We start from the raw sequence: 54,575 nt of genomic DNA on the forward strand, positions 1-54,575 counted from the left end.
GGCGAAGCTCGACCCGAGCGCCTTGATCCCGTCGGTCGTCAAGAACCTGCCGGACACGCTGCACGATGCCATCGTCGGCGCCTACGTCGACGCGCTCGTCCCCGGCTTCTGGTACCTGATCCCCGGCGCGGTCCTCGCCTTCGGCCTCGCGCTGTTCATCCCGCACCTGAAGTTGTCGGACGAGGCGGGTATGGTCGCCCGCGGGGAGGCCGTGATGGCCGACGAGGAGCCGGAGCTGGTCAAGGAGGGGTGATGCCGGGGAATGTCCGTGCGGCGAGGGCCGTCATTGTCGTGATGGCCGCGATCGGACTGGTCGGCACCGTCGTGTTGATCGGCCTCGGGCACCCCCGCGCGGCAGGCGCGAACGCGTTCGGATACCTGTTCTTCTGGGCGCTGGCGATCACCGCGTGCTTCTTCGGCAGGCGTCGGCGCCGGGTGCGGGTCACCGCGACCGTGTTCGCCGTGCTCGAAGGATTCGTCGCGCTCGGATCGGCCGCGTTCAGCAGCGGTGGCGCGCAGGCGGACGGCACCGGTGGGTACGCCCTCGTGCGCTTGTCACCGGGGCCGCTGGGCGTGGTCGCGGTGATCGCCGTCATCGTGCTGCTGTACCAGCGATCGGCCGGTGTGTGGTTCAGGGGAACGGCCGTGGCGCGTCGGCGCGGCACGGCGGTCGCGCTGATCCCGCTGGGGATCGTGGTCGCCGTCGCGCTCGGCGCCGGGGTCTGGGCGGTCGTTCGCGGCCTCGGCGGCGATGCCGAGCCGGCCGTCGGCGACTGTGTCTCCACCGCGGACGAGATGAGCATCAGCTCCTCCGACGCGAAGCTGGTGACGGTGGGTTGTTCGGAGGCGAACGCCCAGGCGAAGATCATCGCCCGCCTGGACGACACCGGGGAGAGCGGGCCGTGCAGGGTTTACGAGGACGGTGTTCGGCTCGACGCGTACGACGGCATCGAGGGCGTCATCCTCTGCCTGCGCCCGTTCAGCTGAGGGCTAGGCCGTCTTGACGGTGACCAGGGTGTCGGGGCTGGGGAAGTCGAGGACGCGCAGGCGGCCGGTGACCAGGTCGACCGTGTCGGCGACCACCCGGCCCGCGCGGCGCGCGTCGCCGGCGAAGCTGGTGCTGACCACGCGGTAGCTGCGCTTGGTGGTGAGCACGATGTCGCCCGGTCGCAGCGACCCTGCGGGGGTCGGCGGCTCGGTCGAGTCGACCGGCTGCGCCGGTCTGCGGATGAGCTCGAGCAGTTTCAGCAATCTTTTCTCCACCCTGGTGAACGTCTGTCGAGACGTCCCGCTCGCCGGATTTCGCGAACGGTGTCGAGCACTTCTTTACCCAGCCCAGTCACGTTTCAACCCCTCGATACGGGGCACACTGCGCCGCGGCGTGGCCGCGAATATCACTCCGAGGTCCGATCACCTCTCATACCAAGGGATTACGAGCGACGAGATTTCCCCCGATAGCTTCGGGTGATGACGACATCCGCCCTGGTCCCCGACTCTTCCGCCCGGCCACCGCGACGCGGCGCCGACGGCGACTACGCCCGGTTGCTGCGCCGCGTTTCCGACGCGGGACTCCTGCGCCGCCGTCCCGGCTACTACGCCCTGCGGCTCAGCCTCGTCGGCGCCGCGTTCGTGGGCGGCTGGGCGGCGTTCGTGCTGGTCGGCGACTCGTGGTGGACCCTGCTCGTCGCGGCGTTCCTGGCCGTGGCCTTCGCGCAGGTCGCCCTGGTGATGCACGATGTGGCGCATCGCCAGGTCTTCCGGCTGCGCAGGCCCACCGAGCTGGTGGGACGGATCGTCGGCAACGCGGGGATCGGCCTGGGCTACGGCTGGTGGCAGGACAAGCACACCCGCCATCACGCCAATCCGAACCACGAGGACCTCGACCCGGATGTCGCGCCCGACGTGCTGGTCTGGTCACAACAGCAGGCGCGGTCGAGCCGCGGGCTGCCGCGGCTGCTCGGGCGGGCGCAGGCGTACCTGTTCTTCCCGCTCCTGCTGTTGGAGGGACTCAACCTGCATGTGGCGGGCGTCCGGGCGCTCGGCAATCGCGCGGTCAAGCATCGTCGCTGGGAGGGTGCGCTGCTGCTCGGCCACTTCGCTCTCTATCTGAGCGCGCTGTTCCTGGTCCTGCCCGTCGACAAGGCGCTGGTGTTCTTCGCCGTCCATCAGGGGCTGTTCGGCCTCTACATGGGGTGCATCTTCGCGCCGAACCACAAGGGCATGCCGACACTGACCGGCGACGACCGGCCCGACTACCTGCGCCGCCAGGTGCTGACGTCACGTAACGTGCGCGGCGGCGTGTTGACCGACCTCGCCCTCGGCGGTCTCAACTATCAGATCGAGCACCACCTGTTCCCGAGCATGCCCACCCCGCACCTGCGCCACGCGCAGCCGATCGTGCGCGAGTACTGCGCCGAGATCGGGGTGCCGTATCACGAGACCGGCCTGATCGACTCCTACCGCGAGGCGCTGGCGCACCTGCATCGCGTCGGCGCTCCACTGCGCGCCACCGGCCGCTGAGGACAGGGTTTCGGCCTCGCGAAACCCGGTGGCGCTGGGTAGCATTGGGGCCCAGCACCACCGCTGCCGAGGGGGAGCGGGCGTGGTGTTCGACAACTGGGGGAGAGCACATGAAGTCGAGGCTGATCGCCGCCGTCGTGGCGGTGTGCACGGGGGCCGCCGTCCTGGCCGGGTGTTCGAGCGACGCCGATGTGGTGTCGGAGAACCTGTCCAAGGAGTCGGACCAGTTCAAGATCGACCGCCGGGTCGTGTTCTTCAACGGCATCACCGACAAGTACCTGCTGTCCATCGAGGGCAAGTGTTCGATCAAGGACGCGAACAACCAGCTCGAGGTGACGTGCAAGACCGGCGACGACGAGTACAAGAAGCACTTCCTCGGACTCTCGGACAACGTGAGCTATTTCGTGGAACAGCTCGAGGCCGTCGAGGTGAGCCGCTACCACTACAAGGTGATCTTCAAGCCCGAGGCCATCATTCCCGACGTCGACCGGCCCTGAGCTCGACGTCGGGACGGCCCGGTCGTCAGATCGTCGCCGCGGCGGTGCGGCCGGCGGCGCGGCCCGAGAAGACGCAGCCGCCGAGGAAGGTGCCTTCCAGCGAGTTGTAGCCGTGCACGCCGCCGCCGCCGAAGCCCGCCGCCTCGCCGGCGGCGAACAGACCAGGAATCGGCACGCCGTCGGCGTCGAGGGCCCGCGAGCCGAGATCGGTCTGGATGCCGCCGAGCGACTTGCGGGTCAGCACATGGAGTTTGACGCCGATCAGGGGTCCGGCGGCGGGGTCGAGGATCCGGTGCGGCGCGGTGGTGCGCATCAGACGGTCACCGAGGTAGCGGCGTGAGTTGTGGATGCCCTGGAGCTGGGCGTCCTTGCTGTAGGGGTTGCCGACCTGGAGGTCGCGCGCGCGGATCTGTTCGCGGATGCCGGCGGGACTGAGCAGCGGTCGCTCGGTGAGGCCGTTCATCTTCGCCACGAGGTCGTCGAGGGTGTCGGCGACGACGAAGTCCGCCCCGTGCGTCTTGAACGCCTCGACCGGGGCGGGCGCGTGCTTGCCGAACAGTCTGTCCTTCACGAGCGCCTTGCGATTGCGGTCGGTGATGTCGGGGTTCTGTTCGGAGCCGGACAGCGCGAATTCCTTGGCGACGATGCGCTGGGTGGTGATGAACCACGAGTGGTCGTACGGCACGAGATCCGGTGTGGTGCGCAGGTATCGGAGGGTGCCGAGGGTGTCGTAGCCGGGCAGATACGGTGCAGGCAGCCGGCGGCCCAGTGCGTCGAACCACAGCGAGGACGGACCGGGCAGGATGCGGATGGCGTGGCCGGGCCAGATGGGGTTCCAGTTCTGGATGCCCTCGGTGTAGTGCCACATGCGGTCGCGATTGACCAGTCGGACGCCTGCCTCGGCGGCGATGTCGAGCATGCGGCCGTCGACGTGGGCGGGGACGCCGGTGATCATCCGGGCAGGCGGCGTGCCCAGGCGCGCGGGCCAGTGGCGCCGGACCATCTCGTGGTTGCCGCCGATCCCGCCGGTGGCCAGCACCACCGCGGACGCCGAGAGACTGAACTCCCCGACGATCTTCCGGCTGGAGGGCGCGCCGCGGGCGGCGTCGTCTTCGGCCAGGACGGCACCGCGGACGCCGGTGACGGCGCCGTCGGTGAAGACGAGCTCGTCGACGCGGTGCCGATGGCGAAAGGCGACCGACCCGTTGTCGGCGGCCCGCAGCGCCGATTCGGCGAACGGGGCGACGACACCGGTCCCGGTGCCCCAGGCGATGTGGAAGCGTGGCACCGAGTTGCCGTGACCGCGCGCGGTCAGGTCGCCGCGTTCGGCCCAGCCGACCGAAGGCAGGAAGCTGATGCCGAGATCGGCGAGGTAGGACCGCTTCTCGCCGGCGGCGAACTCGACATAGGCGCGGGCCCATTTCTCGGCCCAGCTGTCCTCGTCCGCGAGGCGGTCGAAGCCGGCGCTACCCGACCAGTCGTTCCAGGCCAACTCCACCGAGTCCCGCACGCCGAGGCGGCGCTGCTCCGGGCTGTCGACGAGGAACAGGCCGCCGAAGGACCAGAACGCCTGCCCGCCCAGGTTCGCGGCGTTCTCCTGATCGACCACGAGCACGCGCTTGCCCGCCCGGGTGAGCTCGTGGGTCGCGACGAGTCCGGCCAGGCCGGCGCCGACCACGATCACATCGGCATCCATATGCCACCCGCTCTTTCCGCTCGGCAGCCGACGCTGCGCATCCGTTTTGGATACGTTATCGCATCGAATACGTTTGTGTATCGAAAGCCGTGGACCGGCGCTGCCACCAGTCCACGACGCGGTCGACCACCGGACCGGGCGAGCGAACCCACTGGATGTGATCGTTGCTCGCGCCGGGCGGGACCGCCGACCGCTCGTAGTCCCACCGGGTGACGGCGTCGGGGGCGAAGAGCCGGCGGGCGAAGGCATCGATGCCGCGGCGCGGTGCGAGGGTGTCCCCGCCGAGCGCGATGACCAGCGCCGGGGCGTCGATGGCGGGCTCGGTGGGGAACGGTGGCGTACCCGTCAGGACCATGCGGGCCCACTCGCGCATCATGGTGCGCGCGCCCGGAGCGCCGAGGGCGGGCTTGGGGAGGTAGCCGAACGTAGCGGTCAGGGCGGGGACGAGGGCGGCCGCCGTCGCGACGGGTAGTCCGCCGTACGGGAAGTGCCGGAAATGCGGGAGTGAACCGCCGACGGTGACCAGTCCGTCGGCGCGTGCGGACGTCAGCTGGCAGCCGACCGCCAGCTGGGCGCCGAGGCTGTGCCCGAGGACGACCACCGGCCGCTCGGCATCCTCGGCACGGGCGGCGGTCACCGCCGTGGCGATGGTGGCGATCTCGTCGCCGTAGGACCAGTCGACGGCCCGTGAGGCCGTGGGCTCGTCCGGTTCGAACCCGCGCCGGGGCAGCGTCCGTGCGGCCCATCCGCTCGCCTCGAACGCCGCGGTCAGTGGTGTGTAGAACCGGGCGCCGATCGCCATGGCGGGCGCGATCAGCACGATCGGTGCGTCTCCGCCGCCGTCACGATCCGTGCCGGACGCCCCCGTTTCGCTGCCTGTTGCCACGACTCTCCTTCGATCCGTTCTGCGAAACCTTCGGAGTCCACCCTAATGTAAGCGCTGAATACATGAGGTCGCGGCGAGGCTGAGTGAGGGTCGGCGGCGGGTCATCCGCGTGCGCCGTCCCCGGCGTGCGCGGGCAGGTCGAGGATCGCGACGACCGTCGCCCGGACGCGTTCCTCGAGCCCGCCCGGCTCGTTCGCGTCGAATTTTCCGTGCAGGTACAGGAACGCCAAGCCGTGCACCATCGACCAGAGGGCGGTGGCGAGAGCTTCCTCGTCCGAACCCGGAAAAGCTTCCCGCACAATCGATCTGACGTACTCGTGGATCGCGGTGGTGGCCGCCAGTCGTTCCGGGCTGGACGGGTCGCACGGCTCGGCGAACATGGTGCGGAAGAGCCCGGGGCGGTTCAGCGCGAACCGGATGTAGGCGATGGCGACCGCCGTGAAGTCCTCGGCGGTGGTCGGGGTGGCGCAGGCCGCAGCCAAGTCGGCGGCGAGCTCGCGGAAACCGACCGCGGCCACCGCCGACAGCAGGGCGTCCTTGTCGGCGAAGTGCCGATAGGGCGCGGCGGTCGAGACCCCGGCGCGGCGGGCCGCGGCGCGCAGGGACAACTCGGCGGCGCCGTCCTCCTCGAGCAGCTCGATGGCCGCGCGGACCAGCGCGGTGGGGAGGTCGCCGTGGTGGTACGGGGTGTTCGACGTCGCCATACCCTCAATCTAACAATTGTTGGCGGTGCTTACTTTGCCGCGCGGTCGTCGATGCCCGCGAACGCGGTAGCGATCGCCGCCACCACGGCTACCACGATGCCGACGAGGAGCGCGGCCGCGCCCGCGGTGCTGAGCTCGGCCCAGGCGAGCAGCAACATCCCGACGCCGGCCACGGTCAGCGCGGAATCGGCGAGCACCGCCAGCGTGCCGATCGGGGCGCGGTCGATGATCGGGCGCGGCCTGCTCGCCGTGGCTGCGCCGAGCAGCAGGAATGCCGCGCCGAATACGGCCAGGGCGGCCGGTGCCGCACCGGTCGACGAGCCGGCGATTCCGGCGATCAACAGGGCGATGCCCAGCGCGCCCTGCCCGGCGCCCACGGCGCGCAGCGACCAGAGGGCGACGCCGTCTCGGTGCGAGGAGTTCGGGACGCCGGTTGCCCCGGTCGTCCCGGAAATCCGGGAAGTCGTCGCGGACAGTGTGGTCGTCATGATGCCCATCCCTTCGTACATTGCACTGCTTCGTATAATTACTGCCTACTGTAAAAATACTCGAACTTCGCAGGCGGGCAACGAGGTCAGGGCGTGAACGCACTCACATCCGGGGGTTGCCGGGCGGTGGAAAACGACGTGACCATGCGTCAGGGGGCCGGTGGTAACCTTCGGCGATGACCGTCGGCGGCCTGAGGGAACGCAGTAAGGCGAGGCGCCGCGTGGCGATCCAGACCGCCGCCTATCAGTTGTTCGCCGAGCGGGGTTTCGACGCGACGAGCATCGCCGAGATCGCCGAGCTGGCCGAGGTCTCCCCGCGCACGGTCACCCTGTACTTCCCGACCAAGCTGGAACTGGCGCTGGCGCATTTCACGGCGCAGGTCGACGGGCTGGCCGAGACGTTGCAGAACCGGCCCGAAGGGCAGGGCATTCTCGACACGGTGGAGGCGTGGCTGCGACACCGGGAGGTCACCCGGGACGGCTTCGACGAACTGTACAACCGCATGCTGCACGCCAACCCACAGCTCGAAGCTCTGTGTCGGGGCCGCCTCACCGATGTGATCCACGAGGGTGCGCGGCTGCTCGCCGAGGAACGGGGCTGGGACCCCGACGACCTCGCCCCGCGCATGCTCGCGGCCACGGTCGCGAGCGTGATCAGCGAGCTCGCCCATCGGTCCGAACCGGGGGACCTGGAACGCGCCATGGCCTTCATCCGGGCCGCGGCCGCCACGCTGCCGTCCGCCTGACCGGCGCCGCGCCGGCTCGCTCAGGAGGACCGGGCCGCGCCCCCGAGTCTTTCGGTCAGGTGGACGGTGACCTCGTCGCCGTCGGTCTTGCCGAGGCGGCGCCGGATCGCGGCGGCGACGGGGAGTTTGTGGGTGCCGTCGCCGAGGGCCATGAACGACGAGGTGAAGGGAACGCCGTCGACGGTGCCCTTGACCTTGACCAGGCCTCTGGTGCCGAAGATCCGCGCCGAATCGGGGAGTTGCACGCACGTCCACGTATCGCCCGGCCTGACCTTGCCGAGAGCGGCGGTGAAGGTGATGTCGATCGGTCCCGGGGTGGTGGCCATGAGAGCTCCTGTCGGGGTAAGGGATTCAGGCGAAGGCGCCGACGACGGCGCCGCTGACGATCAGTTTCATGACCCAGTCGGACATGTGTACCAGCGCGGTCGGGATCGGCACGTTCTCGTGGACGATCGCGCCGGCGAGGATGGTCACCGGGATGATCGCCAGGATCAGGCCCAGTATCGTCCCGGCGCCGAGCCCTTGTCGATCGCCGAGGGCGAGCAGGATGGCCGGCACCGTCGCCGCGAGCAGGCCGCGCAGCAGCACGAACAGCATCTGGACCGGCACGCCGATGCCGGGGCGCGGGGTACTGGTCCGCGCCACCAGCGCGGCGACCGGGGGAGTCGCGTACAGCACCGCGCTGAGGACGAACGAGACGATCGCCGCGACGGCGACACCTGCAACAATCATGGCCAGCTCCTTGAGTACGAGTCAGTACTTAATCTAGGGAGGTGACTGAGTACTGTCAAGTACTAAAGTGGTCGACATGAATGCTGCAGGAAACCGTCGCGGCAGGCCGCCCGGCAAGACCGGCGCCGAATTACTGGCGGTCGCGCGAGAGGTGTTTCTGGAACGCGGGTTCGCCGGCTCGACGATGGACGAGGTCGCCGCACGGGCGGGGATCTCGAAAACCTCGCTGTATCGCGAACATCCGTCGAAGTCCGGCCTGTTCGCCGCGGTCGTGGAGCAGTGGGCGAGCGCGGGCCGCGATGCGCTGCGCCCTGCCCTCGCGGCGCTCACCGCGGCCGAGGACGTGCGCGGGGAACTGCTCGCGTGGGCGCGGATCCTGCGGGCGGGAATCCTGTCGCCCGCCGTGATGGAGATGCGCCGCCTGGTCACGGCCGAGGCGGGCAGGCAGCCCGAGGTCGGGGCGACGTATCTGCACAAGAGCTGGATCAGGAACATCGGTGACCTCGCGGCCGCGCTCGCGGCGCTCGACGCGCGCGGCCTGCTGCGTGTACCCGACGCCGCGATCGCCGCGGAACAGCTCACCTGGCTGGTGATCGGCGCGCCGCTGAACGCCCGGATGCTCGACGCCGACGCTACCGTCCCGGACGAGCCGGAGGCGGCGGTCGACACCTTCCTCGCGGCCTTCGGCCCGCGCTGACGGTCCCCGCGTCAGCGGACGATCGAGACCGCGAAGGGCGCGAAACCGCTCGAGCGGAGCACCGGGGCCACGAACAGAACCGCGGCCTCGGTGGCCCGCGCCGTCTCGATCCCGCCGAGATCGGTGATCCGGTCACGGCGCCAGCCGAGGTCGGCCAGCAGTCCGGCGACGACCTGTTTGGCCTGGATGTCGTTGCCGGACAGGAAGACCGACGGCGCATGGGCCAGCGCGTCGGGTGCTGTCATCACCGAGTGCAGCATGGTGTTCAGCGTCTTGACGACCGGTGTTCCGGGCAGTGCGTCCTGCAGGCGCTCCGCCAGGCTCACGCCGGGATAGAGCAGGCCGGCGGGCAGTCCGTCCGGCCCGTCGACAGTGGCGTTGGCGACGTCGACGAGGATCGTGCCGCGCAGTTCCTCGCGCAGTGCGGTGAGCCGCTCCAGCGAACCGGCGCCAGGGGTGGCGTTGATGACGACCCGCGCTGCGCGGGCGGCGGCGGCCGCGGCGCCCGGTGTGCGGTCGGCGACGGTGACGTCGTGGCCTGCGCGGGTGAGCGCGGCGGCGAGTCCGCTGCCGACGCGGCCCGCGCCGAGGATGGCGATCGTGGTCATGGTGGTCCTCCGGAAGACGTGCGAGCGGGATGGTCAGCGGGCGAGGGTGGCAATCGCCGCGGGGTGCACGCCGGGCGCGGCCGCGAGGAAGCTGTCGCTGTCCGGGGTCCACGGGTCACCCGCCGCGGTGGAGATCCGTCCGCCTGCCTCGGTGACGAGCAGTGCGCCGGGGAGCAGGTCCGCGCGGGCACCTGCGAACTGCCAGAACGCGTCGATCCGGCCGGCGGCCACGTGCGCGAGGTGCAGGGTGGCGGGCACGGCGGTGCGCACGACGAGCGCGTCGAGGAGCATGCCGGTGATCGAGGAGCCGATGCGGCGCACCGTCCGCTCGTCCTCGTCGGGCCGGGCCTGACTGGTGGCGACGATGCTCAGCCCGAGGTCGGTGGTCGGCGCGACGCGTAGCGGTCGGCCGTCGAGGTGGGCGCCCGCTCCCACGCTCGCGGTGTAGGTCTCGCCGGTGAGCGGAAGGTGGACGACGGTGAGGACGGGCCGATTGTCGCGGACGAGGGTGGCGGTCACCGCCCATTCCGGCAGGGCGTGCAGATGGTTGACGTTGCCCTCGGCGGGATCGACGACCCACCACTCACCGGCGGGCAGCGCGCCGCCGTCCAGTTCGTCCGCCACCCACCGGGCGCCCGGCCGCAACGCCTCGAGGCGCGGACGCAGGACGTCGAGCACCGCGTCGTCGTTGGCGGCCAGCGCGTGCATCAGCTCGTCGCGACTGCGGTGGCGCACCACCTCGCCGAACCGTGTACGCAGGATCGAACCGGCCGCGCGCACAGCGGTCGCGGTGTGGGCGAGCAGATCGGCGGTGCGTGCGCTGTCGGCGTCGCGGGGTGATTCGGGCATGGTGATGTCCTGTCTGAGCGGGGGAGAAGGGTGTTCGGGGCGGAGACTTCGCTGCCCAACGACTCGACCGTAGGAGCGCGGTGGATTAACAGCAAGTGCATGTTGTGCACGCCTAAGATGACTCTCATGCACTTGGATTTGAACCTGCTCGCGGCGCTCGACGCACTGCTGGAGGAGGGCAGCGTGGCGGGAGCGGCCGAACGCCTCCACGTCACCGCGCCGGCCATGAGCCGCAGCCTCGGTCGGCTCCGGCGGACGACCGGTGACCAGATCCTGGTGCGTACCGGCCGCACCATGACGCCGACGCCGTACGCGCTCGCCGTTCGCGGGCAGGTGCACGATCTGCTGGGCCAGGTCCAGGGCGTGCTGGCGCCGAACCGGGCGCTCGACCTCGCGACGCTCGACCGGACCTTCACGCTGTGCTGGCACGACGCGCTGGTCGCCGTCGCCGGCCCCGCGCTGCTGGCCGCGGTGCGCGCGCAGGCGCCGAAGGTTCGGCTGCGCTTCCTCGCCGAATCCAGTGTCGACACACCGGAATTGCGGCGCGGGGAGGTCGACCTCGCCGCCGACGCGAATCCCCCGTCCGCGCCCGAGATCCGTGCCGATCGGGTGGCGGAGTCAGGGCATGTCGTCGTCGTGCGGCGCGGACACCCACTCACCCGGGGTGGGACACCGACCGCCGCGCGGTATGCCGAGGCCGACCACATCACCGTCTCGCGCCGTGGACGGCTCACCAACATTCTCGACGACGAGCTCGCGCGGCTCGACCTCACCCGCCGCGTGGTCGCGACGGCGCCCACCGAACGGGCCGCGTTCGAGTTCGTCCGCGATACCGATCTCGTCGTGACCACGCCGGAATCGACGGCGCGCCCCGCCCTCGCGGAGCTCGGCCTTGTGGCGCTCCCGCTTCCGCTGGATCTGCCGCCCGCCGCGGTCCACTTGTCGTGGCATCAGCGCTACGACACTGATCCCGCGCACAGCTGGCTGCGCGACCTGGCCCGCACCGCGTTGAGCGCCGCGATGGCGCCGCCGGGTGCCGCGGCGCGGAGCTAATCCTCTTGGCGCAGCAGGGCTTCGACGGCGCGTTCGGCGCTCTGCGCGGCGCTCTCCATCGTCGCCGACCAGTCCGTGCGGGTCCAGTCGCCGGCCAGGACGAGGTTCGGGACCGAGGTGCGCTGGCCGGGACGCAGGTCGTCGGTGCCGAGGACCTGGGAGAAGGTGGCCTTCGGCATCTTCACCACGTGACCGGCCACGACCCGGGCCTCGGCGGCCTCGGGATAGTAGCGGCGCAGCAGCTCCAGCTGCTCGGCGACGATCTCGTCGTTGCTCCGGTGGATCTGCTCGTAGGCGCCGCTGGTGGTCAGGCAATACAGCCAGGTGCCGTGGGGGGTACGGCCGTGCATGCGCTGCCGGTCGAAGACCTCGTCGATGACGCCGGTCCCGCCGATCAGCGCCTCCATGGCCGACTTGGTCCGCAGCGGTCGATCCAGATACAGGTTCGTGCTGACGATCGGTGTGACGCCGAGTTTGTCTGCGGCGGCGTAGATCTCGGGATGCTCGGGCAGGTCGTCGAGGAGCCCGCCGATGTTGGTGTTGGGCACCGCGCAGATCACCGCGTCGGCCGCGAGCACCGAACCGTCGGCCAGCCGGACGCCGGTCGCCCTGCCGTCGGTGACGATGATCCTGCGGGCGACCGCGCGGTAGCGCACGTCCACACCGTGCCGTTCGAAGACCCGCTCCGCGCCGCGGATGAAGAGGGTGTCGAGGTCGACGGTGGGGTAGCCGATCGTGACGGCGGCGCGGTCCCGCACGCCGATGCGGATGCCGGTGGCCAGCACATCGGCGAACACCTTGGCCGACTCCCGGTCCACGGGCTCCGCCGCGATGCCGAGCGCGAGCCAATCCCACAGCGCCTCCCGCGCTTTCGCCGGCATGCCGACCCGCCGGAACCACTGGTCGGTGGTGAGTCCCGCGAGATCTCGCGGCTGCCACAGCGCCTGCTGGATCAGCAGCAGCGTGGCGCGCAGTGCGCGCAGCCGGTCCAGCGCGCTCGCGTCCGGGTGCGCGCCGAGCAGTGTGCGCAGCGCGCGGAAACCCTTGGTGTGCAACATGACCGCGCGTCCACCCGGCCAGCGCAGGCTGCCCGATCCGGGGAACGTCACGTACTGCCGGGTGCCGACGCTGTCCAGGTATCGCCACAGGCTGTGGTAACCGCTGGCCACGACATGCTGACCGTTGTCCGGAATGTCGTCCACCTCGGGCACGCGCATCGCGTGCGTCCGGCCGCCCAGCCGGGCGCGCCGCTCGAGCAGCGTCACCTGCTTTCCGGCCTCCGCCAGCCACACCGCGGCGGCCAGACCCGCCAGGCCACCGCCGATCACGACGAAATTCCGTGCATCGCTTGCCTTCTCCACCATTGAGGCAATGTAAAACAAGGTCTCTCTTTCTATCGGCGAAACGTCTGATCGGTCAGCGCGGGGCGCAAATGCTGGATTCATGTATGGACAGGTGTACAGACGTGGAAGATCGGACCGAGATCGTGTCGCCGAGAACGGGGAGCCCAGAGATGGAGATCATCGCCGCGGTGTCGGCCGGGGCCGGCGCGCCGCTGACCGTGCGGACGCTGACGTTGCGCGCGCCGCGCCCGGACGAGGTGCTCGTGCGCGTGCTCGCCTGCGGGATCTGCCACACCGACCTGACCGCCAGGGCCGCCGTCCCCGCGACCATGCCCATCGTGCTCGGGCACGAGGGCGCCGGCGTCGTGGAGGCCGTGGGCGGGGACGTGGCGGGCGTCGCGGTCGGCGACCGGGTGCTGCTCACCTACCAGAGCTGTGGAGCGTGCCCCGAGTGTGCTCATGGTCTGCCCGGCTATTGCGCGCAGTGGGCCGTGCGCAACGCCGGACGGTTCGGTGCCGATTCACCGCTGAGCAGCGAGAGCGGGCCGGTGGTCGGGGCGTTCTTCGGGCAGTCGAGTTTCGCCTCCCATGTCCTGACCACGCCACGCAACCTCGTGGTCGTCGAGCCCGACCTGGACCCGGTGCGGATCGCGGCGTTCGGTTGCTCGGTGCAGACCGGAGCGGGGGTGGTCGCCGAGGTGCTCGCCCCGGACGCCTCCTCGGTGCTGGCGATCTTCGGTGTCGGGGCGGTCGGGTTGTCGGCGCTCCTGGCGGCCCGCGCGCTCGGGGTCGGCACCGTCGTCGCGGTCGACCTGTCGCCGGTTCGTCTCGCGCTCGCCGCCGAACTGGGCGCTGACCTGGTCCTCGACGGTGGAACCGACGACGTCGCCGCGCGGATCGCGGCGCTGCCCGGTGGGGGCGCCAGCCACGCGCTCGACACCACCGGCGCCGCGCCGGTGCTCGCGACGGCCCTCGACTCGCTGACCGCGCGCGGTGTGCTGGCCCTGGTCGGACTCGGGTCCTCGCCCGTGCCCGTCGACGTCGCCGGGCTCATCGGCCGGGGGAAGACGCTGCGCGGCAGCATCGAGGGTGATGTGGATCCGAAGGTGTTCCTGCCCCGCCTGACCGAGTGGTACCGCAGGGGTCTGCTGCCGATGGACAAGCTCGTGCGGGAGTATCCGGTGCACCGGATCAACGACGCCGTAGCCGACATGGTGGCCGGGACCGTGATCAAGGCGGTGGTGACCTTCCCCTGAATCGGATCGGGGGTGTGCGCGTAATCGATCAGGTCGGGGGTATGCGCTGCGTACTTCTGTTGTCGATGATGGGAGGCGTCATGGACGTCGACGAGAAAGTCTCGACCGGGCACGGCGGACGGCTGCGGATGCCGCGCAGCCGCGGCGCGGTCGGCGGGCTGGCGGTGCTCCTGCTCGGTCTGTGGGGCGCGCTGGTCCCGTTCATCGGTCCGTACTTCGATTTCGCGTACACCCCCGACGAGCCCTGGGTCTGGACGACGGCCCGCGGCTGGCTGCAGGTGCTGCCGGGTGTGGTGGCGATCATCGGTGGGCTGCTCATGCTGATGAGCCGCAACCGGCTGGTCGCGAGTTTCGGCGGCTGGCTCGGCGTCGCCGCCGGCGCGTGGTTCGTCATCGGGCCGTTCCTGGCCGCGCTGCTGCGCCTGGGTGACCTCGGGGAACCCGTCGCCACGTCGGATCTGAAGCGCGCGCTGATCCAGCTCACGTTCTTCGCCGGACTCGGCGCGCTGATTCTCTTCTTCGCGGCAACCTCGCTGGGACGCCTGTCGGTTCGCAGCGCCCGCGACATCGCCTTCGCCGAACAGACCCGGGTCGGCGCCGACCGCGCCCGCGTGATCGAGGAGCGGGTACCGGCCGAGGACGACCGCTCCGTCACCCGCCGTCTGCCCCCGACCGGCGTCCGGCACCGCCCGGTCTGAGCCCACGGGGGCACTCGACGATGCGACGACAGGACCGGATCGCCGAACCCTGGCGGGCGGATGGTCGGAGTCCGCGGCTGCGCCGACGACCGGATCAACCGCGGCAGGCTGGACGCGAAGGACCTCTTCGGCTGGCAGGCCAACGCGTCCGACGACCGGTTGACCCGCCCACTGATCCGGCGCGACGGCGCGCTGGTCGAGACCGACTGGGACACCGCGATGACGGCGATCGTCGCGCACAGCAGAACCCTCCTGCGTGCCGACGCTGCTGCAAACCGGCGAGACCCCCGAATCGGCGCCGTCCGCGAGCGGGCGCGCCGGAGAGGAGCGGTGATGCGCGCCCTGTGCTGGAACGACGTCGACGAACTCGCGGTGCGGACGGTGCCCGATCCGGTGCCGGTCAACCCGCACGACGCCGCGCGGGCGCGATAGAGCGCGGTGAAGACGACCGCGCGAGTCAGCGGTCGTGGCAGCGGCGTCCTGGTCCGGACCGTCACCTCGGTCCCGAGACCGTGCGGCGCGTCGGCGAAACTCACCCGCACCCGCCATTCGCCGACCGCGTCCCCGGCGGCGAGGAAGCTCAGCCCGCCGTCGAGGTCGATCACCTCGGTCTCCCAGCGGGTCTCGGGCTCGGTTCCGGCGCCGAAGACCCAGGTGCTCCGGTCCGCGCCCTCGGATCGGAGCTCGGCGATGCCGTCGAGAATCCGATCGAGGTTGTCCGGGTCGTGCCAGAACGCCGCCACCTCGGCGGGTGGCCGCGCGATCGTGATGGCCTGGGCCCGGGTCCCGCGGTCGTGGTCGAAGAGCAGTGGAACCCGGTGGGCGAGGTCGAGCAGATCCATGGCGCTCCTTCCGGTTACAACCGTGAGGACCACTCCATGGGCTCGAGCCCCTCGGTCCGGCGCAGCGTCTCCGCCGCGGCCTCGAGACGCAGCAGCGACTGTGCGGAGAGCCCGGCGGCGCAGGCGCACAGCGCGCGGAGCGGAGTGTCGTGGAGTTGGACGACCAGGTGGGTGTCGTAGACGGTCGCGTCGTCGGCCACGTCGGGGCCGGTGACGTCGATCTGTCGCGCGCGGGGGTGGGGGCTGGGGTTCTGCATGGGACGCTCCTGTGCGGGCCTGGTGCCTCAGCCGCACTGCGTGCCGGCGAAGGTGATCGGGTGAATACCTCGCCGATTCCCGCTTCCGCCGACGCCAACCAGCGCCAGGCCACACAGCGCGCTTCGCATGCTCTCACGGGTCCTGCCGCCCCGGCCAGACAGTAAAACTAAGGTATTTCACATTATCGGGTCCGAGTTAGGGTCGGCGCACACCCTTCACAGGAGTTCGTCATGAATAGTCTCTTCACCAAAACCCTTGCCGCCATAGCTCTTTCCGCCACGTTGGTGGGCGCGTCGCCGGGTCTCGCGCAGGCCACGCCCGCCGTACCGATCGAGGATTCCGGTTCCGCGACCGGCTCCGGCGACTCCGGTTCGTCGCTGAAACCGCTGATCACTTTCCCGCTCGGGGCGCTCTATATACTGCTCTGCGACGCGGAGCCGAACGGGCCGGTCTGCGCGTTGATCTACGAGATCGGCAGCGGCAGCAGCGAATCGGACGCGTCATGAGCGCGGGCACGCGGCGCGGGCCGTGCTCGACCTGACCTCCGGCAGCGCCTGACAGCGTGCGCCGAGGGTGCTGGATCGCCCTCGGCGCACGTCCGCGCGGCCGGTCAACTGAGCGGGCGACGTTTCAGTCCATGGGGGTGGGTGCGGGCAGGTGTGGGGGTTTTGGGGCAGAATACGAAGGTGAACGAAGACCTGGAACGAGATGCGGGGTGCTGGCCGCTGTGAGATCGACGCGTGGCGCGACGCCTGTCCGCGGTTAGTTCGATGTCGGATCAGGAAGACGGAGCCGGGCCCGGCGAGAGCCGATTCGACGCGGTCGAACAGCTGCGCCGGAAGTGGGAAGAGTCCAAGGCCGCCGACGCGGGCGAGAGCGGCGCGTCGAACGTGGTTCGGCTGCCCAGGCCGCCGCGCCGCGGCCGCACCGAGGCGAGCGAGGCCAGGCGCAGGCCGTGGTACCCCGAACCCGTCTACGATCCGGCGCCGACCCGCCCGGTGACCAGGGCGGAACTTCAGCAGGAGACCGGTGCGTGGCCGGTCGAGGGAGCGCCGCGCCGCGCGGCATCGGCGAGCGGGAGCGGCGAGCACGACGCGGACGTGATCGACCTCGGCGCGTCACGTCGCCGGCGCGCCGGTACGGACTCCACACCCGGAGTCACCCGGCCCAGGATGAGCCCGCGCCGCGTCGGCCCCGGCGACCGCAAGCCCGGCGACGACAGCGACCGCTGACCCAGTTCAGCGCAGGGGCGAGGGTGGCTGAGCCTCGGCACGATCGAGTTCCTCGTCGAGTGCGAGCGCGGCGGCGATCAGGGCCAGATGCGTGAACGCCTGCGGGAAATTGCCCAACTGCTCGCCGGACGGCCCGATCTCCTCGGCGAACAGTCCCACGTGATTGGCGTAGGTGAGCATCTTGTCGAAGGCGTAGCGGGCCTGCTGCACCCTGCCGGTCCTGGCGAGCGCTTCGACGTAGAGGAAACTGCACAGGTTGAAGGTGCCCTCGGTACCGCGCAGACCGTCGGGCGAGGCCTCGGGGTCGTACCGGTAGACCAGGCTGTCGCTGACGAGTTCGTGATCCATCGCCGCCAGCGTGCTCGTCCACATCGGATCGGTGGGGGACAGGAACCCCATCCGGGGCATGAGCAGCAGCGAGGCGTCGAGCACGTCGGTCGCGAAGTGCTGGACGAACGCCTGCCGCTGCGGATTCCATCCGCGCTCGACGATCTGCCGGAAGACGGCGTCGCGTTCGGTGGTCCAGCGGGCGACGTCGGCGGGCCTGGCCTGCTCGGTGGCCATCCGGATGGCGCGGTCGAACGCGACCCAGGTCATCAGCCTGCTGTAGGTGAAGTCCTGCCTGCCGCCGCGGGTCTCCCAGATGCCCTCGTCGGGCCGGTCCCAGTGGTCGGCGAGCCAGTCGATGAGGTCGGTGAAAGTCCGCCAGCCGGTGATGCCGGCCATGTCCGTCGCCTGCGCCAGCGCGTCGGTCGCCTCGCCGTAGATGTCGAGCTGGATCTGGTCGGCCGCCCCGTTGCCGACCCGTACCGGCGCCGAGCCCCGGTATCCCGCCAGGTGGGGCAGCACGATCTCGTCGAGTTCCGGGTCGCCGTCGACCCGGTACATGATCTGCAGCGGCTCACCCGAGGCGGTGCCGCCCGCCTCGACGCGAGCGCGCAACCAGCGACGGAAGGCGAAGGCCTCCTCGGTGAAGCCGAGATCGATCAGGGCGCGCACCGACAGTGACGCGTCCCGGATCCAGGTGTAGCGATAGTCCCAATTGCGTTCGCCGCCGATCTGTTCGGGCAGTCCCATCGTGGCCGCGGCGATCGGGGCGCCGGTCGGGGCGTAGGTCAGCAGCTTGAGGGTGATCGCAGAGCGGTTGACCATGTCGCGCCAGCGCCCGCGATAGGTCGACGAGCGCAGCCAGGTCTGCCAGAAGTGGCGGCACCGGTCGAACTCCTCGACCATCGCGGGCCAGGTCGGCGCCGGCGAGACCGCCGCACCCGTGGGGACGGTGGTCAGCACGACGGCGGCCCGCTCGCCGGCGGACAGCGTGAACCGCGCGGTGACGTCCACCCGGTCGGCGTCGAGCACGATCGGATCGGTGGCCTGCAGGTGCAGATCGGCGACCGGGGAGCTGAAGACCGCGGTCCGCTCGTCGACGGTGGTGAGGGTGTGCTCGGCCCGCGCGTAGTCGAATCGGGGACGGCACGCCAGGGTGAACGTGAGACGGCCGCGCACCACCCGGGCGACCCGGACCAGCCGGTGCCGTTCGGCCGGCTCGGTGCCGGCGATGGGCGCCATGAAGTCGGCCACCTCGCCCACGCCGTCCGGACCGGCGAACCGGGTGAGCAGGACGGCGGTGTCGGGGAGGTAGAGCTGCCGGACCGTCATCGCGGCGGCGGTCGGGTCGACCGCGAGCGCACAGTGCCCGCCCTTCTCGCTGTCGAGCAGCGAGCCGAACACACTCGGCGAATCGAAGCGGGGCGCGCACCACCAGTCGATGGTTCCCGCGGTCGACACGAGCGCGGCGGTCTGCAGGTCGCCGACGATGCCGTGGTCGTCGATCGCGGGATAGGCGTGCACAGCCATCCTCAGCGGACCTTGTGCACCGGCGGCGGCGTCCAGGTGCGGTCGAGCGCGGCGGCGTGCGGCGCGTACAGGCGCAGAGTGATGCCGAGCGGACCGATGGGGGCGGGCAACCAGTTCGACTCGCGCTCCGGCCCGGGGTTGGTGTGCGAGATGTGGATGTCGAGGGAACCGTCGGGGTTGAACCGGAGGTCGTCGCGGTCGCCGATGGCGAAGCGGTCGAGCTCGTTGGGCGCCTGGAAGCCCTCCGCGTCGTACATGGTCACCGACCAGAAGGCGTCGACCGGCGGCAGCTCGCCCGCGTCGAAATGCAGGACGTAGTCGGAATCGCCTACGGGCGGTTTGCCTTCGGAGTCGGCGAGCAGCAGCGGATAGACGGCGTCCTCGGGTGGGTTGGCGCCGAGCCCGGCCTTGGCGATCGTCGCGCGGGCGAGATAGTCGTTGCCGTACACGCCGGTGGGGAGGGTGACCCAGCCGTCGACGGGCTGGACGAGGGTCCGCGGTGCCTCGGTGATGGCGGCTCGCGCGTCGGCCACGCCTGCGTCGATCCGGGCGAGGTCGGCGGCCGTGAACCGCGTCGCGTCGAAGGTCCGGCCCGGCACGATGCCCAGTGGTGCGATCCGCGCCAGCTGGGAGAAATCGGTCTGGTGCGGGGGATCGACCGCGAGCGCGTCGGTGGCCCGCCGGAAGAAGTCGGCCGCCGAGAGGGACTCGACCACGTGCAGCGGTTCCACACTGGTGTCGACCGTCGGATCGGGCGTGAACGGAGGACGCTCGCCGACCTCGCTGATCCGGAGTCCGTCCTGGAACGCGTTGACGGCCGCGTAGTCGGCAGGGCCGTTCGTCTGCGCCCGCGCGATGATCCAGACGTGGTGTGTGGGCGCGCGCAGGACCGGGATGTCGGCGGGTGGTTGCCCGGTGTAGCCGGGACCGACGAGCAGGTAGTCCTGGGGTTCGGTGCCGGTCGTGCGTTTGCCGGGACTGGCGAACACGTCGGTCCACGCGTCGAGCATCGGCAGCATGTAGTAGCGCTCGTCGCTGTCGGGCGTCTGCACGCGGACCGGGCCTTGGGTGAGATCGATCCAGGCGCTCGAGTACAGCGTGTCGAAGTTGGGCCGCACGACCGTCCGGAACGCGGCCCCGGGGAACTCGCGGATGTGGTGGAACCGGTTCGGCGGGCCGAAGCTCGGTTGCGATCCGGCGGCGCCGTTGATCTGCTGTCGCCGGGTTTCGGCGGTCGTCACCAGTGGGTACAAGTAGATGTACGCCTCCCGGCTCAGGGTGCGCAGATCGGAAGCCAAGACACTCATCGACCCCTCCATCGTCGGCAGTCCGTGCGGTCACCACTGTCTCGGTGCGGCAGTGGTGACCGATCTGGCCGACCTTAGGTCGCGGGGCGGCGAGGTCACCTCACCCGTTCAGGATGAGGTTCGGGGCAGGCGGCCGGGTCCGCGAGGCCCGTGCCGGTGACGAGGGGCAGGTCGAGGGTGGTGCGGATGCCCGGCGCCGCGGCCACGACGGCGGGGATGGCGTTGACCAGGCGCATGGCGGTGCCGACGAGGCTGGCGTGGTTGTGGTCGCCGTGATCGCTGAACATGGCCAGGTCGAGGGTGTAGTGCGGCTCGCCGGTGACCTCGACCCGATAGGACCCGCCGGCGCGGGCGGGCTGTGGCCAGTCGGGCGCGAGGTCGGCGCGCAGCCGGGTGACGTGCTCGAGTACGGTCACCGCCCGGTCGCCCACCATGCCGCGGACCTCGAAGCGCAGGGCGGCCGCGGTGCCCTCGGCGATGGTGCCCGAGTCGATGTCGAAGGTCTCCGGCGCGGGCAGCCGCTCGAAATCCTGGGTGACGGCATCGAGTTCGACACCGAGCCCCGCCGCGAGCTGGCGCACGACACTGCCCCAGGCCAGCGACAGCACCCCCGGCTGCAACAGCAGCGGCGTCTCGGTCATCGGACGGCCGAAGCCCATGATGTCGAACATGACCGCGGCGTTGTCGTAGGTCGAATAGTCGACGATCTCGAGGCAGCGGACCTGCTCGACCGCGCGACAGGTGCCGAGCAGGGCGAGCGGCAACAGGTCGTTGGCGAAGCCGGGATCGATGCCGTTGACGAACAGCGACGAACCACCCTGCGCGGCAGCCTGTTCCACGGGTTCGAGCAGGTCGGCGGGCAGCACGTCCCACGGGTACTGGAGGAACACCGGCGCGCTGGCCACCACATTGATCCCGGCCGCGAGCAGCATGCGCAGGTCCGCCAGCGCGTCCATCAGCCGGTTGTCGGTCATGGCCGTGTACACCACGCAGTCGGGGCGCGCCGCCAGGACCCGCGCGGTGTCGGTGGTGGCGAGAATGCCGGAGGCGGTGGGGATTCCGGCGAGCTCGGCGGCGTCGCGCCCCGCCTTCTCCGGCCCGGAGACGTGCACGCCGACCAGGTCGAGCCGGGGATCGGCCAGCACGCCCGCCAGCGCGTGCCGCCCGACATTGCCGGTGCCCCAATGCACTACACGATGCGTCATGGTCGTCCTCACAGATCGGGAAGGGGGATGGTGAGATTGGGGGCGATGAGCCCGCCGTCGACCTCGAGGACCTTCCCGGTGAGGAACGAGCCCGCGGGCGAGGCGAGGAACAGGGCGGCCGCGGCGATGTCCTCGGGCCTGCCGAGACGGCGCAGGGGAGTGGCCTGTTCCATCTGCCCGCGCATCTCGTCGTTGCCCGCCACGACCGCCAGCGCCGAGGTCAGGATCGAGCCCGGCGCGATGGCGTTGACCCGCACGCGCGGGCTCAGATCCATGGCGGCCGAACGGGTGTAGTGCGCGAGCGCGGCCTTGGCGGTCGCGTACGCGGCGAACGCGCGGCCGGGCAGCCTGCCCATGGTCGAGGTGATGTTGATGATCGAGCCACCGTCGGCGGTGTCGAGCATCTTCGGCACCGCGGCCCGCACCAGGGCGTGCGCGGTCCCGACATTGAAGGCGAACGCTTCGGCGAGATCGTCGGGCGCCGTGTCCAGCAACGGCCGCGGCAGCGCGCCGCCCACATTGTTGACGACGATGTCCAAGCGGCCGAACCGCTGCACCGCGGCCCCGGCCAACCCGGCGACGGCGTCGTGATCGGCCAGGTCGGCGACCACGACGTGCGCGGTGCGGCCCGCTGCCTCGACCTGGCCCGCGATCTCGCGGAGGTCGGATTCGGTGCGCGCGGCGATCACCACGTCGGCGCCCGCCTGCGCGAAACCGAGGGCGACGGCGGCGCCGAGCCCGCGGCCCGCGCCGGTGACGACCGCGACCCGGTCGTCCAGTCGGAAGTGGTCGAGAATCATGATCCCACCTTGTATGTCGAATATTCGACTAATCTGTGGCGAATAGTCGAGGCAGTGTAGGGCGGGCACGGCCGGGGAACAAGGGGTTGTCATGCCGGAATCCGCGTCACCGCCGACCCGCCGGGTCATCGAGGTGATGGAGTTGCTGACGCGCACCGAGCGCGCGCTGACCGCGTCCGAGGTCGCCGCGGCGCTCGGGCACGCCCGCGCCACCGTCATCGCGGTACTGACCGAACTGGTCGAGGCGGGCTGGGTGCGCCGCGACCGGCACCGTCGCTTTGCGCCCGGCCCAGGGCTGGCCGCGCTGCGTCCGGTCGCGCTCGAGGTGCCGGACGCGGTCGGTGCCGAGCTGAAGGCCCTGGCGGCCGCCGCGCGCTGCGGGGTGACGCTGAGCCGGATCGCCGACGGCAGGCTCACCGTGGTGGCCAAGGAGTACGCGGCCGGCGCGCGGATCCTGCCCGGACTCGCTGTGGGGCAATCGATTCCGCTGGGCTATCCGGCCGGCGCCGCCGTGATGCCGTGGCGGGCCGAGGCCGAACGGCGCGCCTGGCTCGCGAGCGCGACCGGCCCGGCGCGGCGGGGCGCGCCGGCGCTGCTGCGGTTCGTCACCACCCACGGGTGCGCGATGTTTCGTCCCGACTCCGACGACGCCGGGCTGGTCGACGTGCTCGCGGAGTTGCTCGGGGCGGTCGGCGCCGAGGTGGTGCAGCCGGAACTGCGCACGCGTGTCCTGCGTCAGCTGTCCCGGCTCACCGCGCGCCCCTATCGTGACGCCGACCTCGACAGCGCCGAGTCGCTGCCTGTCAGCTACCTGTCCGCGCCGGTGTTCGGCAACGCCGAAGCGCCGTACGAGGTGCAGATCGGCCCCCTGCGTGCCGCGGTCGGCAGGGCGGAGCGGGCGGACTATGTCACCACGATCCGCGCGGGCGCCGAGGCGCTGTCGGCGGCGCTGGCTGGGGCGGGGCGCGGTACGGGACCTCCTTGAAAGACGGATTCAGGTACTCGATGCCGAAGTGCCGGATCGTGCCCTGACGCAATTCCGTACTTTCAGGTACGGATCACTATTCGACACAGTATGGTCGACCTGACACGCAGCGACCGTCAGGAGGTCATCGGTGAAGAGCCCCACCGCCTTTCGCTACTGGGAAGCGCGCAGTACACCGGCCGTGCGCCGGATCGAACGGCTCTTCACCCGGGTGACCGGGCAGCGGCTTTTTCCCACCGACGAGCAGGCCGCCGCCCTGTGTGCCGACCTGTTCACCGGTGACCCGGTGGCCGAACGCTTCGTCGCCGAGGTGATGCACGGCGAGATCGGCCCGAAGGCGGGACGCCGGATGCTGGAGACCGCGCTGGCCGAGGGCGTCGACGCGGTCCCCGACGCGCCGGAATCGATGCGCGCCCTGTTCGCCGAGTTCGAGACCGTGCCCGACTGGGTGGTGCCCGCGCTGGTGGAACAGGGCGCGGCGATCTGGCGACGCTGGGGCACCATGCTGTTCAGCTTCGCCGGCGCCGAGACGCTCGAGATGTACACCGAGGCCGCGGTCGCGACGCCGCTGTCGCTGGCGGGCGGTTACGCGGGCGACAGCGCGCTGCGCCGGTTCCTCGAGACCGCCCGCTTCTGGATGGACGTCTCGGCCGAGGGCGCGCTGCTCACCCCCGGCTCGGCGGGCCGGGCGACCGCGCTCAAGGTGCGGGTCATGCACGTCTTCGTGCGGGCCAAGGTCGCCGAGCACCCCGAATGGGACATGGAGCGATGGGGTCTGCCGATCAGCCAGACCTATCAGATGCTCACCCTGCTCGCCGGGAGCGTGACGCCCGGCCTCGGCCTGTGGGCGCTGGGTTACCAGACGACGCCGTCGGAAATCCGTGCGCTGCTGCACTTCCAGAAGTACATGGGCCACCTGCTCGGGGTGCGGCTGCGCTGGTACCCGGAGACGGTCGGTGACGGGCTGCGGGTCCTGGCGATGACGATCGTCTCGCGCTCCTACGACTCCGGGGAGCACGGCCGCGAACTGATCGAGTCCTACCCCGCGGCCTTCGCGCCCCGTGACGGCCACCGCGGCCTGACCCGGTGGCGCGAAATGTACAACTACCGCATCAATTCCGTGTACTCGGCGATGTACATGGCGCCGGGCACCCGCCGCCGGTACGCCATGCCGCCCGCCTTCCCGTGGATTCTCGTCCCGATCCTGCGCTTTCCGCTGATCACGATGGTGGAGATCGTCCGCCGGGTCTGTCCGCCGTTCGCGCGGGCCCACGAGAAACTCATGCTCACCCACCGCGAGAACTGGTATCGCGCCCAGATGCGCGGTCGCGAAGCGGCCTTCGACGCCAGCGGCGCGTTGCGCCGATGAACCCACCGAAAGCAGCCATGACAGACATCGTCGAAGTGTGGAACGGACCGGGCCGCCGCGACGCGGTCCTCACCGAGGTCCGCCCCCACCACAACGGATTCCATCCCGCCGCGAGCCGACTCGCCTTCGAACACTGGTATTTCGACGCCCACCTCGACACCGGCCACGTGGTGATCGGCTTCCTGATCCGGCGCAGGCCGGAGGATCCGCCGTGGTCGCGGCCCTGGGTGGAGATGATCGTCTACGCCCCCGACGGCACCCGGCGGCAGGTCTCGCGCCGCTACCCGCACGCGGCCACCGCGTTCTCGCCCGACGCCTGCGACGTGCGCATCGGCGCGAACACCGCGCGCACCGAGCACGCCGGCGGCCTGCCGATCCACCATCTGCGCATGCGCGAGGACGGCATCGCCTTCGACCTGCGCTTCCACAACGAGGTGCCCAGCTGGATGCCCGGAAAGGGCGAGACCCGTTTCGGCGCAAGGGATTCCTTCGGGTGGATGGTCGGTGCGCCGCGTGCCGAGGTGCGCGGGTCGATCGAGCTCGACGGGGTGTGGCACGAGGTCACCGGGCGTGGGTATCACGACCACAACTGGGGCGTCGGCGACATGAAGAAGATCATCGAGCGTTGGCACTGGGGCAGGCTGTACGTCGCGGACTACTCCCTGCTCTACGCCTCGGTACTCACCCAGGCGCGCGCGGGTGGCCACGAGATCAGCCCGCTCATGCTCGCCCACGAGGGCGACATCGTGCTGTCCACCGGCGAGACCGAACTCATCGAGGGACCCGCGCGGTTCGACGAGACCGCGGGCCGCGCCCACCCCGAGTGGATCGAGCTGCGCGTCCCCGGTGAACTGGAACTGCGACTGGAGGTTTCGCGGGTCATCCACGCCCACGATCTGCTCGACGACCTGCCCGTGGTGCGGTCCCGGCTGATCAAACCGCTGGTGCGCCGGCTGGTCGGGCATCCCGGCTACTTCCGCTTCGAATCCGCCTTCACGTTGACCGTGCGTACCGGCACCGGCACCGAGACGCGCTCGGGCACGACCCTGCACGAACTCGTCGCGCTGACCTGAGGGCGGTTCATCCCTCGCCGCTGGTGATGAACCGGAAGAACTCGCGGCGCTGCTCCTCGGTCGGCACCGGCAGGTTCTGATTGCCGTGCACGAAACCGATTCCGGCGAAACACATCACGCCGGCGCGCAGCTCCGCCTGTGCCGCGGAGAATCCCATCTCGACGAGCGTGCCGGCGAGGGTGTGGAAGATGCGCTGGTCCAGTGCCTTCACCGCCTCGGCCACCTTGGCGTTGGTGCGCGCCCAGTCGCGCACCGCCAGCTCGACCTGCCACACCCGTTCCCCGGTGAGCAACTCGCCCATCCTGGTCAGCCGCTCCCGCGGGGGCAGTTCGTCGAGATCCTGGAAGCCGCGGGCCGCGTCGTTGTGGTCCGCGCACCAGAACTGCGCGGTGGTCTCGAGCAGCTGGTCGATACCGTCGAAATGCCAGTAGAAGCTGCCTTTGGTGACGCCGAGCTCCTCGCACACCTTGGCGATGGTGATCGCGGCGACGCCCTCGCGCAGCAGTATGCTCAAGGCCGCCGCGGTCCAGTCCTCGACACCGAGCCTGCGTGCCGCCCCGCGCGCCGAGGCCGCTTTGCGCTTGGACACCGGCGCCGGAGGCCGTGAATTCTCGGTCATGCCCACCTTCCTCCCGCCGCGCCGACCGTACTCGGACGTACAGTCGAACCTACCAAAGGGTATGGGCGTGTCACGGAATAAGTCGCGCGGCGGCCCGAGTTGCCTTCGGCATGACCAGAGATGATCTCGGAACATTCGGTGTGTGGCGCCATTTCCAGGGGTTCACGCCCGAGGCGGCTCGGGAGCTCGAAGAGCTCGGATACAGCGCGCTGTGGCTCGGCGGGTCGCCGCCCGCGGACCTCGGCGTGGCCGAATCGCTGGTGGCGGCGACCGAGTCGCTGACCATCGGCACGAGCATCGTGAACATCTGGACCGCCTCCGCCGCCGAGGTCGCCGAGTCGTTCCACCGGATCGACCAGCGCTTCCCCGGCCGTTTCCTGCTCGGTATCGGTGTGGGGCACCGCGAGGCCAACGGGCCGGGCGCGGTCAAACCGTACGACGCGCTGGTGGCCTATCTCGACGAACTCGACGCGGCGGGTGTGCCGAAGCAGGGCAGGGCGCTCGCGGCCCTCGGCCCGCGCGTCCTCGAACTCGCCCGTGACCGCACCGCGGGCGCGCTGCCCTACCTCGCCCCGCCGGAGCACACCGGGATCGCCCGCACGACCCTGGGCGCGGACGCGCTGCTGGTCGCCGAACAGAAGGTCGTCGTGGACGAGGACCCGGAGCGGGCCCGCGAGATCGCCCGGCGCATGGTGCCGATGTATCTGGGCCTGGTGAACTACGTCAGCAATCTGCGCCGGCTCGGCTTCTCCGAGGACGACCTCACCACGCCGGGCAGCGACCGGCTGATCGACATCCTCGCGCTGCACGGCACGCCCGCCGAGATCGCCGCCGGACTGGTGGCACACCTGGACGCGGGCGCCGATCACGTCGCGATCCAGGCACTGGACCAGGACTACCTCGCCGCCCTGCGCGCGCTGGCGCCGGAGCTGCCGTTCACGCGGTGACGTGCGGGGTCACTGACTCGGTTCGGGCAGCTGGCAGTCCGACACCTTCGGGTTGACGCCCAGATAGTTGAGCGGTCCCGCCACGACGGTCAGCGCGATCGTGCCCCAGGCCCCGCATTCGACCGGAGGGGTCGTGAAGTGGTCTCGCTGGTGTGCCGCGAGCAATCCGGCACCCAGCCAGACCAGCATGAGCAGCGAGAGCACCCGTTTGGTGGCTTGATGTGGGGGCTGAGCGTGAACTACTTCGCGGATCTCACGAGAACGTCTCCGTCGGTCGCGCATTGTCATCGCATCCTTCCCGTGTGCGATCATCACGCTCATACCTGGGTGAACTACGCCGACTTCGTGGATACCTCTGACCGTGCGCGGCCTGTCCATCCACTGTGCGGCCCCGCGCGCACGCCGTCAACTCGCCTCAGCTCTCCGCCGAGACCACACAGAACTCGTTGCCGTGCGGATCCCGCAGCACGGTCCAGGTGAAACCGGGCAGCGCGTGCTCGCCCACCACCTCGGCGCCGAGTCCCGTCAACCGGGCCACCTCCGCGGCCCGCGTCGAGGTCTGGAAGTCGATGTGTACCCGATTCTTCGCCACCTTGAACTCGGGCACCCGCTGAAAAGCGACATAACGCCCGTCCCCGATCCCCACCCCCGGCGGCGCGATCATCACGTAGTCCCCGGTGTCGGCGAGCGTCACGTACCCGAGCGCCGCCCGCCAGAACCCGGCCAGCTCGGCAGGATCATTGCTGTCGATCGTCACCCCTGCGAAAACGATGCCGTCGCCCATCCCGCGACGTTAGCCCACAGCGGGCGGCGCAGCGGCTTTCCCGTCATCTCGGCGCGTGGGCCGGGCTCAGGGTCACCGTGGCGCGGAGGCCGCCTTCGGGGCGGGGAGTGAGGGTGAGGGTGCCGGCGTGGGCGCGGACGATGCTGTCGACGATCGCCAGGCCGAGGCCGACGCCGGCGTCGTGGGTGCGGACGCGGGCGGCGCCGCGCTGGAACGGTTCGATCAGGGTGGACACCATCGGGGCGGGCAGGATGTCGCCGGTGTTCTCGACGACGAGTTCCGCGGTGGCCGCGTCGACGCGGGTCGTGATCCACACGCTGCCGCCCGGCAGATTGTGCACGATCGCGTTGTGCAGCAGGTTCGTGGTCATCTGCAGCAGCAGTGCCTGCGAGCCGAGCGCCCGCGCCTGCGGACCGGCGATCTCGACGGTGATGCCGTGGCGTTCCGCCAGGGGGAGAAGGGTTTCGGTGGCTTCCTCGGCCAGCAGCGACAGGTCGACGGGTTCACGGGCGAAGGATCGCTGATCGGCGCGACTCAGGACGAGCAGGGCCTCGGTCAGGTCGATCGCGCGGGTGTTGACGGCGGCGAGGCGGTCCAGCAGCTGGGTGATGTCGCGATCGGGATCGCCGCGGGCCACGTCGAGCAGGGTGCGGGTGATCGCCAGCGGGGTGCGCAGTTCGTGCGAGGCGTTGGCGGCGAAGCGCTGTTCCTCGGCGACGTGCGCGTGCAGCCGGGCCAGCATGTCGTCGAAAGCGTCGGCGAGTTCACGGAATTCGTCGCTGCGGCCGGGCAGCGCGATCCGGTGCGTGAGCGACCCGGTCGCGGCCAGCCGGGTCGCTGCGGTGATCTGGGCCAGCGGCCGCAGCATCCAGCCCGCGAGGAACCAGCCGCCGACCAGCCCGACCACGAGCAGCCCGGCGAGCACGGCCGCCACGAACGGGACGAAGGCGCGGATCAGGCGGGTGCGGTCGATGTCGAGCGAGCCGGTGGTGTGGATGACATCGATGCGGGGCAGCAGCACGACATAGAAGGCGAAGACGGCCGCGATCATCATGGCGCCGACGACCACGATCACGGCGGCATAGCTGAGCGCGAGCTTGAGCCGGACGCTCAGCCCCGGCTCTCTACTCATGTGCACCGTCCGTCGCGCTGATGCGATAGCCGACACCGGGGACCGTCGCGATGATCCAGGGCTGCCCGAGTCGCTTGCGCAGCGCGGAGACGGTGATGCGGACCGCGTTGGTGAACGGGTCGGCGTTCTCGTCCCAGGCCCGCTCCAGCAGCTCCTCGGCGCTGACCACACCTCCTTCGGCGGCCACGAGCACCTCGAGTACCGCGAACTGTTTGCGCGTCAGCGCGATGTAGCGGCCGTCGCGGTACACCTCGCGACGGAACGCGTCGACGCGCAGGCCCGCGATCTCGCGCACCGGCGGTCGATGGTGGCCGCGCCGCCGGTCCAGGGCACGCAGCCGCAGGACGAGCTCGCGCAGGTCGAAGGGCTTGGTGAGATAGTCGTCGGCGCCGAGCGCGAAGCCGGACTCCTTGTCGTCGAGCCGCGCGGCGGCGGTGAGCATCAGGATCGCCGTGCCCGCGCCCGCGGCGACGATGCGTTCGGCGACCTCGTCCCCGGACGGGCCGGGGATGTCGCGGTCGAGCACCGCGATGTCGTAGCTGTTGACGCTCAGCAGTTCCAGCGCCGTGTCACCGTCGCCGGCGATGTCGGCGGCGATCGCCTCCAGGCGCAGGCCATCACGGATGGCCTCGGCCATCAGGGGTTCGTCCTCGACGATCAGTACGCGCATAGCAGCTCGATTCTTCCCGTCCGGGCATATCGCCGGCGTATCGAAAACCGCATACGCCCCGGCAACGCCACTGTGCCTTGACTGAATGCATGAATACCAGCCGACCAGCACGAACCGTGCGTTCTCGTCGCCGATCCGCCAGTCTGACCGCCGCCGTGCTCGTGAGCGCGGCGGCCGCCGGCGTCCTCGTCCTCCAGTCGCAGGCGTCGCTGTCCTTCTCGACCGCCCGCTCGCTCGGCGAGCTCGTCGACCGCACGCCGCCCGGCATCACGGTCTTCGACGACGTGCCCGCCGTCAGCAATCTCGATCCCGACCTGCGCGCGGCGCTGCGCCGCGCGGCGGGCGACGCCGCGTCGGACGGCGTGGAGTTCGTCGTCAACAGCGGCTGGCGGTCGGCGAGTCATCAGGAACGGCTGCTGCGCGAGGCGGTCGAGCAGTACGGCTCGTACGCCGAAGCCGCCCGCTGGGTGGCCACGCCGACGACCTCGGCGCACGTGTCCGGCGAGGCGGTCGACATCGGGCCGGCGCAGGCCGCGCAGTGGCTGTCGGCCTACGGCGCCGCGTACGGCCTGTGCCAGATCTACGCCAACGAACCCTGGCACTTCGAACTGCGCCCCGACGCCGCCGAGCAGGGGTGCCCGGCACTCTACGCAGACCCCACGCAGGACCCGAGGATGCAGCAGTGATCGGCACGGTCCAGGCTCCGGCTCCGGTGACCGCGGCACCCGGTTGGTCGCCGCTCACCCGCCTCGCCTTCCGGTTCTGCGTCGTCTATTGCACCCTCCACTGCCTGCTCGTCACCTACCTCTGGTTCCCCCTGCTCGGACTGCTCGGGCGCTGGATCCGCGAGTATCCGGGGCCGTGGAACACCCCGTTCACCGACCCCGTCACCGGATGGGTGGGCCGCACCGTCTTCGGGGTCGACGCGGTGCTGCGCACCGATTCCGGCGCAGGCGACCAGCGCGCCATGTGGGTGCTGTCGTTCTGCCTGCTCGTGGTCGCCGGTGTGGCCGCCCTCGTCTGGACGGCGCTGGACCGCCGTGCCGAGTATCCCCGGCTGTGGGCCTGGTTCACGCTGATGCTGCGGCTGTGCCTGGGCGCGATGATGCTGAGCTTCGGTTTCGCCAAGCTGTTCCCCACCCAGATGCCGTTGCCGAGCCTGGCCCAGTTGCTGCAGCCCTACGGGGATCTGAGCCCGGCCTCGGTGCTGTGGTTGCAGGTCGGCAGCTCGCCCGTGTACGAAATGGCGCTGGGCGCGGTGGAAGTCGTGGCGGGACTGCTGCTGTTCGTGCCGCGGACCGCGGTGCTCGGCGCGGTGCTGACCGGCGCGAGCATGGCCCAGGTCCTGCTGCTGAACATGACCTTCGACATCCCGGAGAAGCTGCTGGCCGGGCACCTGCTGGTGTTCAGTCTGGTCCTGCTCGCCCCGTATCTGCGGCGGCTGGTCGGGGTGTTCGTGCTCGAGCGCGCGTGCGCGCCGCTCAGCACGCCCGCGCTGTTCACCGCCGAACGGAACAACCGGATCGCGGCATGGCTGCAGCTCGCCCTCGGGCTGTGGGTCGCGCTCGGCTGCGGGTACGACCGCGCGGTGGTGTGGCAGGAGCAGTACAGCGCGCACAGCCCGAAATCCGAGCTGTACGGAATCTGGGACGTCGTGGAGTTCACCAGCGACGGACAGCCGCGCCCGCCGCTGACCACCGACGAGAGCCGCTGGCAGCGCGTGGTGTTCGATCGCCCCGGCACCGCGACCTATCAGCGGATGAACGGAGAGCTGGTCCCGGTGGGCGCCGAATTCGGGCCGTCCCGGCAACTCGAACTCTCGACCGCCGACGCGCGGCCGTTCGCGGTCCTGTCTCCCGAGCAGCCCGATGCGGACCGGCTCCTGCTGCGTGGAACACTGGACGGCCACGAGGTGGTGATCACCCTGCAGCGCCGGGATCCCGACAGCTTCACCCTGCGCAACCGGGGATTCCACTGGGTACAGGACTATCCGTACTTCCGCTGAGCGGCGGAGGTTCACCGCCGGGATCCCCGGCGGTACCGGGGCGAATCTTGTACTGTCACAACCGATCAGATGAGCCGCTGCTGGTGGATGCTGTTCCGGGGCGGTGATGCTGTCCCCACCTGTGAAGGAGTGAGCACCATGGCAGACGTCCAAACACCGGTCATCCGCACCGACATCCCGCACTCGGCGCGGATCTGGAACTACTGGATGGGCGGGAAGGACCACTACGAGATCGACAAGGTCGCCGGCGACGCGGGCCTGGCCGTCGATCCCGAGATCTCCACCATGGCCGTGCAGTCGCGGCAGTTCCTCATCCGCGCGGTGGGCCACCTGTCGCGCGAACACGGCATCCGCCAGTTCCTCGACATCGGCACCGGCCTGCCCACCATGCAGAACACCCACGAAGTCGCGCAGAGCATCAACGCCGACGCGCGCGTGGTGTACGTGGACAACGATCCGCTGGTCCTCACCCACGCCCGCGCCCTGCTCACCAGCACCACTCCCGAGGGCGTCACCACCTACATCGACGCCGATTTCCACGATCCCGAACAGATCGTGGCCGACGCCCGCAACGTGCTGAACTTCAACGAGCCGATCGCCGTCATGTTCATGGGCGTCCTCGGCCACGCCCGCACCTACGACGATCTGCTGCGCATCGTCCGCACCGTGGTCGGCGCCGTGCCCTCGGGCAGCTACCTGATCATGTGGGACGGCACCGACGACAGCCAGGCCTATGTCACGCTGTGCGAGAACTACACCGGCACCGGCGGCACCCCGTACATCCCGCGGCCGCAGGCCCAGATCCGCGCGGTCTTCGATGGGCTGGAACTGGTGGAGCCCGGCTTCACCTCGATCACCCAGTGGCGCGCGGAGGCGACCGAAGTCGGTTCGGTGCAGCCGATCTCGGCCTACGGGGCCGTCGGCCGCAAGCCCTGATCGCAGGGGGCCGAAAGGCGTGTCACCGCACGGGTGTTCGACGTTCGGTGACATCGCCTCGATGTCATCGTGAGACCGGCTTCGGCGGCGCCGCGCCGGTGCCGGGACTGACGGCCGCGACCAGCAGCAGCGCCGCGCCGCATCCGGCCACGACCAGCCAGCCGGGTAGCGCGGCGCTCGCGAAACCGTCGGCGGTGACGTCGGCGACGAGACCAGCGGCCAGCGCGACACCGAGCGCCGTACCGAGTTGCCGTGCCGTGGACGCGGTTCCGGCGGCGACCCCGGCGCGCTCCGGCGGCAGTCCGCTCACCGCCGTGTCGGTGATCGGCGCGTTGGCGAAACCCACCCCGATGCCGACGAGCGAGAAGGCGGTCAGCAACAGGGGCAGGTTCATGCCCGCGGTGAGACCGGTGAGCAGCGCGCCGCCGAGCGTCACACACCCGCCCGCCAGCAGCAACGGGACGCGCGGGCCGACCCTGCCGACGAGATGACCGGAGACGGGCGCGCAGACGGTGGCGCCCACGGCCATCGGCAGGGTCGCCGCCCCCGCCGCGACGGCGGACCAGCCGGTGACCCGTTGCAGCAGCAGCGTGGTCATCAGCAACGTCATGCTGAAGGCGACGAAGACGGCGACCGCGCCCAGCACGGCCCCGGCGAAACGGGGGACCAGGAACAACCGAGGATCGATGAGCGGCTCCGCGCGCCGGGTCTCCACCCGGACGAGGACCGCCGTCAGCCCGGCCACCGCGAGGGAACCGAACACCGTGGCGGGCGCGGTCCAGCCGATCCGGGGCCCCTCGATCAGTACCGTGACCGCCAGCCACAGCAGCGCGACCAGCAGCAGCTGGCCCGGCACGTCGAGCCTGCGGGCCCGCGCGGCCCGCGATTCGGGAACGACAGCGCGCACGAGCAGGAACGCGACGAGGACCAGCGGCACATTGATCCAGAACACCGCGCGCCAGTCGAACAGGGCGATCAGCGCGCCGCCGGTCACCGGTCCCGCGGCCATGCTCAGCCCGAACATCGCGCCCCAGACGCCGATCGCCTGGGCGCGCTCCCTCGGGTCCGGCATCGCGCTGACCACGATGGCCAGCGCGACGGGCGTCATCATGGACGCGCCGACTCCCTGCCCGATCCGCGCGGCGACCAGGAACGCCAGGTTCGGGGCCACGGCGCAGGCCAGCGACGCGATCGCGAAAACCGCCAGGCCCGTGCGGAACACCCGCCGCCTGCCGAACCGGTCGGCCACCGCGCCCGCGGTGATCAGCAGTCCGGCGAAGGTCACCGTGTACGCGTCGATCACCCAGGCCAGGCGGTCCGCGCTGGTGCCGAGGCCGCGGCCGATCTCGGCGAGGCCGACCGTCACGATCGTCGTGTCCAAACCCACCAGGAACAGCGCCGAGGCGCAGATCGCCAGCACCGCCCATCGCCGGCGCGCGGACAGCGCGGGCGTCTCGGAGGTGATCGTCTCGGTCACACCACACCAGCCTTTCGATTCCACCGGCCGTGCGCCGGATGCGGTCGATGGTGCTCGGCGACCGCCACGCGACCCCAGCGGTTTTGCGGAATCTGCAAACATGGACCGATGGACATCGAGACGGCGGAGATCCTGGCGGCGATCGGCCCCCGGCTGCGCGCGTTGCGCCGGGAGCGCGGGCTCTCGCTGACCGTGGTCGCCGGGAGCGCGGGCCTGTCGGTGAGCACGCTGTCGCGGGTGGAGACCGGGCACCGCCAACCCACGCTCGATCTGCTCATCCCGCTGGCCCGCGTCTACAAGGTGTCGCTGGACCGGCTGGTCGAGGCGCCGGCCACCGGTGACCCGCGCATGCACCTGCAACCGCATCGACGCGCCAACGGTGGCGTCGTCGTGCCGCTGACCGGCTATCCGGGCCGCGTCCAGGTGTTCAAACACGTGCTCGGACCGCGCGAACCCCGGCTGGTCTCGCACAGTGGACACGCCTGGCTCTACGTCCTCGCCGGCACCCTGCGACTGCTGCTCGGCGACGACGAGCATCTGCTCGCGCCCGGCGAGACCGCGGAGTTCGACGCCACCGTGCCGCACTGGTTCGGCCCGGTCGAGGACACCCCCGTGGAGATCCTGCACCTGTTCGGGCCACACGGCGACAAAGCCGTTCCGCGCGTGACACCACCGGGAGTCTGACGCACGGTGGTGCACCATGGACCGGTGGACCACGTGGCCGCACTCCTCGACCGGATCTGGCGCACCGACGCGATCGGCATGCTCGGCGCGCTCAGCAGGCGGCTCGGCGACTTCGATCTCGCCGAGGAGGCCCTGTCCGACGCGCTGGCCGTAGCGCTCGAGCGCTGGCCCGTCGACGGCGTGCCGGACAGTCCCGCGGGCTGGCTGGTCACCACCGGGTGGCGCAAGGCCCTGGACCGGGAGCGGCGCGCGGCGGTCGGCCGGGCGAAGCTGGCCAGGCTCGCCGCGGAACCGGAGCCGGAACCCGGCGCGGACGACCGGCTGGCCATGATCTTCGCGTGCTGCCACCCGGACCTGCCCCAGCAGTCCAGGGTCGCGCTCACGCTGTACGCCGCCGCCGGGCTCACCACCGCCGAGATCGCCGCCGCCTTCCTGGTTCCGCTGCCGACCATGGCGCAGCGGCTGACCAGAGCCAAGCGGCACTGGCGCGAGCGTGACATCGGATTCGAGCCGCCGCCTCCGGACGAGTACGCCGAGCGGCTGCCCGCCGTGCTGGCGGTGATCTACCTGGTGTTCAACGAGGGCTATCTGTCGAGCGGGCGGTCGGCGCAGCGCCGGGAGCTGGCGGGCGAGGGTGTCGAACTGGCGCGGCAACTCGCCGCCTTGCTGCCCGCCGAACCGGAGGTCGCCGGCCTCGCCGCGTTGCTGGAGCTGCACCATGCCCGTGTCGCGACGCGCTTCGATTCCCTCGGCCGCATCGTGCTGCTCGAGGGGCAGGACCGCCGACAGTGGAACACCGCGGCGATCGAGCGCGCGGTGCTGCGGCTGCGCGCGGCCGTGCGGCAGGGACGGCCGGGGCCGTACCAGACGCAGGCGGGGATCGCCGCCCTCCACGCGCTGGCCCCCAGCTACTCGCAGACCCCCTGGGCCGAGGTCCGCGCGCTCTACGACCGGCTGTCCGTCCTGGATCCGTCGCCGGTGGTGCTGCTGAACCGGGCGGTCGCCACCCGTTTCGTCCTCGGCCCGGCCCCGGCGCTGGACGAGGTCGAGAGCCTCGGCGACCGGCTGGGCGACTACCACCTCTGGCACGCCACCCGCGCCGACCTGCTCGCCGCTCTCGACCGCCGGCCCGAGGCGGTGGCGGCGGCCGAGCGCGCCCTCGACCTCGCCACGAATCCCGCCGAACGCGAACTGATGTCGCGCCGGGTGGGGGAGTTGCGGCGCCCCGGCGCCTAGACTCGCGTCACCAGCGGACGCACCTCGACCGCGCTCACCCCCGGCGCGAGCGGCCAGGTCGACGCGATCCGCACCGCCTCGTCCAGGTCGTCGCAGTCGAGCACGATGACCGACCCGATCACCTCCTTGACCTCCAGGTACGGTCCGTCGGTGACCACCGGCTCGCCGTTCGCCCCGGCACGCACCGTTTTCGCGGTTTCCCTCGGCTGCAGCTCGATGCCGCCCTCGGTCACCTTGCCGGTCGGCTGCCAGCGCTCGAACCAGCCGTAGACCTCGGTCATCACGGCCTCCTCGGCGGCCGGGGACAACGCGGCCCACTCGCGGTCGTCGCCACAGATCAACATCGCGTACTTCATGATCACTCCTCGAAAGGGGAAGGGTTCTGTCCTACACGTGACGAACGGGCGGGATCTTTTCTCGACAGCTCCCGCCATCCTCGCCGACCCGGACCGGCGCTGTCGGTGGACACGGCTAGGCTCGACGCAAACGCGCGGCCCGCGCGACCTATGCTCAGGGGGAACCCGCCGTGACCGCTCCACACCCGCACTCCGCCGATCAGCCGGAGCCGGCCTTCCGGCGCGGCGAGTCCCCCGCCGTCCCCACCCCGGTGTTCAGCGCCGACCGTCCCGGCGAGACCGCGCCGCCCTTCGCCGAATCCGGCACCGCCACAGCGCTACCGACGTTCCTGGCGCCGACGGCGCATCCGGGACACGACGAGTTCGCCTAGCGTCCAATCACATTCGCCGCCACGCTCGGCAGATCCCGCGGCCGAGCCACGGCGGTTCGGCCGCTGCCGCACGCGATGGAACCATGGGCGCATGCTCGACGAGATCGACTGGAGTTCGCTCTGCCACGCCTACGGCCCGGCGGCCGACACCCCGGCGCACCTGGCTGCCCTCACCTCGGTGGACCCGGCGGCACGGCAGGCCGCGCTCGACCATCTCGACGGCGCCGTGCTGCACCAGGGATTCCCGTCGTCGGCCACCGCGCCGGCGGCGCATGTCATCGCGCGACTGCTCACACGTGACGAGCTCGCCCCGGATGTCCGGGTCGCGCTCATCGAATTTCTCGGGTGGGTCGCCCACGCGACCACGATCGCCGCGCGGGAACCGCACGGCGACGATCTGCTCGGAGCGCTCCAGCGGGCCGTCGTGGCGTCCTACCCGGTGGTGGTCGGCTTCCTCGACCACGCCGAAAAGTCCGTGCGCGAGCACGCCGTCCACACGGCGGTGTCGCAGGTCAGGACGCCGGCACTGAGCGAACAGCGGGCCGTCCTCGCCGCCCGCCTGCATGTCCGGGCGCAAGCCGATACGGCCGAACGCGCCTGGTGGGTGCGGCGTCTCAGCGATCTCGACGACGCCAGCGTCTCGCCGCTCCGGCCAGGGCGATCATCCGCGACGCGGACTGGACCGGCTTCGCGAGCACGTGGGGCCCATTGCTCCTGGCGGCGTTCGACCCACCCTACGACGACCGTCGAGGTCTCTCCCGAGCACAACGCGACATCCTTGCCGCCGCGGTCGCCAACCCGCGCCTGTGGAACCCGCGAAACGGCAGCTGTTCCTTGGTGTTCCAGCGCGCCGGCCTACCGTTCCACCGCGAATCTTGCGCCCGGATCGTGGCAGCGCCCTAGCGTCCCGCGCTCCGGGCGGGACGATCGCGGCCGGTCACCGCTGAGGAATCAGGGGAGGTCGATGGTCCGCGGAGCGCATCCGCAGGATTCGCCAGGGTGGAGGGTGACGGGCAGCGGCGCGGCGGCGGTGGGCTCGGGAGCCGTGGTCAGCAGGCGGTCGAGGGCGAGTCGGGTGATCGTGTCGATCGGCTGCTGGATCGAGGTCAGGGTGATCTGCGCGAACAACTGGGCGGGACCGGTGTCGAAGCCGACGACCCGGATCCGGTGCGGGATGTCGAGGCCGGCGTCGGTGATGGCCCGGACGGTGGCCGCGGCTTGGGCATTGGTGCCGACGACCATGCCGTGGGGCGGCTCGGCGCGGCTCCGCAGGTGCTCGCGCACGGCGCGGTAGGCGCCCTCGGCGGACAGATCGGTGTGGATGACCACGGCGTCGGCACCGGCGACGGCGGCGAACCCGCGGTGGCGCTGCTCGACGGTCTCCCGGTCGCCGTAGCGAACGTCTTCGGCGGTGAAGCCACCGACGAACACGATGTCGCGGCATCCGTGCGTCTCGCGCAGATGGCGTGCGGCGAGCGCGCCCGCGCCGACATGATCGGCTCCGACGATCGGGGAATCCACGGGAGTCCTGGTGTTGTGCACCCACACCACCGGCATCCGTGCCCGCGCGCACACCGCGCCCGTCTCGACGGGATCGACGGCGCCGACCACGATCAGCCCGTCGATGCCGACATCGGTGAAGGCGGTGGCGAATTCGCGTTCGCGCTCGGGGTCGTAGCCACTGTTGCCGATCATGGTGAGGTGGTCGCGCGCCCGCGCTTCGATCTCGGTGCGCCCCACCAGCGCCGCGTACAGCGGCATCGTCAGATCGGGGACGAGCAGCCCGATCTGCCGCCAGCGCCGCGGCCGCCGCAGCGCGCGGGCCAGGCGATCCGGGCGGTAGTTCAACTCGTCGGCGGCGGCGAGCACCTTGGCGCGCAGCGCGTCCGACACAGGTCGCGGGCCGTCGTTGAGCACATAGCTGACCACGGCGGTGGAGACACCCGCGCGACCGGCGACGTCGGCGAGGGTGGGGCGTTTAGCGGTCACAATCGGGTCCAGTCTGCTGGGCCGTCGGTCTGCGCCGAAGGCTTACGTTCATCGTGATTCCTACCCTGTCCGGTGCCGTGAAGATCTCTACGCTAATCGATTAGATCTTTAACTCTCGCGACCCACACTCGCAACAACCGACAGGTGAAGTAGACGTCATGGCTTACGCACGACTCACGGGAGTCACCCACCACGCCCCCGAGAACGCCCACGACAGCCTCGTGCTGTTCACCGGAGCCGACTCGATCACCCGCCTCATCGCGCTCGACGGGACCGTGGTCCGCGAGTGGCCGCACGCGGGGGTGCCGCCGCGTCTCCTCGATCCGGCGCTCACCGGCGGCAGGCGCGGTGACGTCGGCGTGCAGCTCGGCGAGAGCGGCGACGGCCGGGGTGGCATCTACGCCAACGGCACTGTCGGACAGCTGGATTGGTCGGGTGAGGTGGTGTGGGAGTGGGGCCGCCAGGCGCCCGGTGGCGCGGCCCGCCAGAACCACGACTGGCAGCTGCTGCCCAACGGCAATCGGCTGCTGCTGGTCACCGTGCCACGGGTGGTGGCCTCACTCGGCATCACCGCGGCGGTCGGCGATCAAGGCCTCTACGAGGTGGACCCGGACGGCGCGATCGTCTGGCAGTGGCTGGCCGGTGACCACCTCGACGAGTTCGGCTTCTCCGACGCGGGGTGGGCGGCGTTGCGCGCCACCGCCGCGCGCGACCCCGAGGACCCCTGGGGCTATCTGGAGATGAACAGCGCGACGCCGCTGGGCCCCAACCGCTGGCACGACGCGGATCCCGACGGCGTGTTCCACCCTGACAACATCCTGGTCAGCTTCCGCAAGGCGAACGTGATCGCGCTGATCGACAAGCGTTCCGGCGCCGTCGCGTGGCGACTGGGGCCCTACTTCGACGAGGAGCCGGGGGCTCAGCACCAGCGCGTCAACGCGCACAAGGTGCCCCGCCCGGTGGACCAGATCTCCGGACAGCACAATCCGCACCTGATCCCGGCCGGACTGCCCGGCGCGGGCAACCTCCTGGTCTTCGACAACCAGGGTGGGGCGGGCTATCCGCCCGCGCCGCTGGGTATCTACGCGGGCTCGCGGGTGCTCGAGATCGACCCGACGACCCGCCAGATCGTCTGGCAGTACACCGCGGAGGACTCCGGCAGGCCGTCGTGGACGTTCTTCAGCTCCTTCGTGAGCAACGCCCAGCGGCTGCCCAACGGCAACACCCTGATCACCGAGGGCATGCGGGGCAGGCTCTTCCAGGTCACGCCGCAGGGCGAGGTGGTCTGGGAGTACCACAGCCCCTACGAGGGCTACGGCGTCGCGGGCGAGCCGGAGGTGCGCGAGCCACGGGTGCCCGGTGTCGACCGGCTCACCCTGACGCCCCTGGTCTATCGCGCCCAGGCGGTGCCCTTCGACTGGGTCCCCGACCGTGTCACGGCCGTCGAGTGATCGGGAAGGACTGACCACCATGACAAGTACCGTGCGAACCGCCGACCCGCCGGCCGCGACACCGCGCGAGCGGCCCCCGGCACCGGGCCGGCGACGCGTCCCCGCGTGGATCTCGCGCGCGGGCTCGCTGGGCTGGACCGTCGCCGGGCTCGCGCTCGCCGCGCTGGCCTGGACGCTGCTCGCCGCCTCCGGCCGATTCCCCGACGCACTGCTGCCCGGCCTCCCCGAAATCCTCGGGGCCGCAGGTGATCTCCGACGCGAAGGCCTGCTCGCCGAAGACATCCTCGCCAGTCTGCGCCGCGCGCTCGGTGGCTTCGTCCTCGGTGCCGCCACCGGTCTCGGCGCCGCGATCGTCACCGCGACCACCACCCTCGGGCGCCGTCTGCTGCGCCCGGTGCTGCGGCTGCTCGCGCCCGTTCCCACCATCGGGCTCGTCCCGCTGGCCATCCTGTGGTTCGGGCTCGGCGAGGGCAGCAAGGCGCTGGTCATCGCGCTCGGGGTGTTCGTGCCCGTGTGGATCAACAGTCACGTCGGCTTGGCGAGCACGCCGCGCGACTACCTGCGGGCGGCGCGCTGCCTCGGCGCGGGCCGCGCGCAGACCCTGCGGGAGATCGTCCTGCCGGAAGCCGCTCCCGACATCGTGGCGGGCCTGCGCGTCGGCGCAGCGATGGCGTTCGTGCTCATCGTCGTCGCCGAGATGTCCGGCACCACAGCCGGTCTCGGCTACCGCCTCTACCAGGCGCAGCTGTTCTCGCAGGCCGATCGGCTGATCGCCTGCCTGATCGTGCTCGGCGTCCTCGGCGCGCTCGTCGACACGGCCATCGCCGCCGCCACCACCCCGATCACGCGCTGGGCCGCGGAGGAGCACTGACATGACGATCCACGCGCACGACCTGGTCGTGCACTATCCCGGAAACCCGGTGCCGACGCTGCACGGCATCGATCTCACCATCGAGGACGGCTCGTTCACGGTCCTGGTCGGTGCCTCGGGATCCGGCAAGTCCACGCTGCTGCACTGCCTGGCCGGCCTGATCATCCCGACGTCGGGACTGGTGCGCGACAACGGCATCGCGGTGACGGCCCCCGACCCGCGCCGCAGCGTCGCCTTCCAGCGCGACGTGCTCTTCCCCTGGATGAGCGTGGCCGACAACATCGGCTTCGCGCTGCGCGCCCGCGGCATCGCCGCCGCCGACCGGCCGCGACGCGTCGCCGAACTGCTCGACGACGTCGAGCTCGCGCGCTCGGTGCGCGACCGGCGGCCCAGCGAACTGTCCGGCGGCATGCGGCAACGCGTCAGCATCGCCCGGTTGCTGGCCGGTGAACCCGCGGTGCTGCTGATGGACGAGCCCTTCGCGGCCCTGGACGCCCTGACCAGGCTCAAGATGCAGGACCTGCTCACCGGCCTGTGGGCAAGGGCCCGGCGCACCGTCGTCTTCGTCACCCACGACATCGACGAAGCGATCCGCCTGGCCGACACCGTCGAGGTGCTCGACAACGGCCGCATCGCCGAACACCTCGTCAATCCGCTCGACCGGCCCCGGCCCGCGGACACCCTCGCCGATCAACCCGGCTACAGCGAGATCCGCAAACAACTGCACCACCGGCTCGGGATCACCCACGCCACCGTCTGATCCACCCCACCCGAGGACCACCCAGTGAAGACATCTCTGCTTCGAACCATCGCCGCGGCGCTCACCGCGACCACCCTGGCCGTCACCGGAGCCGCCTGCGGCGCCGCCGATGCCGACGACCCCACCACCTTGACCGTCGGCTTCGTCGTCGACCCGTCCTGGGCGCAGATCCCGGTCGCCGACAAGGCGGGCTACTTCGGCGAACACGACGTCAAGGTGAAGGTCGTGAACTTCCCGTCCGGCATCGAGGCCCTGCAGGCCGTGGCGGCCGGTCAGCTCGACATCGCCACCGCGGCCGATGTGCCGAGCTCCGCCGTGCTCACCAAATCGCCGACGCTGCGCGTGGTCGGCGACGGCGCGCGCTGGGAAGGGTCGCGAATCGTCGCGCGCCGCAGCGCGGGCATCGACAGCGTCGAGGACCTCGCGGGCAAATCGATCGGCACGCCGATCGGGACGAGTGCGGCCTACTTCGTCGCGAACACCTTGGCGCACCGGGGAATCGACGCGAAACTCGTACAGGTGTCGCCGTCCGCGACGGTGACCGCGGCGACCCAGCGCGATGTCGACGCCGTCTCGATCTTCCAGCCGTACCAGGCCCAGGTCGTGCAGGCGCTGGGCGCCGACGCGATCGAACTGACCGGCGGAACCTACCACCAGCACAGCCTGTACCTGGCCTCACAGCACGCCGTTACCACGAAGTCCGCCGCGCTCGCCTCGTTCTTCGCGGCACTGGACGACGCCGGGCGGGACCTGAAGAACCTGGCCGACCCCGCCGTGTCCGCCGTCGCCGCGGCCACCCAGCTCCAGCCCGACCTCCTGCGAACGGTGTTGCCCCAGTTCGACTTCGCCCTCCAGCTCGCCCCCGACCTCGCCGCCAAACTGGACGGGCTGGGCCGGTGGGCCAAGACCCAGGGCAAGATCCCCGCCGACACCGAACTGCCGAACTACGCGACGTTCCTCGACGACGGGTTCCTGCCGAAGCGATAGCGCCACACGATGAAACCGCCGGTCGGCCACGCGACCGGCGGTTTCGCATGCCGTCCTAGCTGTCGATCCATTCCCGCCAGCCGCCGGCGAGGACGAGGTCGGCCAGGCGCTGGTAGCCCTCGGCGCCGGGGTGCGCGCCGTCGCCCGCGCTGACCTCGGCGCGCCACACCGGGTCGGCGGCCAGCGCGCGGGTCGTGGCGATGAACGGGACGTTCTCGCGCAGGCACAATGCCGCCATCTCGTCGGCGATCGTCGTCACGCGCGCGAAATGCGCCGCGCCGGCATCGATCACCGGCGGCGGCCCGACGACGAGCACGCGGACGGATCGACGCCGGCATCCCGCGAGCAGCGTGGCGAGATTCTCCAGGCAGTCGGCGGGCTCGACGCGCACCCGGCCGTCCTCCTCCTCGACGGCGTCGTTGCTGCCGAACGACACCACCACGCGGTGATCGGCGTCTGCCGCCCTGCGCTCGTCGAGCTCACGTTCGTAGCGCCGCAGTACGTCCGCGGAGGTGTTGCGGCGGATACCGAGATTGAAGGCCGTCACGTCCGGGCCCGTGGCCGCGAGCACCCGCCCCACCCAGCCCCGGTACTCCGGGTCGCCGATGCCCTGGACGAAGGAATCCCCGAGGAAACACAGGCGCAGATCTCCACTCACCCCGGCGATCCTAGGAGACCTGGATCGCACTCCGGCCCACGACTATCGAAAATTAACGATAATGGTTATCATTAGCGCCTGCTCGAGGCTTGGAGGCTTTGTGGGACATCTGCTGATGGTGGAGAGCTGGGTCGGCTCGATGAGCACCCTGCTCCCGGCGGGAATCAAGGACAGCGGTCACGAATTCAGCTTTCTGACCAGGAGGCTCGGGCACTACCTGCGGCCCGACAGCCCGACACCCCACCCGCTGCTCGGCGCGGCGAACGTGTTCACCGCCGACACCAACGACGAGGCGGAACTGCTGCCCTACGTGCGAAAACTGCACGCGCTGTTCGGCTTCGACGGCGTGCTCACCTCGTGTGACTACTACCTGCCGACGGTGGCCGCGATCGCCGCCGACCTGGGCCTGCCCGGGCCTGGCCGCGCGGCCGTCGCCGCGGCGTGCAGCAAGCACCGGACCAGGGAGATCTGCGCGGCCGCCGGGGTGGCGGGTCCGGCTTTCGCGGTGGCGACGCGGTGGGACGAGATCGCCGATGCCGCTACCACGCTCGGCTATCCCCTGGTGGTGAAGCCGGTCGACCTGTGCGGCGGGATGTTCGTGTCCCGCGTGGACGACGAGACGCAGCTGCGGGCCGCGGTGGACCGGATCGCGGACTTCCCGGTGAACGCGCGCGGCCAGCGGCGCGCGCCGCAGATCCTGCTCGAAGAGTGCGTGGACGGACCGGAATTCAGCGTGGAGACGGTGACCGCGGGCGGGCGGACCACGGTGCTCGGCATCACCGACAAACGGATCACCGGCGCCCCCGCGTTCATCGAGGCGGGCCACATGTTCCCGGCGGCGCTGGGCCCGGACGACTCGGCGGCGATCACCGCACTCGCCGTCGCGGCCGTCGAGGCGCTGGAACTCGACGCCACCGTCGCGCACACCGAGATCAGGCTGGGCGCGGACGGGCCACGCCTGATCGAGGTGAACCCCCGACCGGCGGGTAATCGGATCACCGAGCTGGTGCGCAGGGTCACCGGGATCGACCTGGCGGCGGTGCACGCCCAGGTCGCGGCAGGAGCTACCCCCGATCTGACCCCGCGACCGACCGGAATCGGTAGCGCCGCCATCGCTTTCGCCGTCCCGGCCGAGTCGGGCGTGCTGGCCGGCGTCGACGGCGCGGACGGGTGGGCGGGCGACGGCAGGATCGTCGAGCAGAAGCTGGCGCGACCCGGCGCCGAGGTGCGGCGGGCCACCGACAACAACACCTACCTCGGGCATGTGATGGTCGTCGACGAAACACCGGGCACGGCGGGGGATCTCGCGCAGGGCTTGATCGACGACCTGCGGGTCGAGCTCGTCGCGGCCGGTGATCACGCGTGATCGACTCCACGGTGCGGCCGGCCTCGGTCGGTGACCTCGTCGCGTGGGCCCGCGCGGGCATGCTCGGCGTCGACCCGGCGAGCGTGCGCGCGTCGACGGCGTTCCTCACCACCTACGGCACCCGCCATCCGGGCCGGAACACGTCCTACCGCAACGAGATTCTCAGTATCCGGGTGGGCGCCGCCGTCGGTTCCTGCGCGCTCGAGCCCGGCAGCGCGACCGGTGAACTGGTCGACGAGTGCGTCGCCGCGACGATCGCGGACCTGCTCGACCATCCCGCGCCCGCGGTCCGGATCGCGGCGCTGGACGCCTACCTGATGCATGTCGCACCACATCCGCGGGCCGGCGGGCGGCCGGGGGAGCCGGTCGTGATCGACGGGCCGACCTCGCTGGCGAAGTCGCGGCGCCGAGCCGCCACCGTCGTGGACCTGTTGCCCGCCGGGGTCGGCCGAGTCCTCGTGGTCGGCGTGGTCGGATCCTTGCTCGCCGAGCTCCGCGCGCGCGAGATCGGTTACCTGCCCTGCGATCTCGCGGGCGGGGTCACCGAATGGGGTGAGCCGGTGTACGAGTCAGTGGCCGCCGCGCCCTCCGATGTCGACGCGATCCTGGCCACCGGGATGTCACTGGGCAACGGCGGCTTCGACGAGCTGCGCGGCATCGCAGCCCGCCGGGACGCTCCGTTGGTGCTGTTCGCCCAGACCGGCAGCGCCGTGCTGCCCTGGTTCCTCGGCGTCGGGGTGCACGCGGTGTCGGCCGAGCCGTATCCGTTCTTCTCGCTCGACGGCGGACCGAGCACGGTGTTCACCTATCGGGAGCAGCTGTGATCGCCGCGCAGCCCGCGCTGCTGCGCCTGATCGGCAACACCCCCGTCACCCGCGTCGCGGCCGGAAACAGCTGGTACACGGCCAAACTGGAGTCGGCGAGCGTCGCGGGCATGAAGGCGAGGGCAGCGGTCTCGATGCTGCGGGCGGCCGCGGCCCGCGGCGATCTCGCGCCGGGCGCGACGGTGATCGAATCCACCAGCGGCACCCTCGGTCTGGGGCTGGCGCTGGCGGGCAAGGCGCTCGGGCACCCGGTACGGCTCGTGGTCGACGACGAGCTCGAACCCGATCTGCGCGCCCTGTTCTCGGCGTACGGCATCGGACTCGACGTCGTCACCGAGCCGCATCCGACCGGCGGGTGGCAGCAGGCCCGGCTGGATCGGCTCGCCGAGCTGGTGGCCGCCGAGCCGGGCGCGTTCTGGCCCGACCAGTACGACAATCCCGACAACGCCGCAGGCTACCGGGCGATGGGCGCGGAGATCCTCGACCAGGTCGACGCCGTCGACGTGCTGGTCGCCGCGATCGGCTCGGGCGGGCACTGCGCCGGGCTCAGCCGGGTCCTGCGCGAGCGCTGGCCCCGGCTGCGGGTGATCGGCGTGGACGCGGTGGGCTCGCGCATCTTCGGCCAGCCCGACCGGCGCAGGCTCATGCGCGGGCTCGGCAGCAGCATCCTGCCCCGCAATGTCGCCTACGCCGATTTCGACGAGGTGCACTGGGTCGGCTCGGCCGAGGCCGTCGCGTCGTGCCGTCGGCTGGCGGCGGCGACCGGTCTCGCGGGCGGCTGGAGCACCGGCGCGGCGGCACTGGTGGCCGGCTGGGTGGCCGAGCGGGAACCGGGCGCACGGGTGCTCACCGTGTTCCCCGACGGTCCGCACCGCTACCTGCGCACCATCTACGACGACGACTGGTGTCGCGCGCACGGCCTGGGGGCCGGCGTCGCGACGTCCCCGACCGTGCTGACCACCCCCGAGGAGGAGGCGCACGGCTGGGCTCGGTGCGCGATCGTGCGGGACCCCGCGGCGCGACAGTCCGCGCCGGGCTCGTTCGCCGTGCCGGACTCCGCCGAGGAGGTGACGGCGTGAAACTCACCTGGACCACCGCACGACTGGAACTCGCAGTCCCGCTGCGGATCTCGCGGGCGGCGATGACCGGCCGCGACGCGGTGTGGGTGTGCCTGACCGACGACGGCCACGCCGGATACGGCGAGGTGGTCACCAGTCCACGGGCCCGCCTCGACACCGCGCGGATCGACGCCACCCTGACCGGCATCGCCGAGGCGATCACCCAGGACAGCGATCCGGCGGCCCTGCGCGCGCGGTTGCCCCGGCTGCGGGCGGACTTCGCGGACGCACTCGCCGTCGTCGCGGCGGTCGACAGCGCCGTCCACGACCTGCTCGCCCGCCGCGCGGGCGTCACCGTCGGCGCCCTTCTCGGACTGCCGCACCGGGATTCGGCGCCGACCGCGTACACGATCGGCATCATGCCCACGGTGGAAGCGGCCGACACCGCGAGGCGACTGCGCGCCGACGGTTTCGGTGTCCTGAAGATCAAAGCCGGGGCCGGGGATCCGGCGGCCGACCTCGCCCGCGTCCGCGCCATCCGCGACGCCGCGCCCGGCGCCGAACTGCTGCTCGACCCGAACGGCGGGTGGACCGCCGAGGTCGCGATCGGCGTGCTCACGGCGATGGCCGACCTCGGCATCGCCGCGGTGGAACAACCGGTCGCGGCCGGTGACCACCGGGCACTGGGCCGCGTGGCGCGAGCCGTGCCGATGCCGATCGTGGCCGACGAGGACGCGGGCACCGTCGAGGACCTGCGCCTGCTGCCGCCCGAGATCGCCGGCATCAACATCAAACTCGCCGAATGCGGTGGCCTCGACGCCGCCCGCGCGATGATCGCTTGGGCCGAGCGGCACGGCAAACACGTGCTGCTGGGCTGTCAGGCCAGCAGCACGCTCGGCATCGCCCCCGCTGTCCAGCTGATCGGTGCCGCCCGCTGGATCGACCTGGACGGGCACCTGTTGCTGGCCGAGGACCCGTGGACCGGGCTCGGCGGCCACGACGGTGTACTGCGCCGACCGGCCGCCCCCGGGCTCGGCGTCGAGGTGCGCGGGTGAACACGGTGCGGACCTTTCGCACGCTGCCCCTGTCGGTGCGGCTGCTGCTGACCAACCAGCTCGTCGGCAATATCGGCTTCTATCTGCTGGTGCCGTTCCTGGCCGACTATCTGCTCGACGATCTGGCCCTGTCGGCGGCTGTCGTCGGCGTGGTGCTCGGCGTGCGCAACCTCAGCCAGCAGGGCCTGTTCCTCATCGGCGGGTCGGCCTCGGATCGGCTGGGCGCGCGCGGCGTGATCGTCGTCGGCATCGCGATCAGGGCGGTCGGATTCGGGCTCTTCGCGATCGGCGGATCGCTGCCGGTGGTGCTGCTGGCCTCGGTGCTCACCGGGTTCGCCGGCGCGCTGTTCAACCCGGCCGTGCGGGCCTACATCGCCCGCGACAGCGGCGAGCGGTCCGCGGAGGCGTTCGCGTTGTTCAACGTGTTCGGCAACGCGGGGTCGGCGATCGGGCCCGTGGTGGGCACCGTGCTCGTCGCCGCGGGGTTCCGCCTCACGGCGGTGGTCGCCGCGGCGATTTTCGCCGCGCTGGCTGTCGCGCAGTGGCTGCTCCTGCCCGCGAAGGCCGTGGCGGCCTCGGACGGGGGAGTGCGCGCCGACTTCGCGACCGTGTTCACCGACCGGCGGTTCTGGGCGTTCGCCATGGCACTCATGCCGATGTTCGCGCTGCAGAGCCAGATCTATTTCCTGTTCACCCTGCAGGCCCAGGACAGCGCCGCACCCGGGCACGGCCCGGCGGCGGTGGCGGCGCTGTTCGTCGTGGAGACCGTCGCGGTGGTGAGCTTGCAGGTCCGGGTCACCGGGTTGCTGGTGCGCCGCACAGAGCGCGGCCCGGCGATGGCGGCCGGGATGGCGATCATGGGCGCGGCCTTCCTCGTCCCGCCCGCCGCCGCCCACCTGTCGCGCGGCTCCGGTACCGGGGTCGCCGACACCGCGTTCCGCGTCGCGCCGGTCCTGTTCGCAGCGGTCCTGCTGGCCATCGGGGTGACGGCGGTGCAGCCGTTCGTCAACGAGGCCATCGGCCGGTTCGCCGGCGCGCGGCTGACCGGCACCTACTTCGGCGCGTTCTATCTGGCCTCCGGCCTGTTCACCGTCACCGCGACCTCGGTCACCGGCGCGGTGCTCGACCGGGCAGGCGGATCGCTGACCTGGCCGCCCGCCCTGCTGTGCGCGGCGGCGGGCCTTGGCTCGGCGGCCGCGGTCCTGGTGCTGCACCGGCGCGCGACGCTGCCCGGCCCCGAAACCACCTCTCCTCCACCAGTTCCGGCGTCCACAGCGCGCCCGGCGAAAGGCACCGATGACGATGGCGAGTAACGGACCCGTCGTGTTCAGCGAGAACCTGCTCACCGACAACCCCGCCCTCTACGAACGCACCTTCCCCGACTCCGGGGAACGCAACGCCCGCTTCGTGCACGACCTGGTGACCCGCTTCGGGACCGGTCCGGCGATCCGGCTGCTCGATGTCGGCTGTGGCACCGGCCGCGACGCGGCCCGCCTGGCCGAACTCGGCTACCGGGTCGGCGCGGTCGACATCTCGCCGCGCATGGTCGACTACGCGCGGCAGCGCCATCCCGGCCTCACGGTGGCGGTGGGTGACGCCCGCACCGTGCGCACCGACGAGCCGGTCGACGTGCTCACCTGCCTCGGCAGCACCCTGCTGCACCTGCACGACAGCACCGATCTCGTCGCCGCGCTGCGCAGCTTCCACGACTGTCTGCGCCCCGGCGGGCTCGCGGTCTTCGAGATGCGCAACGGCGCCTTCCTGCTGACCGACCGTGGACGACGTGAACTGCTCGACGAGGAACTGGTGCGCGAGGTCGAGTGGGAAGGCGTCGCCTACACCTCACGCACCTCGCTGCGCGTCGACCTGCCCGGCCAGCTGCTGCGCCGACGCCGCGCATGGTCCTGGCCCGGCTGCCAGGACCCGGTCGTCCAGCACACGGCCTGGCGCCTGCTGTTCCCGCGCGAGCTGCGATTCCTGTTGAGCCTGGCCGGTTTCGACGTGCTGGCGCTGTTCGACGAGCCGGGACCACTGACCGAGCCCGCCTGGCCGGGCGAGGGCGTGCTCTCCGAAGAGCTCACCGGTGACCGGCTCCACGTCGTCGCCCGCCGGGCCGGGGTGACCGGGTGACGGGGCAGACCAGAATCGGCGTGGGCAGCGCCTTCGGCAGTTGCGGCGAGCTGCTGCAGGGCGTCACCGCCGAGGACGATCGGCACTTCCTGGTCACGCTGCCCATCCGCGGCGGCTCGGTCGCGCTGTTCGAACCGGGTGGCCCCGACGTCCGGGTCTACCCGCCCCACAAGACGAAGGCGCTGCGCCTGGCGACCGGCATGATCGAGCGCTCCGCCGCGCTGCGCGGCGGACGGCTGACGGTGTTCAGCGACCTGCCCGAGGGCAAGGGCCTGGCCAGTTCCACCGCCGACCTCGTCGCCACCGCGCGCGCGATCGCCGACGCCGAACATCGGACCGCGTCGACGGCCGAGATCGAGGCCGGACTGCGCGTCATCGAACCCTCCGACGGCGTGATGTATCCGGGCTCGGTGGCCTATTGTCACCGTGAGGTGCGCTTGCTCGCGCGGCTGGGTCAGTTGCCCGCGCTCACCGTCGTCGTCGGTGACGAGGGCGGCGCGGTCGACACCGTCGAATTCAATCGTCGCCCACGGCCGTTCAGCGCGGCCGTGAAGGGCGAGTACAGCGCCCTGCTGGCCCGCCTCGGCACCGCGATCGCCCGGCGCGACGCCGCGGGCATCGGCGCCGTGGCGACCCGCAGCGCCGTGCTGAGCGCGGCCCTGCGTGACCGCCCGCACCTGGACGCCACGATCGCGGCGGCGTGCGAGGCGGGCGCGCTCGGCGTCGTGGTCGCCCACAGCGGCACCACGACGGGGCTCCTGCTCGACGACAGCGATGCCGACTACCGGCGCAAAGTCGTCGCCGCCCAGCGGATCTGCGCCGAGTTCGCGGATTCGGTGAGCGTGCACCACACCTGGCGGCCCTCGCCCCCCGACGGTGCGCAGCCGCAGGCCGCCGGGGGTTCCGGCCATGATCACGCGATCCCGCCACTCGGCGAGCGCGCCCGCGAACACGTCCGGGGCCTCGCCGGTGGCCGCGCCGAGGCACTGCCCGGCCGCGGTGGCATCGCACGCTCGGTGGGCCCGGCGGCGCACCAGGAACCGGCGGAAGTGTGGGTGCGATGATCACCGTGGAACAGATCCGCTTCGGTTACGACGGCCGGATCACCCTGGACGACATCACCTTCCAGGTCGAGACGGGGTCGATCGTCGGCCTGATCGGGCCCAACGGGTCAGGGAAGTCCACCCTGCTGCGCCTGATGTACCGGGCGTTGCGCGCCGAGTCGGGGGCCATCGCCGTCGACGGGACCGCGGTCGAGGGGTTGCGTGGGCGCGAGCTGGCGGCGCGGCTCGCGGTGGTCGCGCAGGAGGCGCCCCCCGACACGCCGGTGACCGTCGCCGAGACCGTTCTGCTCGGCCGTTCACCGTGGGTCGGTGCGTACCAGGGCTATTCGCGTGCCGACCGGATCGCCGCCGCGGCCGCGCTCACCCACGTCGGCGCCAGGGCGCTGGCCGACCGCCGCTACGCGACGCTGTCCGGCGGGGAACGCCAGCGCGTCCTGATCGCCCGTGCCCTCGCCCAGCACGCCGACCACCTGTTGCTCGACGAGCCGACGAACCACCTCGACATCCGCTATCAGCACGAATTGCTCGGACTGGTCAAGGAACTCACCGCCACCACCACCATCGTGGTGCTGCACGACCTGAATCTGGCCGCGCGCTACTGCGATTCGCTGGTGCTGCTCGACCGCGGGCGCGTCGCGGCCGCGGGGTCCGTCGACGAGGTGCTGACCCCGGAGCTGCTCGAACCGGTCTACGGCATCGCCGTGCGGCGCACGAGTGCCTTCGGCGCCCCGCAACTCCTGTTCGGACCCACCGAGCAGGACACGCCGCAGGACGACCTGGCGACCGGGCCGGAAAACGGTGAATCAGCGTGCGCGCCGGCACCTTCGGCAACGGTGCTCGACACGGCGAGAAAGGCCACGTCCCGATGACGACGACACTGCTCGACGAACCCGTCGCCGACGACCTCGACCACGCCCGCCACCGTGGGCGAACCCTGCTGTGGGTGGGCGGTCTCGGCGCCGCGCTCGCCCTCGCCGTGCTGCTGGCCGCCGGGCTCGGTCCGGTCTCCGTCCCGCCGGGGACCGTCGCCCGCATCATCGGCCATCACACGATCGGAGCGCCCGGCACCGCCGACTGGAGCGCCGCTCAGGACTCCATCGTGTGGCTGGTACGGGTGCCCCGCGTCCTGCTCGGCGCCCTGGTCGGCGCGGCGCTGGCGCTCAGTGGGGCCGTACTGCAGACGATCGTGCGCAATGTGCTGGCCGACCCGCACATTCTCGGTGTCACCTCGGGAGCCTCGACGGGCGCCGCGGTGTACCTGCTGTTCGGCGTCACGGCCGCGACCACCGCGACGGCGCTGGCCGCCAGCGCGTTCGTGGGCGCCCTGTGCGCCACGGCGCTGCTGTTCGTCATCTCCCGGATCAACGGGCAGCTCACCTCCCTGCGGCTGCTGCTGGGCGGGGTGACGATCGGCTACATCTTCTCGGCGGCGACCAGCTTCCTCATCTTCGCCTCGGACCGGCCCGAAGGCGCGCGGACCGTGCTGTTCTGGCTGCTCGGGTCGCTCGGCTCGGCCGCGTGGTCCTCGGTCGGCACCACGGTGCTCGTCGTGACGGCCGCGCTGGCGGCGCTGCTGCTGATGGCGCCCCGGCTGGACGCCCTCGCCGCAGGCGACGACACCGCCCGCACTCTGGGCGTGGCCCCGAACGGGGTGCGGCTGGCGGCGCTGGTCGTCGTCGCGCTCGCCGTGGGCGCGGTGGTCGCCGTCGCGGGCGCGATCGGCTTCGTCGGGCTGATCGTGCCGCACGTCGCCCGGCTCTGCGTCGGCGGGACCCACCGGCAGGTGCTGGTGGTGAGCGCGCTGATCGGCGCGCTGTTCCTCGTGGTCGCCGACGTGTTCGCGCGCACCGTCTTCGCGCCGCGGGAGCTGCCCATCGGCATCGTCACCGCCGCGGTCGGCGCGCCCCTGCTCCTGCTGCTGATCCGCCGGTTCCGGCCGGCTACCCCTGCGTGAGAATCGCACTCCACGAAAGGAATACCGTGTCCAACGGTGTCACTCTGCTCACCCGCGTCGCCGCGCCCGCACTCGCCGTGCTCGCCGCCGCCACCCTCACCGGCTGCGGCGGACCCGCCGCCTCGACCACACCGGCGGCGGACGGCTTCCCGCTGACGATCTCGAGCTGCGGCCGTGACGTCACCTTCGCCGCGCCGCCGCAACGGGTCGTCACCGTCGGATCCATCGGCGCGCCGATGCTCGCCGCGGCGGGCGCGGCCGACCGCCTCGTCGCCCGCACCTTCGAGACGGCGCCGTTCCCCGGGGAGTACGCCGAGGACCTGCGCGGTGTCGAGATCACCGCGCCCACCGGCGAACTGGCCCGCGAGGAGATCATCAACCGGGCCCCTGACCTGGTCGTGAGCTTCGAAGGCGCCGCCGTGACCCCCGACGACCTGGCCCAGGTCGGCATCCCGCTGCTGATCACCCGCGGCTACTGCCGCGACGCCGCGGGCTCCTTCGACGACGTGTTCGCCGACATCGCGCTCTACGGGCAGCTCTTCGGCACCGCGGCCGCGGCCGACGCCGAGGTGACGGCGCTGAAGAACCGGGTCGCCGCGGTGACCGACCGGCACAAGGCCGATACCGCGAAAACGCCCGCGGCCGCGCTGATCATCTCCCGCGACGGCGCCAAGCTCAACGCCTACGGCGGCAAGAGCACCGTCGACGCGCAGATGAAGATCCTCGGTCTGGACAACGTCTACGGCGACATCGCCAAGCGCAGCTTCGAGGCCAACACCGAAACGCTGATCGCCCGCGATCCCGAGGTGATCATCCTGCTCACCCAGGGCGATCAGACCCCCGAGTCGGCCCGTGCCGCACTGCGTGCGCGTCCCGAGCTCGCGGGGCTGCGGGCGATCGCCGGCGACCGGATCATCGTGGCCCCCTTCGGTTACACCGGACCAGGCCCGGTGGCCGTCGAGGGATTGGAAGTGCTGGATCGTGAGCTGGGCGCGCTGCGATGAGCGCGCCCGCCGTCACCGGTTATGTCGTGCGCGAAGCGCGTCCGGCGGATCTGCCCGGGGCGCGCAGCGTCATGCTGGACACCTTCTATCAGGTGTTCGGTATCGGCTACCTGCCCGAGTACCACCAGGACGTGATCGATCCGGACACCGCCTATCTGCGGCATCCCCGCAATCGGCTCTGGGTGGCCGAACACGAGGGGGCGATCGTCGCGACCACGGCGATCCGGGCGCAGGGGCCGGCGCACCCGCCGCACCCCGCCGCCCTGGCCGCGCGTTACCCGGACGCCACCACCGCTCAGCTGTTCCGGGTGTATGTGCGCCCCGAGCATCATCGCCGTGGGCTGGCCACCCGATTGGTGCGGGCGGCGGTCGCGCATGTCCGCGCGACGCCCGCGTTCGACTGCCTCTACCTGCACACCGACGCGAGAACACCGGGCGCCCTGGACTTCTGGCTGACCTTCGGCCACATCGTGCACGACGCCCGAG

The 54,575-nt window shown here is 71.2% G+C and carries 61 protein-coding genes and 1 pseudogene (2 of these 62 only partly in view); 37 read left to right on the forward strand and 25 right to left on the reverse strand.

Going from position 1 to position 54,575, the window contains the following annotated elements:
* On the forward strand, positions 1-253 hold the 3' end of the coding sequence (locus DFR69_RS16535) for an MDR family MFS transporter (RefSeq protein ID WP_110038459.1). Its footprint begins 1,340 nt before the window's first position; only the last 253 of its 1,593 coding nucleotides appear in the window; the start codon falls outside the window, past its left edge; its stop codon occupies positions 251-253.
* Positions 253-987, forward strand: a complete 735-nt coding sequence (locus DFR69_RS34495; protein WP_167456294.1) for an LppU/SCO3897 family protein — start codon at positions 253-255, stop codon at positions 985-987. The genes DFR69_RS16535 and DFR69_RS34495 overlap by 1 nt, the downstream gene beginning before the upstream one ends.
* A 3-nt stretch (positions 988-990) precedes the next feature.
* Here the strand turns inward: DFR69_RS34495 and DFR69_RS16545 are convergent, their stop codons facing one another.
* Positions 991-1,263 (reverse strand): hypothetical protein, encoded by a 273-nt coding sequence (locus tag DFR69_RS16545; RefSeq protein ID WP_146229301.1) that lies wholly within the window; start codon positions 1,261-1,263, stop codon positions 991-993.
* 204 nt (positions 1,264-1,467) lie between these two features.
* On the opposite strand from DFR69_RS16545, the gene DFR69_RS16550 reads away from it, so the two are divergent.
* Entirely contained in the window at positions 1,468-2,520 is a 1,053-nt protein-coding gene (locus DFR69_RS16550) for a fatty acid desaturase family protein (protein WP_110038461.1), read from the forward strand.
* Positions 2,521-2,630: 110 nt separating this feature from the next.
* Positions 2,631-3,017: a beta-sandwich lipoprotein gene (locus DFR69_RS16555; protein ID WP_110038462.1), complete on the forward strand. Its 387-nt coding sequence runs from the start codon at positions 2,631-2,633 to the stop codon at positions 3,015-3,017.
* A 25-nt stretch (positions 3,018-3,042) separates the two neighbouring features.
* On the opposite strand, the gene DFR69_RS16560 is transcribed toward DFR69_RS16555, so the two are convergent.
* The 4 genes from DFR69_RS16560 to DFR69_RS16575 form a co-directional block, all read right to left on the reverse strand.
* A complete protein-coding gene (locus tag DFR69_RS16560) occupies positions 3,043-4,713 on the reverse strand; it encodes an FAD-binding dehydrogenase (protein WP_110038463.1) in 1,671 nt (556 codons plus the stop codon).
* Positions 4,714-4,768: 55 nt separating this feature from the next.
* The gene (locus DFR69_RS16565) at positions 4,769-5,599 is read right to left on the reverse strand and encodes a hydrolase (RefSeq protein WP_244198297.1); all 831 of its coding nucleotides are present in this window, start codon (positions 5,597-5,599) and stop codon (positions 4,769-4,771) included.
* 101 nt (positions 5,600-5,700) lie between these two features.
* Positions 5,701-6,303: a TetR/AcrR family transcriptional regulator gene (locus tag DFR69_RS16570; protein ID WP_110038464.1), complete on the reverse strand. Its 603-nt coding sequence runs from the start codon at positions 6,301-6,303 to the stop codon at positions 5,701-5,703.
* Positions 6,304-6,332: 29 nt separating this feature from the next.
* Positions 6,333-6,791 carry a hypothetical protein gene (locus DFR69_RS16575; protein ID WP_167456295.1) on the reverse strand — a complete coding sequence of 153 codons (459 nt, stop codon included), beginning with the start codon at positions 6,789-6,791 and terminating at the stop codon, positions 6,333-6,335.
* Positions 6,792-7,012: 221 nt separating this feature from the next.
* Here DFR69_RS16575 and DFR69_RS16580 point away from each other — a divergent pair, with 221 nt between their 5' ends.
* A complete protein-coding gene (locus tag DFR69_RS16580) occupies positions 7,013-7,537 on the forward strand; it encodes a TetR family transcriptional regulator (RefSeq protein ID WP_208643990.1) in 525 nt (174 codons plus the stop codon).
* A 20-nt stretch (positions 7,538-7,557) separates the two neighbouring features.
* On the opposite strand, the gene DFR69_RS16585 is transcribed toward DFR69_RS16580, so the two are convergent.
* On the reverse strand, positions 7,558-7,863 hold the full coding sequence (locus tag DFR69_RS16585) for a DUF1905 domain-containing protein (protein ID WP_110038467.1): 306 nt from the start codon (positions 7,861-7,863) through the stop codon (positions 7,558-7,560).
* Between the two features lie 25 nt (positions 7,864-7,888).
* Complete coding sequence (locus DFR69_RS16590) at positions 7,889-8,269, reverse strand: DUF1761 domain-containing protein (RefSeq protein WP_110038468.1); 381 nt, start codon at positions 8,267-8,269, stop codon at positions 7,889-7,891.
* Between the two features lie 76 nt (positions 8,270-8,345).
* On the opposite strand from DFR69_RS16590, the gene DFR69_RS16595 reads away from it, so the two are divergent.
* A complete protein-coding gene (locus DFR69_RS16595; protein ID WP_110038469.1) occupies positions 8,346-8,966 on the forward strand; it encodes a TetR/AcrR family transcriptional regulator in 621 nt (206 codons plus the stop codon).
* An 11-nt stretch (positions 8,967-8,977) separates the two neighbouring features.
* Here DFR69_RS16595 and DFR69_RS16600 read toward each other — a convergent pair whose 3' ends face one another.
* Positions 8,978-9,574, reverse strand: a complete 597-nt coding sequence (locus DFR69_RS16600) for an NADPH-dependent F420 reductase (RefSeq protein WP_110038470.1) — start codon at positions 9,572-9,574, stop codon at positions 8,978-8,980.
* Between the two features lie 33 nt (positions 9,575-9,607).
* Positions 9,608-10,423, reverse strand: a complete 816-nt coding sequence (locus tag DFR69_RS16605) for an inositol monophosphatase family protein (RefSeq protein WP_110038471.1) — start codon at positions 10,421-10,423, stop codon at positions 9,608-9,610.
* Positions 10,424-10,549: 126 nt separating this feature from the next.
* On the opposite strand from DFR69_RS16605, the gene DFR69_RS16610 reads away from it, so the two are divergent.
* Positions 10,550-11,476, forward strand: coding sequence for a LysR family transcriptional regulator (locus DFR69_RS16610; RefSeq protein ID WP_110038472.1), 927 nt, complete (start codon positions 10,550-10,552; stop codon positions 11,474-11,476).
* Here the strand turns inward: DFR69_RS16610 and hpnE are convergent.
* On the reverse strand, positions 11,473-12,840 hold the full coding sequence (hpnE, locus tag DFR69_RS16615) for a hydroxysqualene dehydroxylase HpnE (RefSeq protein ID WP_110038473.1): 1,368 nt from the start codon (positions 12,838-12,840) through the stop codon (positions 11,473-11,475). The two genes, DFR69_RS16610 and hpnE, sit on opposite strands and share 4 nt — an antisense overlap.
* Positions 12,841-12,989: 149 nt before the next feature.
* Between hpnE and DFR69_RS16620 the strand changes: the two genes are divergently transcribed.
* From DFR69_RS16620 to DFR69_RS16630, 3 genes and pseudogenes are all read left to right on the forward strand, one after another.
* The gene (locus DFR69_RS16620; RefSeq protein ID WP_110038474.1) at positions 12,990-14,075 is read left to right on the forward strand and encodes an NAD(P)-dependent alcohol dehydrogenase; all 1,086 of its coding nucleotides are present in this window, start codon (positions 12,990-12,992) and stop codon (positions 14,073-14,075) included.
* Between the two features lie 80 nt (positions 14,076-14,155).
* Positions 14,156-14,773: a hypothetical protein gene (locus tag DFR69_RS16625; protein ID WP_244198298.1), complete on the forward strand. Its 618-nt coding sequence runs from the start codon at positions 14,156-14,158 to the stop codon at positions 14,771-14,773.
* Between the two features lie 54 nt (positions 14,774-14,827).
* A pseudogene (locus tag DFR69_RS16630) lies at positions 14,828-15,028 on the forward strand (hypothetical protein); the annotation flags it as partial.
* A 601-nt stretch (positions 15,029-15,629) separates the two neighbouring features.
* Here DFR69_RS16630 and DFR69_RS16635 read toward each other — a convergent pair.
* Positions 15,630-15,872 carry a hypothetical protein gene (locus DFR69_RS16635; RefSeq protein ID WP_110038475.1) on the reverse strand — a complete coding sequence of 81 codons (243 nt, stop codon included), beginning with the start codon at positions 15,870-15,872 and terminating at the stop codon, positions 15,630-15,632.
* A 231-nt stretch (positions 15,873-16,103) separates the two neighbouring features.
* Between DFR69_RS16635 and DFR69_RS16640 the strand changes: the two genes are divergently transcribed.
* Together DFR69_RS16640 and DFR69_RS16645 are read left to right on the forward strand one after the other, a co-directional pair.
* Positions 16,104-16,379, forward strand: a complete 276-nt coding sequence (locus tag DFR69_RS16640) for a hypothetical protein (protein WP_146229303.1) — start codon at positions 16,104-16,106, stop codon at positions 16,377-16,379.
* Between the two features lie 264 nt (positions 16,380-16,643).
* Positions 16,644-17,105, forward strand: coding sequence for a hypothetical protein (locus DFR69_RS16645; protein ID WP_110038477.1), 462 nt, complete (start codon positions 16,644-16,646; stop codon positions 17,103-17,105).
* A gap of 6 nt (positions 17,106-17,111) precedes the next feature.
* Here DFR69_RS16645 and DFR69_RS16650 read toward each other — a convergent pair whose 3' ends face one another.
* From DFR69_RS16650 to DFR69_RS16665, 4 genes are all read right to left on the reverse strand, one after another.
* Positions 17,112-18,962 carry a glycoside hydrolase family 15 protein gene (locus tag DFR69_RS16650; protein ID WP_244198299.1) on the reverse strand — a complete coding sequence of 617 codons (1,851 nt, stop codon included), beginning with the start codon at positions 18,960-18,962 and terminating at the stop codon, positions 17,112-17,114.
* A gap of 2 nt (positions 18,963-18,964) precedes the next feature.
* The gene (locus tag DFR69_RS16655; RefSeq protein ID WP_110038645.1) at positions 18,965-20,269 is read right to left on the reverse strand and encodes a DUF1254 domain-containing protein; all 1,305 of its coding nucleotides are present in this window, start codon (positions 20,267-20,269) and stop codon (positions 18,965-18,967) included.
* A gap of 95 nt (positions 20,270-20,364) precedes the next feature.
* On the reverse strand, positions 20,365-21,474 hold the full coding sequence (locus tag DFR69_RS16660) for an NAD(P)H-dependent amine dehydrogenase family protein (RefSeq protein ID WP_110038478.1): 1,110 nt from the start codon (positions 21,472-21,474) through the stop codon (positions 20,365-20,367).
* An 8-nt stretch (positions 21,475-21,482) separates the two neighbouring features.
* Positions 21,483-22,274 carry an SDR family oxidoreductase gene (locus DFR69_RS16665; protein ID WP_110038479.1) on the reverse strand — a complete coding sequence of 264 codons (792 nt, stop codon included), beginning with the start codon at positions 22,272-22,274 and terminating at the stop codon, positions 21,483-21,485.
* Positions 22,275-22,365: 91 nt separating this feature from the next.
* Between DFR69_RS16665 and DFR69_RS16670 the strand changes: the two genes are divergently transcribed.
* From DFR69_RS16670 to DFR69_RS16680, 3 genes are all read left to right on the forward strand, one after another.
* Entirely contained in the window at positions 22,366-23,259 is an 894-nt protein-coding gene (locus tag DFR69_RS16670; protein ID WP_110038480.1) for a helix-turn-helix domain-containing protein, read from the forward strand.
* Positions 23,260-23,389: 130 nt separating this feature from the next.
* Positions 23,390-24,628 carry an oxygenase MpaB family protein gene (locus DFR69_RS16675; protein WP_110038481.1) on the forward strand — a complete coding sequence of 413 codons (1,239 nt, stop codon included), beginning with the start codon at positions 23,390-23,392 and terminating at the stop codon, positions 24,626-24,628.
* Between the two features lie 17 nt (positions 24,629-24,645).
* Positions 24,646-25,701: a lipocalin-like domain-containing protein gene (locus DFR69_RS16680; protein WP_186817485.1), complete on the forward strand. Its 1,056-nt coding sequence runs from the start codon at positions 24,646-24,648 to the stop codon at positions 25,699-25,701.
* Between the two features lie 7 nt (positions 25,702-25,708).
* Here DFR69_RS16680 and DFR69_RS16685 read toward each other — a convergent pair whose 3' ends face one another.
* A complete protein-coding gene (locus DFR69_RS16685; RefSeq protein ID WP_110038483.1) occupies positions 25,709-26,320 on the reverse strand; it encodes a TetR/AcrR family transcriptional regulator in 612 nt (203 codons plus the stop codon).
* A gap of 110 nt (positions 26,321-26,430) precedes the next feature.
* On the opposite strand from DFR69_RS16685, the gene DFR69_RS16690 reads away from it, so the two are divergent.
* On the forward strand, positions 26,431-27,267 hold the full coding sequence (locus DFR69_RS16690; protein ID WP_110038484.1) for an LLM class F420-dependent oxidoreductase: 837 nt from the start codon (positions 26,431-26,433) through the stop codon (positions 27,265-27,267).
* A gap of 9 nt (positions 27,268-27,276) precedes the next feature.
* On the opposite strand, the gene DFR69_RS16695 is transcribed toward DFR69_RS16690, so the two are convergent.
* The 4 genes from DFR69_RS16695 to DFR69_RS16710 form a co-directional block, all read right to left on the reverse strand.
* Positions 27,277-27,456 carry a hypothetical protein gene (locus DFR69_RS16695; protein ID WP_110038646.1) on the reverse strand — a complete coding sequence of 60 codons (180 nt, stop codon included), beginning with the start codon at positions 27,454-27,456 and terminating at the stop codon, positions 27,277-27,279.
* Between the two features lie 226 nt (positions 27,457-27,682).
* Positions 27,683-28,051 (reverse strand): VOC family protein, encoded by a 369-nt coding sequence (locus tag DFR69_RS16700; protein WP_110038485.1) that lies wholly within the window; start codon positions 28,049-28,051, stop codon positions 27,683-27,685.
* 43 nt (positions 28,052-28,094) lie between these two features.
* A complete protein-coding gene (locus tag DFR69_RS16705) occupies positions 28,095-29,183 on the reverse strand; it encodes a sensor histidine kinase (protein ID WP_110038486.1) in 1,089 nt (362 codons plus the stop codon).
* On the reverse strand, positions 29,176-29,853 hold the full coding sequence (locus tag DFR69_RS16710) for a response regulator transcription factor (protein WP_110038487.1): 678 nt from the start codon (positions 29,851-29,853) through the stop codon (positions 29,176-29,178). Before DFR69_RS16710 ends, DFR69_RS16705 begins: the two co-directional genes overlap by 8 nt.
* Before the next feature lie 89 nt (positions 29,854-29,942).
* On the opposite strand from DFR69_RS16710, the gene DFR69_RS16715 reads away from it, so the two are divergent.
* The 3 genes from DFR69_RS16715 to DFR69_RS16725 all read left to right on the forward strand — a co-directional run bounded on the left by DFR69_RS16715 (position 29,943) and on the right by DFR69_RS16725 (position 32,794).
* On the forward strand, positions 29,943-30,539 hold the full coding sequence (locus DFR69_RS16715) for a M15 family metallopeptidase (RefSeq protein WP_110038647.1): 597 nt from the start codon (positions 29,943-29,945) through the stop codon (positions 30,537-30,539).
* The gene (locus DFR69_RS16720) at positions 30,539-31,858 is read left to right on the forward strand and encodes a DoxX family protein (RefSeq protein WP_308633270.1); all 1,320 of its coding nucleotides are present in this window, start codon (positions 30,539-30,541) and stop codon (positions 31,856-31,858) included. Before DFR69_RS16715 ends, DFR69_RS16720 begins: the two co-directional genes overlap by 1 nt.
* 138 nt (positions 31,859-31,996) lie before the next feature.
* Complete coding sequence (locus tag DFR69_RS16725; RefSeq protein ID WP_110038648.1) at positions 31,997-32,794, forward strand: SAM-dependent methyltransferase; 798 nt, start codon at positions 31,997-31,999, stop codon at positions 32,792-32,794.
* A 64-nt stretch (positions 32,795-32,858) separates the two neighbouring features.
* On the opposite strand, the gene DFR69_RS16730 is transcribed toward DFR69_RS16725, so the two are convergent.
* Positions 32,859-34,271, reverse strand: coding sequence for an MFS transporter (locus DFR69_RS16730; protein WP_244198301.1), 1,413 nt, complete (start codon positions 34,269-34,271; stop codon positions 32,859-32,861).
* A gap of 108 nt (positions 34,272-34,379) precedes the next feature.
* Here DFR69_RS16730 and DFR69_RS16735 point away from each other — a divergent pair, with 108 nt between their 5' ends.
* Complete coding sequence (locus tag DFR69_RS16735; protein ID WP_110038490.1) at positions 34,380-34,955, forward strand: helix-turn-helix domain-containing protein; 576 nt, start codon at positions 34,380-34,382, stop codon at positions 34,953-34,955.
* A 24-nt stretch (positions 34,956-34,979) separates the two neighbouring features.
* Positions 34,980-36,191 (forward strand): RNA polymerase sigma factor, encoded by a 1,212-nt coding sequence (locus DFR69_RS16740; protein ID WP_110038491.1) that lies wholly within the window; start codon positions 34,980-34,982, stop codon positions 36,189-36,191.
* On the opposite strand, the gene DFR69_RS16745 is transcribed toward DFR69_RS16740, so the two are convergent.
* Positions 36,188-36,547, reverse strand: coding sequence for a YciI family protein (locus DFR69_RS16745; RefSeq protein WP_110038649.1), 360 nt, complete (start codon positions 36,545-36,547; stop codon positions 36,188-36,190). The genes DFR69_RS16740 and DFR69_RS16745 overlap by 4 nt on opposite strands.
* A 170-nt stretch (positions 36,548-36,717) precedes the next feature.
* On the opposite strand from DFR69_RS16745, the gene DFR69_RS16750 reads away from it, so the two are divergent.
* Positions 36,718-36,918 (forward strand): hypothetical protein, encoded by a 201-nt coding sequence (locus DFR69_RS16750; RefSeq protein ID WP_110038492.1) that lies wholly within the window; start codon positions 36,718-36,720, stop codon positions 36,916-36,918.
* A gap of 7 nt (positions 36,919-36,925) precedes the next feature.
* On the opposite strand, the gene DFR69_RS16755 is transcribed toward DFR69_RS16750, so the two are convergent.
* The gene (locus DFR69_RS16755) at positions 36,926-37,495 is read right to left on the reverse strand and encodes a hypothetical protein (protein ID WP_146229304.1); all 570 of its coding nucleotides are present in this window, start codon (positions 37,493-37,495) and stop codon (positions 36,926-36,928) included.
* A 374-nt stretch (positions 37,496-37,869) separates the two neighbouring features.
* Positions 37,870-38,907, reverse strand: a complete 1,038-nt coding sequence (locus DFR69_RS16760; RefSeq protein ID WP_244198302.1) for a LacI family DNA-binding transcriptional regulator — start codon at positions 38,905-38,907, stop codon at positions 37,870-37,872.
* A gap of 158 nt (positions 38,908-39,065) precedes the next feature.
* Here DFR69_RS16760 and DFR69_RS16765 point away from each other — a divergent pair, with 158 nt between their 5' ends.
* From DFR69_RS16765 to DFR69_RS16780, 4 genes are read left to right on the forward strand one after another with little or no spacing between them, the layout of a single operon-like run.
* Positions 39,066-40,358, forward strand: coding sequence for an aryl-sulfate sulfotransferase (locus DFR69_RS16765; protein ID WP_110038495.1), 1,293 nt, complete (start codon positions 39,066-39,068; stop codon positions 40,356-40,358).
* A gap of 19 nt (positions 40,359-40,377) precedes the next feature.
* Positions 40,378-41,229 (forward strand): ABC transporter permease, encoded by an 852-nt coding sequence (locus DFR69_RS16770; protein WP_110038496.1) that lies wholly within the window; start codon positions 40,378-40,380, stop codon positions 41,227-41,229.
* 1 nt (position 41,230) lies between these two features.
* Complete coding sequence (locus DFR69_RS16775) at positions 41,231-41,989, forward strand: ABC transporter ATP-binding protein (RefSeq protein WP_110038497.1); 759 nt, start codon at positions 41,231-41,233, stop codon at positions 41,987-41,989.
* Between the two features lie 24 nt (positions 41,990-42,013).
* A complete protein-coding gene (locus tag DFR69_RS16780) occupies positions 42,014-42,976 on the forward strand; it encodes an ABC transporter substrate-binding protein (RefSeq protein ID WP_110038498.1) in 963 nt (320 codons plus the stop codon).
* A gap of 55 nt (positions 42,977-43,031) precedes the next feature.
* On the opposite strand, the gene DFR69_RS16785 is transcribed toward DFR69_RS16780, so the two are convergent.
* Positions 43,032-43,634, reverse strand: coding sequence for a GDSL-type esterase/lipase family protein (locus tag DFR69_RS16785; RefSeq protein ID WP_110038499.1), 603 nt, complete (start codon positions 43,632-43,634; stop codon positions 43,032-43,034).
* Between the two features lie 100 nt (positions 43,635-43,734).
* On the opposite strand from DFR69_RS16785, the gene DFR69_RS16790 reads away from it, so the two are divergent.
* The 11 genes in view from DFR69_RS16790 to DFR69_RS16840 are tightly spaced (at most 26 nt apart) and all read left to right on the forward strand, a layout consistent with a single transcriptional unit that may run on beyond the window.
* Positions 43,735-45,000, forward strand: coding sequence for an ATP-grasp domain-containing protein (locus DFR69_RS16790; protein ID WP_186817526.1), 1,266 nt, complete (start codon positions 43,735-43,737; stop codon positions 44,998-45,000).
* A complete protein-coding gene (locus DFR69_RS16795; protein ID WP_244198303.1) occupies positions 44,997-45,824 on the forward strand; it encodes a hypothetical protein in 828 nt (275 codons plus the stop codon). The genes DFR69_RS16790 and DFR69_RS16795 overlap by 4 nt, the downstream gene beginning before the upstream one ends.
* Positions 45,821-46,903, forward strand: coding sequence for a PLP-dependent cysteine synthase family protein (locus DFR69_RS16800; protein ID WP_110038500.1), 1,083 nt, complete (start codon positions 45,821-45,823; stop codon positions 46,901-46,903). The genes DFR69_RS16795 and DFR69_RS16800 overlap by 4 nt, the downstream gene beginning before the upstream one ends.
* Entirely contained in the window at positions 46,900-47,937 is a 1,038-nt protein-coding gene (locus DFR69_RS34870) for a mandelate racemase/muconate lactonizing enzyme family protein (RefSeq protein ID WP_208643991.1), read from the forward strand. Before DFR69_RS16800 ends, DFR69_RS34870 begins: the two co-directional genes overlap by 4 nt.
* Positions 47,934-49,250 carry an MFS transporter gene (locus tag DFR69_RS16810; protein WP_208643992.1) on the forward strand — a complete coding sequence of 439 codons (1,317 nt, stop codon included), beginning with the start codon at positions 47,934-47,936 and terminating at the stop codon, positions 49,248-49,250. The genes DFR69_RS34870 and DFR69_RS16810 overlap by 4 nt, the downstream gene beginning before the upstream one ends.
* Positions 49,240-50,067: a class I SAM-dependent methyltransferase gene (locus tag DFR69_RS16815; RefSeq protein WP_110038502.1), complete on the forward strand. Its 828-nt coding sequence runs from the start codon at positions 49,240-49,242 to the stop codon at positions 50,065-50,067. The genes DFR69_RS16810 and DFR69_RS16815 overlap by 11 nt, the downstream gene beginning before the upstream one ends.
* Entirely contained in the window at positions 50,064-51,131 is a 1,068-nt protein-coding gene (locus DFR69_RS16820; protein WP_208643993.1) for a GHMP family kinase ATP-binding protein, read from the forward strand. The genes DFR69_RS16815 and DFR69_RS16820 overlap by 4 nt, the downstream gene beginning before the upstream one ends.
* Positions 51,128-52,000, forward strand: coding sequence for an ABC transporter ATP-binding protein (locus DFR69_RS16825; RefSeq protein ID WP_110038652.1), 873 nt, complete (start codon positions 51,128-51,130; stop codon positions 51,998-52,000). The genes DFR69_RS16820 and DFR69_RS16825 overlap by 4 nt, the downstream gene beginning before the upstream one ends.
* Entirely contained in the window at positions 51,997-53,085 is a 1,089-nt protein-coding gene (locus DFR69_RS16830) for a FecCD family ABC transporter permease (protein WP_110038504.1), read from the forward strand. The genes DFR69_RS16825 and DFR69_RS16830 overlap by 4 nt, the downstream gene beginning before the upstream one ends.
* 26 nt (positions 53,086-53,111) lie before the next feature.
* Positions 53,112-54,089 (forward strand): ABC transporter substrate-binding protein, encoded by a 978-nt coding sequence (locus DFR69_RS16835; RefSeq protein WP_110038505.1) that lies wholly within the window; start codon positions 53,112-53,114, stop codon positions 54,087-54,089.
* A protein-coding gene (locus tag DFR69_RS16840) for a GNAT family N-acetyltransferase (RefSeq protein WP_110038506.1) crosses the window boundary here: on the forward strand, positions 54,086-54,575 show its 5' portion. Its footprint extends 110 nt past the window's final position; the window shows 490 of its 600 coding nt (coding positions 1-490); its start codon is at positions 54,086-54,088; its stop codon lies off the right edge, out of view. The genes DFR69_RS16835 and DFR69_RS16840 overlap by 4 nt, the downstream gene beginning before the upstream one ends.

Origin of the sequence: Nocardia neocaledoniensis, assembly GCF_003182135.1 — a bacterium.
In the GTDB taxonomy this organism is placed as follows: Bacteria; Actinomycetota; Actinomycetes; order Mycobacteriales; family Mycobacteriaceae; genus Nocardia; species Nocardia neocaledoniensis.

Coding starts and splice junctions, on each gene's coding strand:
- DFR69_RS16710 (WP_110038487.1), bottom strand. CDS start 29,853: ATGCGCGTACTGATCGTCGAGGACGAACCCCTGATGGCCGAGGCCATC.
- DFR69_RS16550 (WP_110038461.1), top strand. CDS start 1,468: ATGACGACATCCGCCCTGGTCCCCGACTCTTCCGCCCGGCCACCGCGA.
- DFR69_RS16695 (WP_110038646.1), bottom strand. CDS start 27,456: ATGCTGGTCTGGCTGGGTGCCGGATTGCTCGCGGCACACCAGCGAGAC.
- DFR69_RS16560 (WP_110038463.1), bottom strand. CDS start 4,713: ATGGATGCCGATGTGATCGTGGTCGGCGCCGGCCTGGCCGGACTCGTC.
- hpnE (WP_110038473.1), bottom strand. CDS start 12,840: ATGGTGGAGAAGGCAAGCGATGCACGGAATTTCGTCGTGATCGGCGGT.
- DFR69_RS16635 (WP_110038475.1), bottom strand. CDS start 15,872: ATGCAGAACCCCAGCCCCCACCCCCGCGCGCGACAGATCGACGTCACC.
- DFR69_RS16665 (WP_110038479.1), bottom strand. CDS start 22,274: ATGATTCTCGACCACTTCCGACTGGACGACCGGGTCGCGGTCGTCACC.
- DFR69_RS16650 (WP_244198299.1), bottom strand. CDS start 18,962: ATGGCTGTGCACGCCTATCCCGCGATCGACGACCACGGCATCGTCGGC.
- DFR69_RS16595 (WP_110038469.1), top strand. CDS start 8,346: ATGAATGCTGCAGGAAACCGTCGCGGCAGGCCGCCCGGCAAGACCGGC.
- DFR69_RS16705 (WP_110038486.1), bottom strand. CDS start 29,183: ATGAGTAGAGAGCCGGGGCTGAGCGTCCGGCTCAAGCTCGCGCTCAGC.
- DFR69_RS16735 (WP_110038490.1), top strand. CDS start 34,380: ATGGACATCGAGACGGCGGAGATCCTGGCGGCGATCGGCCCCCGGCTG.
- DFR69_RS34495 (WP_167456294.1), top strand. CDS start 253: ATGCCGGGGAATGTCCGTGCGGCGAGGGCCGTCATTGTCGTGATGGCC.
- DFR69_RS16700 (WP_110038485.1), bottom strand. CDS start 28,051: ATGGGCGACGGCATCGTTTTCGCAGGGGTGACGATCGACAGCAATGAT.
- DFR69_RS16690 (WP_110038484.1), top strand. CDS start 26,431: ATGACCAGAGATGATCTCGGAACATTCGGTGTGTGGCGCCATTTCCAG.
- DFR69_RS16725 (WP_110038648.1), top strand. CDS start 31,997: ATGGCAGACGTCCAAACACCGGTCATCCGCACCGACATCCCGCACTCG.
- DFR69_RS16815 (WP_110038502.1), top strand. CDS start 49,240: ATGGCGAGTAACGGACCCGTCGTGTTCAGCGAGAACCTGCTCACCGAC.
- DFR69_RS16670 (WP_110038480.1), top strand. CDS start 22,366: ATGCCGGAATCCGCGTCACCGCCGACCCGCCGGGTCATCGAGGTGATG.
- DFR69_RS16640 (WP_146229303.1), top strand. CDS start 16,104: ATGAATAGTCTCTTCACCAAAACCCTTGCCGCCATAGCTCTTTCCGCC.
- DFR69_RS16590 (WP_110038468.1), bottom strand. CDS start 8,269: ATGATTGTTGCAGGTGTCGCCGTCGCGGCGATCGTCTCGTTCGTCCTC.
- DFR69_RS16775 (WP_110038497.1), top strand. CDS start 41,231: ATGACGATCCACGCGCACGACCTGGTCGTGCACTATCCCGGAAACCCG.
- DFR69_RS16575 (WP_167456295.1), bottom strand. CDS start 6,791: ATGACGACCACACTGTCCGCGACGACTTCCCGGATTTCCGGGACGACC.
- DFR69_RS16600 (WP_110038470.1), bottom strand. CDS start 9,574: ATGACCACGATCGCCATCCTCGGCGCGGGCCGCGTCGGCAGCGGACTC.
- DFR69_RS16770 (WP_110038496.1), top strand. CDS start 40,378: ATGACAAGTACCGTGCGAACCGCCGACCCGCCGGCCGCGACACCGCGC.
- DFR69_RS16585 (WP_110038467.1), bottom strand. CDS start 7,863: ATGGCCACCACCCCGGGACCGATCGACATCACCTTCACCGCCGCTCTC.
- DFR69_RS16825 (WP_110038652.1), top strand. CDS start 51,128: ATGATCACCGTGGAACAGATCCGCTTCGGTTACGACGGCCGGATCACC.
- DFR69_RS16645 (WP_110038477.1), top strand. CDS start 16,644: ATGTCGGATCAGGAAGACGGAGCCGGGCCCGGCGAGAGCCGATTCGAC.
- DFR69_RS16620 (WP_110038474.1), top strand. CDS start 12,990: ATGGAGATCATCGCCGCGGTGTCGGCCGGGGCCGGCGCGCCGCTGACC.
- DFR69_RS16625 (WP_244198298.1), top strand. CDS start 14,156: ATGGACGTCGACGAGAAAGTCTCGACCGGGCACGGCGGACGGCTGCGG.
- DFR69_RS16680 (WP_186817485.1), top strand. CDS start 24,646: ATGACAGACATCGTCGAAGTGTGGAACGGACCGGGCCGCCGCGACGCG.
- DFR69_RS16745 (WP_110038649.1), bottom strand. CDS start 36,547: ATGAAGTACGCGATGTTGATCTGTGGCGACGACCGCGAGTGGGCCGCG.
- DFR69_RS16685 (WP_110038483.1), bottom strand. CDS start 26,320: ATGACCGAGAATTCACGGCCTCCGGCGCCGGTGTCCAAGCGCAAAGCG.
- DFR69_RS16610 (WP_110038472.1), top strand. CDS start 10,550: ATGCACTTGGATTTGAACCTGCTCGCGGCGCTCGACGCACTGCTGGAG.
- DFR69_RS16715 (WP_110038647.1), top strand. CDS start 29,943: ATGAATACCAGCCGACCAGCACGAACCGTGCGTTCTCGTCGCCGATCC.
- DFR69_RS16660 (WP_110038478.1), bottom strand. CDS start 21,474: ATGACGCATCGTGTAGTGCATTGGGGCACCGGCAATGTCGGGCGGCAC.
- DFR69_RS16655 (WP_110038645.1), bottom strand. CDS start 20,269: ATGAGTGTCTTGGCTTCCGATCTGCGCACCCTGAGCCGGGAGGCGTAC.
- DFR69_RS16830 (WP_110038504.1), top strand. CDS start 51,997: ATGACGACGACACTGCTCGACGAACCCGTCGCCGACGACCTCGACCAC.
- DFR69_RS16605 (WP_110038471.1), bottom strand. CDS start 10,423: ATGCCCGAATCACCCCGCGACGCCGACAGCGCACGCACCGCCGATCTG.
- DFR69_RS16555 (WP_110038462.1), top strand. CDS start 2,631: ATGAAGTCGAGGCTGATCGCCGCCGTCGTGGCGGTGTGCACGGGGGCC.
- DFR69_RS16570 (WP_110038464.1), bottom strand. CDS start 6,303: ATGGCGACGTCGAACACCCCGTACCACCACGGCGACCTCCCCACCGCG.
- DFR69_RS16765 (WP_110038495.1), top strand. CDS start 39,066: ATGGCTTACGCACGACTCACGGGAGTCACCCACCACGCCCCCGAGAAC.